Origin of the sequence: Gloeocapsopsis crepidinum LEGE 06123 (assembly GCF_015207655.1) — a bacterium.
Classification (GTDB): domain Bacteria; phylum Cyanobacteriota; class Cyanobacteriia; order Cyanobacteriales; family Chroococcidiopsidaceae; genus Gloeocapsopsis; species Gloeocapsopsis crepidinum.
In genome coordinates this window covers 1-57,671 of record NZ_JADEWN010000005.1, presented here as the reverse complement: position 1 = coordinate 57,671, position 57,671 = coordinate 1, and the positions used below count along the sequence as shown (strand labels likewise).

Genomic DNA, 57,671 nt, shown 5'->3' with positions numbered 1-57,671 from the left:
ATTGCTAACCCCAGTCAGTCTACAATTGTAGCCAATCAAGCCCTATATCTAAACGTTTATAGTTTTGATTATGTAGAATTGCAACAGTCACCACAGCAAGAAACTTATTTTGATTTAATCCAAGATAGCCGATGCTTGCGCTTGATTCCGTTGTCTACTCCTATGCAAGAACGAGCTTCACGGAATTTTAATGAAACAGCTCTTGAAGTTATGATGGATCAAGTCTTTTCGGCAAGATGGGATGCAGAAAGTGACGATGATGGTGCTTGTCCATTTTAGAAGGGGTGAGGAGCGTTAGCTTTAGCGAAGCGAGGCGAAGCCCAGCGGGACGCAGTCCAGAGCGAGGGGTTAGGGATAAAACGCTACAAATCAAAAAAAGTAGTTGATATTTTGAGTGAGAAATTTTCGTTTCAAGTTTTGGCTGAGTGCAGCCAAACAAAAGCACGGGCTGGGCTTTTTCTGACACCGCATGGTATTGTCGAAACTCCACGGTTTATGCCAGTGGGAACACTAGCTAATGTAAAAACAATCACCACAGCGCAACTTGGAGAAACAGGAGCGCAAATGGTGTTGGCGAACACTTATCACCTCCACCTCCAACCTGGCGAAGCTATTGTGGCAAAAGCTGGTGGTTTACACTCGTTTATGCAGTGGCATGGACCAATGCTCACTGATTCAGGTGGATTTCAAGTTTTTAGTTTAAGTGAATTGCGGCAAGTTACTGATGAAGGTGTCACTTTTCGTTCGCCGCGTGATGGTCAAGTCATTAATATTACACCAGAAAAATCAATTCAGATTCAAAATACGCTGGGTGCGGATGTGATTATGGCGTTTGATGAATGTCCGCCCTACCCTGCAAGCCGTACAGCAGTTGAAGCCGCAACAAATCGAACTTACCAATGGTTAGAACGCTGTATCGCTACACATCAGCGTCAAGATCAAGCATTATTTGGAATTGTGCAAGGTGGCATTCATTTGGATTTACGCGCGCAGGCTGCTCAGGCACTTGCTAAATTGAATTTACCAGGGTATGCAATTGGTGGCGTGAGTGTCGGAGAACCACCAGAACTGATTCATCAGATAGTCAAAGCAACCGCGCCGTTTCTCCCACGCGAAAAACCACGCTATTTGATGGGTGTGGGTACATATCGCGAAATGGCGCAAGCTGTAGCCGCAGGCGTTGATGTATTTGATTGCGTGATTCCTACACGATTAGCGCGACATGGTGCGGCATTGGTACAACAAGGGAATCGTTGGAACTTAAAAAATGCTCAGTTTCGCGAAGACTTTACGCCCCTTGATGAAACATGTCCGTGCTACACATGTCAAAGTTTTACACGAGCGTATTTGTGTCATTTGGTGCGATCGCACGAAATTTTAGCTTACACACTTTTGAGTATTCACAACATCACCGAACTCGTCCGCTTTACCCAAAGAATGCGCCAAGCAATATTAAGCGATCGCTTCACCACTGAATTTGCTTTTTGGCTGACAGAAGAAGTAAATTAATGCTGTTATTGCAGGCAAGATATACTACCATAGACCGATTACTGTTTAGCGTCATCAAATTTCTCATCAACTCAGGACAAACACAAATGACTTAATACCGCTTTGCTTGCGGTAGGGATATGAGGAATACACTGTAAAGCAAATCTGCTAATCACTTCATAACAACTATGGGTAGTTCAGTCAATACGATGAAACCGACACTGTTAGTATGGGATGCAGTTGCGCTCATTGTCGGTGTTGTCATCGGTGCAGGGATTTTTGAAACACCTTCTCTTGTCGCTGGTAATGCAAGTAATAGCACTATGGCGCTGCTGACATGGTTGTTGGGCGGTGGAGTATCCATAATTGGTGCTTTATGCTACGCGGAACTCGCAACAACGTATCCTCATCCAGGTGGTAACTATTACTACTTACAACGTGCTTTTGGTAGTAGTCTTGCTTTTCTATTTGCTTGGGCGCGGTTAGCAGTTATTCAGACAGGTTCGATTGTACTGTTGGCATTTGTGTTCGGTGACTATGCCTCGCAATTATGGCGTTTGGGAACCTATTCTGCTTCAATTTATGCATCTGTGGCGATCGCCTTACTAACTGGTTTAAATATTCTTGGCGTACGACTTGGGAAATGGACGCAAAATTGGTTAGCAGCAGCCCAAGTCCTCGGCTTAATTTTACTCATTTTCTTTGGACTTGCCTTTGCTACACCCGCAGCAATCTCAACAGCGCCTGCAACAACATCTCCAGGAAATTTTGGTTTAGCAATGGTGTTTGTGTTGTTAACTTACGGAGGTTGGAACGAAGCTGCGTATATTTCTGCTGAATTACGCAATGTACAACAAAATATGGTGCGATCGCTGTTGTGGAGTATTGGCATTATTACGACAATTTACTTGTTAGTTAACCTAGCTTTCTTGCGGGGGTTAGGTTTGGCAGGTATGGCAGAATCTGAAGCATTAGCTGCCCAGTTGATGCGTCAAGCGGTGGGTGAACCTGGGGCAGTGTTTATTAGCTTGCTTGTTGTTGTGACAACTTTGTGTTCTACTAATGCAACCATTTTTACGGGGGCTAGGACAAACTATGCTTTAGGACGAGATTTTTCGCTATTTCGCTTTTTAGGACAATGGAGAACGCAGGGAAGTACACCAGCCGCAGCATTACTTGTACAGGGAGCGATCGCATTATTACTTGTGCTACTTGGCACAATTACCCGTAATGGGTTTGAAACAATGGTAGACTACACCGCCCCTGTCTTTTGGTTCTTTTTCTTACTGACGGGCGTGTCGCTGTTTGTTTTACGAAGGCGCGATCGCGATGTTATCCGTCCATTTCGCGTTCCACTGTATCCATTAATTCCGCTATTGTTTTGTGTGTTCTGTGCTTATATGCTGCAATCCAGCTTGGCTTACACCGGAGTTGGGGCGTTAGTAGGTGTCGCAGTTTTGCTAGCTGGTGTACCGTTATTATTTATCGCGCGATTAATGCGTGACCATAATTCAAGGAGAGAGTAATGCAGTTACAACGAACAGCATGGGTGCTAATGGCAATTAGCGTTTTCATGGGAGTTGCTGGATGCAACTCACCAACCTTGACAAATGCACAAACACCTCAAGTAGAAACTCCTACTCAAAGTCCCGAACGCCAACCTGACGTTGTTTACGTACCAACTCCACAGGAAGTGGTAGACGAAATGCTAACGCTTGCCAAAGTTACGAAAGACGATGTCATTTATGACTTAGGTAGCGGTGATGGCAGAATACCAATAACAGCAGCACAGAAGTACGGTACTCGTGGTGTAGGGATTGATATTAATCCCGAACGGATTCGGGAAGCTAACGAAAACGCTCAAAAAGCTGGAGTTACAGATCGCGTTCAGTTTCTGCAACAAGATTTATTCCAGAGTGACTTTAGTGAAGCAACGGTGGTAACACTTTACCTATTACCAGAACTGAATGTAAAGCTACGTCCTCAGTTATTCAAACAACTCAAGCCAGGTACGCGTGTTGTGTCTCACGACTTCGATATGGGTGACTGGAAACCCGATCAAGTTGTACAAACGCAAGAGGGTTCTACAATCTACTACTGGGTAATTCCTGAACAGATTCCAGCTAATTTACGCGATACTGACTCAAGTACATAGTGGTTAGTGGTTAGTGATTAGTGCCTAGTGGCTAGAAAAGAGTTAGAAGTTAGCACAAGGGCAAGTATCAGACGAGGCAATAAATCACTTTGCATTTTGAACAAGGAGCTATTCTATGAATCGCTATATGTTCGCTGGTTTAGTATTATTACTAACAACAATTGTATCTGTACCTGCTGCCCAAGCAGAAGCTGTGAATACAACGGTAATTCGGTCTAATAAAAGAAAACTGACACCGTTTACCCTAGTTTCCTTAGCTTATCAAGGGCATTATCGCCGTCAAGGTATTCGTGGATACAGTGGTATGTTTGCAGATAGCAATGATGGGCGAATCAGTGCGAAAAAACTCGTACAGGTGGCAGTTAATGCTGGAGAACTGCCCACAGAGACTTTAAGCGATCAAGGATTTATTAATGCAGTTGAAGCAAATCTAGACGCATTAGAAATTCCTAATGCACCATAATTCTGAGCATTCTTAGCCCGAAGGCGACAACAGCAAAGCTTCAGTCAATGAGTTTTGTTTATTACTGTGGCTGAAGCGATCGCCTAACTCTTCTTTTAGAAATTAGACACTTATTAATTTTCTTCGGGATTTTACTATCTCAGGTGTATGCCTATTTTTATCATCTTGTCCCTGAAATCCGAGCCTTTCATAAACACTACCACCTATCCCAGGGATAACTTCTCCTTTGGAAGTCCGCTGATTGTCTTTAGCAAAATAAAAGAATCGAAACTTATCGTAAGTAGATTGTTCAAATGCATTACGTAGTTTTTCTTCTGCTTTATGATAAATAACTGGAGCTACTATAAAAATATTTTCAGGTTTGATATTCTGAATTAGGTTAATAAGATTAGTTTTAACTACACAGGCTCCCGAAATAATAGACTTGACGATAATTAAATAGTTAACAGCACTTGATGGTTCTTGATATTTTCTTAAAATTGGGGCAACAGTTATATCTTCAACTTCAAACGGAGAAAAACGCTGATTCCAAAAACACGCAAAAGCAACGTTTGGAAGCTGCTTTTCTAGACGTAAGAGCATACCTTTGGCTAGAAAATCAGCATCTTCAACTGTACAGGCGAGATATACATTGCATTGCTCGTGACTAATTTGAGCCAAGATTACATCACCCAGAGCCATACCAAGTTTAACCATAGTGGTTCTGTAAAGCTCTGGTGCACTACTTTCATCGGCTAAAGTGTTTAGCAAAACTTTAATACTTTCGTTGGCAAACTCTGAGTAGGTTCTTGTCATATACTTGCAGGTAGAAATTCCTCAAGTTCATCGAAGCAAGTAGGTTTACGTTTCTTAATACATTGCTGAAATTTTCTAAACTGTTCTGTGTCACAACTATAGGGAAAAGTGCCGAGGTCAAGTCCGTCTTTGTACTTCCAATGTAGAAACCCCTTAGTCAGATTATATTGGAAATCCTCGATCTTGCTCAAAATATTTTCAACTTCAGGGTCTAACTGCCATTCTTTGCTGAAAGAACGAATAAAGGAAGGTGTCGATGCTTGAGCTTTTTTTAAAATGTCCTTAACAGAATTGGACTTAGTGCTAGAAGTCCAGGCTCCTAGTAACACAGATGCTACACATTCAATCTTATCTGGATCTGGATTATCAAAAGCACACAGGTACTCGATAGCATGTCGAAAGGAATCTTCTTTTTTAAGAACTTCTTCTAAGCTGTCCTCATAGGGGAAGTAAATTACTCGGCTATACTGCTCGAGAGAAGTTGGAATGTCTGCCTTTAACTTATCTAGGAGATACTGGTAAGAAACTACTAAATGTAATTCTGATTCTTTTGATTGCGACTTGTTCAACTGATACTGCTTGTGAAAGTCATCAGCTATTGATTGATTAGTTTTTTTACCTTTATCCCAAGTGATATCCGAACTATTTTTAAGCTGATAGTGCCAAATTATGTTTTCATTTACATATTCAATGATTAAATCGTCAACAAATGCTAAAACTTGACTCGATATTTGTATCTCTTTATGCTCTTCAAGCACTTCTGGGGATAGAAGCGCTATTCGATAAACAGCAAAGTAATTTTCGTATGTGTTACCTTTCGTGTTATTGCTTCCACCACGATTTTTATTTTTTAGATATTTGAGATCCTTATCACCAAAAAGCTCTCTAATCCGTGCCTCTTGATCCATCTGCAATATTTAAATAAATTTAGGCGAGTACAAAAGTACTTATTAAATTCATCCTATTCTATCTGTCTGTTACCAGTAGCAAATTTGTGTAGTTCAACATACACTTTTATATTGAAGAGTACAGAAAACAGCAAAAGCAGCAACAAACAACTCTTGTGTTATGAGGTGATACGAAATCTGAGTCAGCCTATTTGCTGTAATACGTAGATACGCGATCGCTTTGGGCGCTACGCTTCGTGTAATCTCGCTAGTTAAGCTTAAAACTTTTTACAATGACTTTGCTCTACCAAAGCGTGTTAAGATACTTATCGATTCTGAAAGCTGTGTTGAAAAGGTTGATTTAAACATGGAAGCTGCAATGTTGTTAGCAAAACTCCCAGAGGCTTATTCGATCCTAGATCCCTTGGTAGATGTTCTTCCTATTATTCCAGTATTTTTCTTGTTGCTCGCTTTTGTTTGGCAAGCGGCTATTGGCTTTAAATAAGAATAAATTACTATACAAGATTTCATTGGACAGGTAACTTAGCCTGTCCTTAATTTTTTTTAACGTCTACCACCGATAGTCTTTTGAAAAGCAGGTCGTTCGGATAACTGTTTCATGTAATTGAGAACTTCAGGGTAGTCACTAAGATCTAACTTAAGCATAATCGGTATGTAGCACAGCATCGAGCCGACAGCAACATCTGCAACTCCAAAGCGATCGCCCAACACAAACGGTTGTCGAGAAAAAATTTCATTCAATGGTGTTAACAAGCGAGGCGTTTCGCGATCGCGACTTGTTTCAACAAAAATGCCTGGTCCTAGAGTTGCATTAGCAAATAGTACCCATTGTGCTGCGACTGCCCGTTCCTCAACCGAAGAAATTTCCTGACCATACTTTTCGGCAAGATACAACAAAATTGCGCCAGATTCCCAAAGCTGAAAATCTCCATCAACTATTGCTGGAACTTTGCCCATCGGATTGATTGCTAGAAAATCATGTTGGCGATGTTCTCCAGCTTGCATATCAAGTAGTACGAATTCGTAGGGAACTGCTAATTCTTCTAGATACCATTGGACAATTGACGCACGACTACGAGCGCCACCATATAGTTTGAGCATGATTAGCGTTATTCTTAAAGAACTTTATGCGTATAGTCGTGTTGTTTAACGTTGTCTTCTTTTGTAACAACACGTTGCATATTTAACACTCGCTTGCGTTCAGTCGAGTAATTAAAGTCACTACGGATTGTCCCTTGCGGAATATGTTCCTGCGCCACAGGACGACTTTTGTAAGTCCGTGCAGCAGCGATCGCGCGTTGAACAAACTCTTCACTAAACTGCGCAGCATCAGGACATTTTGCTGGTTTCTGGGGTAGATCGCCTGCGATGACATTACCCAAGGTAGTACCCCATGCTTGTTGGTAAGAAGTGGGAATTCCTTTGACGATCGCTTCCAACGCCGCTGAAGGAATCGGTTCGATAACTTGTAATTCATGCACTTCTCCCTCCTCTTTGACAAAGCAGGTGGCTAAGCCAAGTACAAGATAATCATTTTCCGTTAAATCAGGAGCAGTGGGATAGATAGAAGCAGTTGCCATAAGATTGCCATCAATTCTTCAAAGGACTGACACACCAAAGTGGTAATGGTTGCATTGTAACAAGTTGCAGTATTCCAACTGGTGAGCCCATACCTATCGTAAAGGTTGATGCGTCTTCAGTCACAAGTATTAAGTTACTAACCGCTGTAGTGATGTTTACACTTCGGGAATGGCACTAGGGAAGGATGAAGAATTAAACAATAGAGGTGAAATATGAAAGTATAAGTATTTTGTGTTTGAGTATCAATATTCAGACACCTGAGTAACTGACACAAAAGCTAAACTACCACTGCTAAGAAAGTTATACATTATAAGCTATTGAGCTATTGCTCAGTCAAAAATAATTATGAAAAGTCAATCGTTAAAACCGCCTCAAAATCAATTCCAACGCCATCCTCTCAACTGGAAGCAACAATCTCTGGCACATAAGTCACAAATATTGCCAGATAAATTTTTACGCACTCATGCTCGATCCAAAGCACAACAGGGAAATTATCCTGAGGCGATCGCTTTATTAAATCAGTTAATTACTCGCCATCCCAAAGATGCGATTGACTACAATAATCGCGGGCTAATTTATTTCCAAAGCGGGCAATTGTTTCCGGCAATTGCTGACTATAACACAGCAATTCAACTAAAACCAACATTGGCTAGCGCTTACAACAATCGAGCTAATTGCTATGCTGCGTATGGACAATTAACTGAAGCACTTGCCGACTACGACAAAGCGATCGACCTCAATCCTAGCTATGTACGTGCATGGATTAATCGTGGTATCACACTACGCGAATTAGGAAAATACGAACAAGCAGTCGAAAACTTTGATATTGCTGAAATTCTAGGTCAACTGCCTGCAAATACTTATGCCGAACGCGGTCGGACATATCATCTTTGGGGAGACTGGAATTTAGCGATCGCTGACTATCGTCGTGCCCTTGAGTTAATATCAGACGATAATCTACGCCTGCGTTATCAAGTTGAAACTTGGCTAGCACAGTTAATTGGTAGCTAGTTGTTTGTGTTTCATCTAGAGCGTTCATGCTTGCTTGTTTGTTAGGTAGTAGAAAAGCAATTGGCAATCAAAAAAGCTAACAGCTAATCGCCAACCCCTAATCGCTAATAATTACAAGTTCTTAAGTTACGCTTGTTTTTACTTATGGCTTTATTCCAGCCTCAGTTTACTGGAAATAGTCTTACTGCCCGTACAGTGGGACGGGATCGCCGTGCTCTAGCGATCGTACTGCTTATTACTATATTTATCTTTGGTGGAATTGGTAGCCGTCTAGCATATTTGCAGTTGATTGAAGGCGAACACCTACAACAGTTGGCAGAACGCAATCGGATTCGGGTCATTCCTAAACAACCGGAACGAGGTAATATATTTGACCGTAATGGCAAAGTTTTAGCGAGTAGTCGTCTTTCTCATGCTGTCTATATTTGGCCTCAAGCGCCTAAAAAAGACACTTGGGAAACGACTCGAACTCGTCTAGCAAGCATTCTTAAGATTCCAGAAACTGAAATTCAACAACGATTAGATAAAGCTGGTTACAATTCTCCTAACTTAGTTCGGATTGCCCGCGATCTCAATCCGGCTCAAATTACCGCTTTAGCTGAATATCGTAACGAACTACGAGACGTTGAAGTTTACATTGAAGCTGTCCGCAACTACCCAAACCAACAAATTGCTGCGCACATCCTTGGTTACACAGGAGAAATGAACGATGAAGAATTAGCCCAAAAGCGCAGTGAAGGCTACCGCTTGGGTGATATTGTTGGGCAAATGGGTGTAGAAGCAGCGTTTGAAAAGCAGCTGCGCGGTGAATGGGGTGGACAGCAAGTAGAAGTCGATGGTGCTGGGCGAATTTTACGACTTTTAGGCGAAAAAACTGCAAAATCAGGTCGCGATGTTCATTTAACTTTAGATTTAGAATTGCAGAAAGCTGCTGAAGTAGCACTAGGCGATCGCCAAGGTGCAATAGTGGCTCTCGATCCCAACAATGGTGCGGTGTTGGCAATGGTAAGTCGTCCTGCGTTTGATCCTAATATTTTTTCTAAACGAATTACTCCTGAAATATGGCAGCAACTGCAAAGTAAACAGCATCCCTTCATTAACCGTGCTTTACAAAGTTTTCCGCCAGCAAGTACGTTTAAAGTGATTACTACAACTGCAGGGATTGAGTCGGGGAAATTTTCGCATAACGCAACACTCCCAACATATGGTTGTATGAATATTGGTGGAACGACTTTCTGTGATTGGAACCGTGCGGGATTTGGTCGTTTGGGTTTTGTTGGGGCGCTGGCGTGGAGTAGTAATACCTTCTTTTATCAAATTGGCAAAGGAGTTGGCGAATCAACTTTAATTGACTGGACGCGCCGTTATGGGTTTGGTCAAAAAACGGGGATCGAATTAGCATCCGAAGAATCAGCAGGTCTAGTTGCAGACGACCGCTGGAAGCAGAAAAATCTCAATTTACCTTGGAGTGTGGGCGACACTGTAAATATGTCGATTGGGCAAGGATTTTTGCAAGTCACACCACTTCAACTTGCGGTGATGTTTGCTGTCCCTGCTAACGGTGGCTACCGCGTTCAACCGCATTTGTTAAAAGACAATGAAGACTCGAAAAATTGGCGTGAGTCTTTGAATTTAAAACCAGAAACAGTGCGCGTGTTGCGTCAAGGATTGCGACAAGTCGTATCTGGCGGCACAGGACAAGTTCTCAATTTACCCACAATTCCACCCGTTGCAGGTAAAAGTGGTACTGCACAGGCTTTTGGTAAGCAGGCTCATGCTTGGTTTGGTGCTTACGCCCCTGCAGATAAGCCAGAAATTGTTGTAGTTGCGTTTGCCGAACACTCTGGTGGTGGAGGTGGTAAGGTAGCTGCACCAATGGTATTGAAGGTGCTAGAGACATACTTTAAGAAGTAAATTCGGTAACTATAGAGAAGATGATTTGAGATCTCGACCAAAAGTTACAACACCAAGCAAGCAATTTTTGAGTTATTACCAAAAAATCAAAATTATCCATTGCAGCGCAGGCAAATCCTTCATACTTACTCTAGTAACCAAGCAAACAAATCCTTGATCGTCAAGTTTAGCTCACTCGCAAACGATGGCATAGGAAGAACTTCTTCTGGTGCATCAATCACCGCAGTTTCTTGTTTGGGACGATAGATAAACACGGTTTGCTCGTCTGGATCTATTAACCAACCCATTTGAGTACCATGCTTCAGACAATGAAGAATATTTTTTGTGACTTTTGTTTGGCTTTGATCTGGAGATAAAATTTCAATTGTCCAATCTGGAGCAATAGGAATAGTATTCGCTACTTCCCCATTTTGATCGCGGGGAATCCGGTTCCAAATAAAAACTGCAATGTCAGGAACAATTGAGCGATCGCCAAAGGTACAACGTAACTCAGGAAATGCACGCGCGATGCGCTTAGATTTGACTACACTGTTGATGACCGATACCAATTCTCCCTGAATTGCACTATGTTTTCCTTGTGGCATCGGTTTTTGGATAATTTGACCATCAATATATTCACTTGCGGGTTCTGTTTCCGGTAATTCAAGAAACTCCGCTAAGGTCAGTGTTTTAGATGGTACTTGTATCATTTTTAGCTTACCTTTAGCTTTGGCAGAGCCAAGTATTTAATCTCTATATTTACGATTTTATTTCGCTCTAGGGCATTGGGCTTATGATTGGCGATCGCTTAACATTAAATCTGCTGTTTACTAACCCAACTAACTCGTTTATAACAAGCGGCACTAGAGTTTGAATTGCACAAATCTACTCTAATTTGCTACCACCTACATAGTGTGAGCATTAAAAGTTAAGGAGTAGGTTTGATATTATGAGCTTTGTAGAACGTTTCTAAGCTGTGGCGATCGCCTACATATCTCCAGTGCCAAGGTTCGTAACTCACGCCTTGGGGATTATCTTCAGGAAACGACAATTCAAAGCTATAACGTGCGGCATTTTGATCGAGCCATTTAAAAGCTTTAGTATTTGCAAACGACGTACTCAAATTTGTTGCAGGGACATTGGCATCACCAATATCAACCGCATATCCTGTATGATGTTCGCTGTAACCTGGAGGAGCACTGACACTGGCGCGTTTGGTTGTTGCTTGTCCGCGCTGTGCTTTCACATCAAAAAATAGGTGTTCTTGCTCATTTGCTGAGCGAAACCCAGAAATTGGGACTAACCTAACACCATCAGCCCTAGCTGCTGCTACCATCGCTTTAAATTGCTTGGCTGCGGAGGAACGCATCTTAATTCGTCCATCAGCAGTAATCGGTTCTAATTCCGATTGTGGTGCTTGTTCATAAGCAAAATGTCCTAGCAGTAATTCAGAATTACTGTCTGGGGGGTTGACAGGTGCAATAGATTGTGCGGGAGATGGGCTAGTCACGATCGCAGGTGCAGAGTCTACATTTTTTTGTGTTGTATTGAAATAAAAAACACCACCCACAAGCGCGATCGCACTTAAACCTAGTAAGCTCAAAATCAATGCTGGTATTCTTTTACGAGATTTAACAACAACAGTGCGATCGTCCCGCAAAGCCTCAGGAATATCATCTTGCACCCTTGTTCTAGTAAATTCAGTCCCCACGCACTCACTCCTGCATCTGACTTCAGCCCTAGCCAATTTTAGACTAGTGACGAATGACAAAAAACCAAATTTTAAAAGTTCTCAGCGTTTTGTAAATATTTTGTAAATATAGGGGAGTAACTCGATGTCTTTAATGTTATAGCCACTAGCTCCTCTCCTTCATGAACCTTATCGCAATCTACGCGCCACTAATCGGATTAGTTCTATTGGGATTGATACTTGGACGGTATTTGTCGAAAGTTGTTGCTACGCGTTTAGGTCAATTTTTGTTTTGGGTAGGCGTACCTATTAGTATTGTGGCATTTTTACGACAAGCAGACTTATCAGGACAAATTTGGATTGCACCAGCGATCGCCTGGATCGCCATTATACTCGGAGTTGCCTTTGCTGGAGCAGGAATTTATTTTCGACAACTCTTGAAAAAAGATGCTGCGCCTTGGCGACAACCAACTCAAGGTAGCTTTATCTTAGCCGCTATGGTAGGAAACACAGGCTATCTTGGATATCCAATTACGCTAGCGATCGCAGGTACGCAGTATTTTGGTTTTGCTTTATTTTACGATCTTCTAGGAACAACACTCGGAGCTTACGGCGTAGGTGTGGCATTAGCAGCGCGGTTTGGAGGTAGTGTTCACAATTATCGCGAACTCGCACAAGCAATTTTGATTAATCCTTCGTTGTGGAGTTTCGGCTTTGGCTTTGCTTTTCGCCGAGTACCTTTGCAAGCATCTGCTGCAGCGCTTCTTCAAGGTTTAGCCTGGACAATGGTAGCGCTATCTTTAGTTTTGATTGGGATGCGGCTGAGCCAGTTACATTCTTGGCACAGTTTGCCTCGTGCCTCAGTGAGCTTGGCGATTAAAATGCTTTTAGTCCCGCTCATCTTGGGTAGCAGCTTATCGCTGTTGGGAATCAATGGTGCTACTCGGCTTGTTTTAGTGTTGCAAAGTGCAATGCCACCAGCTTTTGCTACGCTTGTGATTGCTGAAGCTTACGATCTCGATCGCGATTTAGCCGTTACAGCACTTGCCGTTGGTACGATTGGCATTTTATTTTTGCTACCAATATGGATTTATCTATTTGGTAACTGAAGCCGATTCATGACTCGCCGCAAGTTCTGCAGGTGCCATTTTTTCGTAATGTTCAAAAGGTTGGTGAATCCACGGATTATCAGGTAAATAATCTACATAGTAATTTGGAACCATGACTGAACAAGCTTTGTACCATAATACTGCGGTACGAATTTCTTGAATGCGATCGCCAAAGTTTTGGTTTAACCAGGGAATTGTCTGTTGTAGCGTGACACCAGAATCAACTAAATCGTCAACTAATAGAATATGTGAACCGATTTCAGGAGTTGTCATAGTTAAGCTACGGGCAAAAACCAATTCTCCCCGCGTCTGCTTACCAGCGCCAGTATAGGAGGAAGTTGATAAAACGGCTAGCGGTTGTTTATAGATGCGAGAAAGAACATCGCCAACACGCAGTCCACCGCGTGCGAGACAGACAATTTGATTAAATTGCCAATTTGATTGATAAATTTTAATGGCTAGCTGTTCAATAGTATGGTTGTAATCTGACCAAGAAACGTAAAGGTCTGCCATAGGAAGTGCAATCAGGGGCGGATACTAAGGTGGGAAGCTTTTTATTTTAATATGAGTGCAATAGTATTATGAGTAATTCTTCTCCTGAAGCCTATCCTGCCAAATCCCAGTTAAGTGAAAAGCTGAACTTAAAAACAAAACTAGCTTATGGTGCGGGAGATTTAGGTCCAGCAGTTACAGCAAATATCACAGCATTTTTTTTATTAGTTTTCTTTACCAACGTTGCGGGAATTAGCCCTGGATTAGCGGGTATGATTCTGTTGATTGGTAAGATTTGGGATGCGATTAACGATCCGATTGTTGGAGTATTAAGCGATCGCACTGTATCACGTTGGGGTCGTCGTTTACCTTGGCTATTTTGGGGCGCGATTCCTTTTGGCATTTTCTACGTTTTGCAGTGGGTGATTCCGCAATTTAGTACGAATCCTACCGCGCAACAGTGGGGCTTATTTTGGTACTACGTCATCATTTCAATTTTTTTGAATGCGATGTATACCGTTGTTAATCTTCCCTATACTGCACTCACTGCCGAGATTACACAAGATTATAACGAACGCACGAGTTTGACGAGTTTTCGGTTTGCCTTTTCCATTGGTGGTAGTATTCTTTCGGTTGTTATTGCACAAATTGTCTTCGCATCAGTTCCCGATCCGCGACAACAGTATTTTGTGTTAGCGATCGCAATTGGTATTTTGGCTGTATTACCTTTGTATTGGTGTGTCTGGGGAGTACGCGATCGCGTTATGGCACTAGAAGCCCACCGTCGCGATCGTTATTCTGAAGAATCGCTTCCTTATTTACAGCAGCTAAAAATTGTCTTCAGCAATCGCCCGTTTTTATTTGTCATTGGTATTTATCTCTTTTCCTGGATGGGTGTTCAGGTGACAGCCGCAATTATTCCGTACTTTGTCGTTAATGTGATGGGTTTGAGTGACGCATCGGTTCCTACAGTAATTATTGCGGTTCAAGGTACAGCTTTACTCATGCTATTTGTCTGGAGCTACATTAGCGAACGTGTTGGTAAGAAAGCAGTTTATTTCATGGGGATGAGTGTGTGGATTATTGCCCAGACTGGATTGTTTTTCTTACAACCAGGACAGTTAACTTTTATGTATGTCCTTGCCGTTATGGCAGGTTTTGGCGTTGCCACTGCATATCTGATACCGTGGTCAATGATGCCGGATGTGATCGAACTTGATGAGTTAAGAACTGGACAACGGCGCGAAGGAATTTTTTATGGTTTCATGGTGCTACTGCAAAAATTTGGCTTAGCATTTGGCTTATTTTTGTTAGGAGTTATCCTCGAATGGTCGGGTTTTCAAGAAAGCGTCCCAGGACAACCAATTCCCATACAACCCGAAAGTGCTTTACAAGCAATTCGCTTTGCGATCGCTCCTATACCAACACTTTGCTTGATCTTAGGATTAGTTTTAGCGTATTTCTACCCGATCACCCGCGAAGTTCACGCACAGATTTTATTGCAGTTGAAAGAACGCGATCGAGGTAATAGCTAAATTCAGATTTTGAGGATGCGATCGCACTTCGTGAAGCATTAGGCTTCACAAGTGCAAACATTGCCGTGCTGTCACCCAAATCATTGAATTATATTGGCAGTAGTGAACGAAGAAAATTTAGTACCACACAATCAATAATTTGTTTGTCTGGAATATAATCCAGAATAATTCTAGCTATTGTGCCAAATAGGGTAGATGTACAGAACATTTCTGCATAATAATGTAGTTAGACCGCTCCGTTTTAGTTTTCAGGACAGCAACCTAACAACTACTCATCTCAAATTGGTGTTGCCGAAAGGTTATTAACACATAACCATGAACACAATTACCTACAGACTACCGCAGATTGGAGACGAGCATCAAATTAGTGGTTGCATGTGGGCTTCTGCGGTTCTATGGGAATTGACTGATGGTACACCAGAAAGCGTTGCCGAATGGAAGAAGCTGTGTAACCCAGAAGAATTAAAAGACAGAATCTTAAGTGGTGAGAAAACGCTAGTTGCAACGTGGAATGAAATCGTTGTTGGATTTATTGCCTTTAAGAGGGGCAATCATTTGTCATTGCTGTTTGTCCGAAGAGAATTTTCTGGGCAAGGAATCGGTCGAGAACTCTTCACCCAATGCAACTATGATTTGGATGAAGTCACTGTTAACGCCGCAGAAGAAGCAGTTGGCTTTTACCAGAAAGTAGGGTTTATACAAAGCGGCGATCGCTTTTTCAAACATGGAATATGGGGAACACCCATGAAGTGGATCAACCTTTCACACGAAGTCATGGAATAATCTGATGGAGAACTTGCCACTATTGATGTGCAACCTTAGATATTAAGGTCAAGCCTATGACAATTCGACAACCCCGCTACAGCAAAGAAGAATTTGCTCGACGTGGCGATGAGATTTATGAAACTCAGGTGCGCCAGCAAGTCGAGGAAGGCAATCACTGCAAGATTGTGGCGATCGACATCGAAACCGGAGATTTTGAAGTCGATCAGAGCGAAATTGCTGCCTGCGATCGCCTTGAAGCCCGTCACCCCGATGCCCAAATCTGGATTGTTCGCATTGGTTCTCGTCATGTTCGTCGTTTTGGCGGACGCACCCAAAGAACTGCATGATTACTGGGTTCGTTAACGTTGAGTTTGAGCCGATTCTTCCCCTGTCAATTCGCCGTGCTGATGGCAAAGATTTTACGCAAGATGCAATCGTCGATACAGGCTTTAATGGTTGGCTTTCTCTGCCTCGAGACTTAATCACTCAGTTGAATTTGACATGGAAAAGGCGAGGACGAGCAATTCTTGGAGATGGCAGCGAGTGCGTTTTCGACGTTTACGAAGCAGTTGTCATCTGGGATGGAACACCGATAACAATTCCAGTAGACGAAGCCGATTCAAAACCACTTGTTGGAATGTCGTTAATGGAAGGCTATCAACTAACAATACAAGTTTTTGAGGGCGGTCAGGTCGAACTCCGCAAAGTTGGCACGGTTTAACAATCCCGCTGCACGCTGACCGTACAGAGTCTTTTCGTTAAATCCGAGATATTGTTCGCGGCGGGTGAACGGGGTCATTATACTACGAGTCTTCCTATAGCGTAGTTTAGATATTTTGTCTATAAGCCCTAAGCATTATAGAAAATTATGGGTGAGGGGATGATTTGAATTTTATTGACAGGGCGATCCTGTAAGTTGAACTTGTGTATACCAGGAGGGAGCAGTTGCCCAGCATAGTTTTCGTTCTGTATTAAGTAGAATTAGGGTGTGTAGGTTTCTTCGCGATCGCCTAACCTATGCCAAATTTTAGTGTGCCAATTCTTCAAATCTCTAGTTGCTCGATATTATGTATACTAAGCAAACACCGTTTCCATGCTATGAACTACCAAGAACTCATCACGATTGAACCTGGCAAACGTAGCGGTAAGCCATGTATTCGAGGAATACGGATTACAGTGTATGACATATTGGAGTATTTTACAGGCGGTATGACGGAAGAGGAAATCTTGGAAGATTTTTCTGAACTGACACCCGAAGATATTAAAGCTTGTCTTGCCTTTGCTGCTGACCGTGAGAAGAAATTATTTGTGGCTTCCTTGTGAAACTACTTTTAGACGAAAATCTCTCGGATCGGATCGTTCCTCAGATTGCAGATTTATATCCTGAATCAGTACACGTTAAGACACTAGCCTTTATCCACAGCGATGACGTCTTGATTTGGGAGTATACCAAAGCTAATCATTTCGTCATCTCTAAAGACTCTGATTTCCATCAACGCAGTCTTCTCTACGGTTATCCTCCAAAATTTATCTATCTTTGTGTTGGTAACTGCTCAACTTCTAAAATCGTACAAGTATTGCGGGACAATTAAGCCATAATTAGCCAGTTTGGGGATGCAGAGCAAGAAAGTATTTTAGTGTTGAGTTGATGAACGATCGCTTCGTAGGTAGATTGAGTCATCTGTGTTGACGACACTTGGAACTTGTCTATTTGTATTCATTAAACTTGAGAAACTGAATCAGTCCATGCTCAAATAGTGAAGTCACAACCGCTAAATCATGGTATTGACTTGCGCGAAATCACTCGTGTAGAGTTGGTTAGTCCTTCTGCAAAGCACCCATCATCAGAACTCCAAGCAGTGATTGATACACGTCAATTAAAGCTACGGGTATGAGCAGAATATTTTGTAGAGCTTGGGTTTGACAGAGAAGTACGAGGACAAAAGGCAGATTTTCGACCTGGGTTGCCATTGATTATGAGTTGGTAGCATAAAGTCTTTATCTCATATATCTACATTACGACCTGTTCGATAATACCCAGCGTTAAGAACTCGCAACGACTCGGTTAATTGTTTGAAATGGTTATTAGAGTAGAAATACTAACTACTATAGTAATAGCTTGTCATAAGGGAGATGTGCGATCGCTATGGGTATGACCCTCACTGAAAAAATCTTGGCTAAAGCTGCGGGGCGTTCGGTTGTTGAGCCTGGAGAAAATATCTGGGTTAATGTTGATGTTTTGATGACACACGATGTTTGCGGTCCTGGTACGATTGGCGTATTCAAGCGCGAATTTGGTGCAGATGCGAAAGTTTGGGATTCTGAGAAGATTGTTTTGATTCCCGATCACTACATTTTCACTGCTGACGAACGCGCAAATCGTAACGTTGATATTTTACGTGATTTTGCTCAAGAGCAAAGTATTAAATATTTCTACGATATTACCGACCGTGCTAACTTCAAAGCGAACCCAGATTACAAAGGTGTTTGTCACATTGCTTTAGCTCAAGAAGGTCATACTCGTCCTGGTGAAGTATTATTTGGTACTGATTCGCATACTTGCAATGCGGGAGCATTTGGTCAATTTGCCACAGGGATCGGCAACACTGACGCTGGTTTCATCATGGGAACGGGCAAGCTATTAATCAAAGTTCCAGCAACAATGCGGTTTGTTCTCAATGGTGAAATGCCAGATTATTTGTTGGCAAAAGACCTAATTTTGCAAATTATTGGTGATATCAGTGTTGCGGGTGCAACTTACCGCACAATGGAATTTGCAGGCGAAGCCGTGCAACGGATGACAATGGAAGAACGGATGACTTTGTGCAACATGGCGATTGAAGCTGGTGGGAAGAATGGCACGATCGCACCCGATGAAACAACTTATGAATATGTCCGCGCGCGAACTGATAAACCTTTTGAGTCTTTCTACACTGACAGCGATGCGAACTTTTATAGCGATCGCACCTACGATGTCTCGCAACTCGAACCTGTTGTTGCTAAACCCCACTCTCCAGATAACCGCGCTCTAGCACGAGAATGTCGCGATGTCAAGATAGATCGTGTTTATATTGGTTCTTGTACTGGCGGTAAAACCACAGATTTTATCAACGCCGCTAGAATTCTTAAAGGTCATCAAGTCAAAGTTCCGACATACATCGTTCCAGCAACTCAAAAAGTCTACGAAGACTTATTTACCTACAAACACGAGGGACAAACACTCTCTGAAATCTTCCTCAACTCTGGTTGTATCGAACCTGCTGCACCTTCCTGTGCCGCTTGTCTTGGAGGACCTAAAGATACATTTGGACGCATGAATAAACCTGAAGTCTGCGTTTCCACGACTAACCGCAACTTTCCTGGGCGTATGGGTGAAAAAACAGCACAAATCTACTTGGCTTCGCCCTATACCGCTGCTGCTTCTGCATTAACGGGTTATGTTACCGATCCGCGTGAATTTCTGGGCTAACTATTGGGAAAGGGGTGAGGAGTGAGTGGCTAGTGGCTAGTGATTAGTGTTAGTTATTAGTAGCTAGTTATAAGTTTTGAATAGACAAAAAAGAGTATTCTCCTCTGCTTCCTCTGCACCTGAAGTTCCCCTACTCCAGAAACTCCTGACCTCTGACCCCTGCCATAGTACACAATCTGTAACCAATGACTATCTTTACACTGCGATCGCTCAAAAAAGACTTTGGCATCAAAGAAATTTTTAAAGATGCCAGCTTTAGTCTGAATGAAAGTGATAAAGTTGGGTTGATTGGAACAAATGGCTCTGGTAAATCAACGTTACTAAAAATGATTGCCGGATTAGAGCCAATCGACAGTGGCGAAATTTGGGTCAATTCTGGAGCTAAAATTGTCTATCTACCCCAACAGCCAGAGTTAGACGAAAGTCACACAGTTCTCGAACAAGTCTTTGCTGATAGTGGCGAACAGATGGCGTTGGTGCGAGAGTATGAAGAACTTTCAGATCAACTTGAACATGGGGGCGATACTGAAAAGCTGATTGCACGTCTTTCTAGCGTATCGCAACAAATGGAAGCAGCAGGGGCGTGGGATCTCGAAACGAATGCCAAAATTATTTTGACTAAGTTAGGTATTCAAGACTTTGATGCCAAAATTGGCAATTTATCCGGTGGATATCGTAAACGAATTGCACTTGCGGCTGCGCTATTATCAGAACCTGATGTCTTGCTGATGGATGAACCGACAAATCACTTAGATGCTTTATCAGTTGAGTGGTTGCAAAGTTATTTAAGTCGCTATCGAGGTGCATTACTACTGATTACCCACGATCGCTACTTTTTGGATCGCGTCACAAATCGTATCCTTGAAATTGATCGCGGCGATCTCTACGCCTACTCTGGTAACTATGTTTATTACTTAGAAAAAAAGGCAGAAGCTGAAGAAACAGCAGCAAGTAGCCAGCGCAAACATACAGGAGTGCTGCGGCGAGAACTCGAATGGCTAAAAAGAGGACCAAAAGCGCGCAGTACCAAGCAAAAAGCGCGAATTGATCGCATTCGAGAAATGCAAGGGCAAGAATTTAAACAAGCACAAGGGAAAGTCGAGATTTCTACTGCAAGTCGTCGAATTGGCAAGAAGGTGATTGAGCTAACAAATATTGCCAAATCCTATAACGGGCGAACTATAATTAATGACTTTACCTATACTTTTAATCCTGAAGATCGCATTGGTATTATTGGGAGTAACGGAGCCGGTAAATCTACACTAATGGATATTATTACCGGACGAGTGCAGCCTGACACTGGTAAGGTAGACATCGGATCTACAATTCATATTGGTTATTTCGATCAGCACTCTGAAGATGTTTCTTTAAACGAAAATCAACGAGTCATTGAATATCTCAAAAGCGTTGCTGAACTAGTCAACACAGCAGATGGTAGTGTCATTACTGCATCTCAAATGCTGGAGCGATTTTTGTTTCCACCAAATCAACAATATTCACCAATTCATAAACTTTCTGGTGGCGAAAAGCGACGGTTGTTTCTCCTGCGAGTGTTGATGAGTGCGCCAAATGTCTTAATTTTGGATGAACCAACAAACGATCTTGACGTGCAAACTTTGGCTGTTTTAGAAGAATATATAGAAGATTTTAATGGTTGTGTGATTGTTGTTTCTCACGATCGCTATTTTCTCGATCGCACTGTTGATACTATTTTTGCCTTTGAGTCTGGCGGTAATTTACGGCAGTATCCTGGTAACTACTCAGTTTATCTAGACTACAAGAAAGCGCAAGAAGAGGAAAAAGAAGACAAAACACAGAAAAAACCTGAAGCGCAAGTCAATCATTCAAACTCCAACAGCCAAAATTTCCAATCAAGTAAACCACGCAAGCTTTCATTTAAAGAAAAGCGCGAATATGAAATGCTAGAAACTCAAATTCCGCAAATGGAAGCTGAAAAGGAAGAACTTGAAAAGACTCTTTACAACAATCCTCCTAGTAGCTTTACTCAAATGCAAGAACTTTCTGAGCGCTTAGCAAACTTAATTCAATCAATTGATACGGCTACTGAACGTTGGTTAGAACTTGCAGAACGAGAAAGTTAGATTGAATAAATATAGCAGGTAGTAGGGGAGTTGGATAGGCGGGTAGACTAAGAGAGTTACGCGTGAAGAGTGTTGAGTTAAGAAAACTCAAAGTTCAAAATTCTTTAATTCAAAACGTGCTAACGCACCGCTACGCTAACAAAGTTCAAAACTCAAATCTATTCACTAGCCAAAGCGCCACTAATCACTATGAACCTGTATTCTCTTGAAATCCTTGCACAATCCGTGAAAGTTCAGCCTTCTCATCAGTACCAACACGAGTTGGAGAACCACTAATAATGCGTTCGTAATTGCGGAAAGAGTCACTGATTTCTGGTCCATCAGCACTAATAATATATTCTCTAATTCCTTTATCGTGCCAAGAACCGCGCATTTTAAACACATTAATTGCTCGTGACATTTCACCACGAATTTCTACATATTGCAGCATGATTATGCTGTCTGTAATTGTGGAAATATGCGAATCGGTAATCGAATGAGAACCCATAAATTGGTCTGTAGTATTAGTGAAAAAACCCGTAATTTCTTCTTGTTTGGCATATCCAGTGACACCAATCACAAACTGACGAAAAGCATTGTTACTCACTCCCCGCGCTAGTGCTGAAAGTGAATCAATCGCAATGCGCGATGGTTTAAATTGAGCTATTTCAGATTTGATACCCTGTAAATGATCTTCTAAGCCTGCAGATTCAGGGTAAGAACAAATAATTTTGAGGAGTCCTTGGTGTTCTAACTCTTCAAAATCAATTCCCCACGAGTAAGCATTTCGCGATAGCTGTGCGCGGGATTCTTCGTAGGCAAACAGTATGGCGCGATCGCCATTGATGCAAGCATTTTGTAAAAACTTACTGACTAATAAAGTTTTTCCTGTTCCTGTTGCACCTGTTGCTAGAATAATCGAATCTTTGAAGAAACCACCACCACACATTTCATCAAGCTTTTTCACACCAGAAGAAACACGTACATTAGATGAGCGTTGAGTTAAGCGCATTGCTCCTAATGGGAAGATACTAATTCCTCCTCTTGTCATCGTAAAAGGATACTCTCCTTTCATGTGTGATGAACCGCGCATCTTTAAGATTTCTATTGTCCGTCGCCGACGTTCTCCTTCTAAAACATTGCGGACAATAACGACATTATCTGAGACAAATTCTTCAACACCAAAACGCGCGATCGCACCATATTCTTCTGTGCGTTCTGCTGTAATAATATTTGTAACTCCAATTTGCTTCATCCGTGCAATCAATCTAAAAATTTCTCGCCGAACTACTGAAGCTGCTTCGTATTGCTGAAAGAGGGCTGTAATCGAATCAATTGAAACTCTTTTGGCTTGATATTTATTAATTGCATATTGTAATCTTTCGATCAAAGCAGAAAGATCAAAATTACCAACAACTTCTTGCCCTTCAGGATCGGGTGTAGCATCTAAAATAAACAGTTTTCCTTCATTAATTAACTGCTGTAAATCCCATCCAAAGCTGCTAGCATTTTTAATAATATCTCTCGGATCTTCTTCAAATGTGACAAAAACTCCTGGCTCATCAAAATAAACAATACCGTTATAGAGAAAATGCATCGATAATAAAGTTTTCCCTGTCCCAGACGTTCCGCTTACTAAGGTTGTTCTTGCCACAGGAAGTCCGCCATGACTAATATCATCAAAACCTTCAATCATGGTGCGGATTTTTTGCACATTCTCTGGTGAATTGGGACTTCTTGAAGTAAATTGACTACTGATTTCATCCATTGTTTACTGTTGTAATGCTGCTCAAATCAGGTTTTAGATTATTAATGCCTATAAATAAAAAGATATAGATACTTACTCGCTCTCATTGTTTTCTTCTTCCTTTAGCTCTTCGTATAGTAAGTCTAAACCAATGAGTACTTTTTCCCGATCAGATAAATCGCCAATAATTTTACGGACAGGTAATGGTAATATTTTAGCTAGGGTAGGCGTTGCTAGTATTTTATCTTCTTCTGCTAACTGCGGATTTTTAAGCACGTCAATGACTTTTAGCGCATAAACGCCTTGAAACTCTTCTTCTAAAATCTTCTTGAGAGTTTTAATTGCTTGCACTGATCTATAAGTATTTCCAGTTACGTACAGCTTCAACACATAAGTTTTTTTAAGTGCGTTCATAACAACGTTTAAGTTATGTAAAAATCTGAATAAACACGATAGAAATTATTTTTTGTCTTTAACGAGTCAGCGAGCAACGATACATTTCGCATAAGTGAGCCAAAATATCAATTAGTGTTAAACGGTAATCGAGTAGTATGTCATCACTTCGTCCTTCAACTTTGAGTTGTTTAGATAATTCATCAATTAAATCCATATGAATTTCTATAATTAGTGGCACGGGAAGGTTATAATCAAACACTTTATGAATAAAATTATCAATCTTCTCCTTAGAAGTTTTATCACCTGCAAAGTAATTTATGATGATTTGGCGGTAGTCTGCTTTGAGCTGTTGTAACAAATTTTGTCGTTCTAAATCCATTTGCTGAAAAACTGGTGCTTTTTTGTTGTCGTGGTCATCCATAACTCCAAAACAGACATTGTTTGATTGCTGTGCAGTAAAGTGAGTTTATTCAAACTATTAGTTGATTAAACGTGTCAAAGTAGTATGACCTACTTTAAATAAATAGTTACCGCACTGCTGGGATAAAAAATTGCTTAAAAATAAGCCAGAGCAAGATAGCAAGCGTTACTATCTCAGGGTAAGCGATCGCGTTCTTAAAATAAAGGGTAGTTATGCGATCGCTGCTTTGCCAGCATCTACTTTGCAAAAGTTACTTTAAGTAAAGCAATACTTGTATAAATTGAGGTGGGTCGGATCAATAAATTAAGAAAGTTAAACTAAATCAAATTATTACTGCATTGTAATTCATTATAATTCCCAAAACCTCGCTCAGATTCTTGTTTCTAGCAGTCATAACGCATTGACAAGTGGATTGCGGTACAAAGCTGCCAAAAGTAAAGGAAAGCTGAAGAACGAAGATTTTGTAAATTATCTGTTACAAAAATAATCTCAAGTCAAGGATTTATGTAGATGGCTCGATACACTTTGTTACCAAAATTAGCAAGAATACTCCACTGCTACTAATTTTGATTTTGAGATGGGATTCTACTGCTCAACATTGGAGCATCTGTCACTTGTAGCGCAAATTTAGAGAATTGATAGCATAGAGTCAATGCCAAATCCTGAGCTTTACGATTTTATTACTACGATACCTAGCTGCAGACAAACGACGCAGCTTAAAGTAGTGCTAGAGATTTTGCAACAGACGCAGTGCGATCGTCTAATTGTAGTGAATGAAGAACAAGTTCCGATCGGAATCTTATCAGCAGCACAGTTACTGTTGTACCTGTATAGTAAATCTCAAACGGGTACAAAGACAATTCATCAAGCGATCAGCACAGTAGATAAAAAACTAATAGAACAGATTGTTGTTCTACCAGCCACTTTAAAAATAGAGGAATTGGGCTTACATCTACAGTCTTTGCCACCACAAAACACGCGTTGCGACTTGGTGCTAGTTGATCCAGCAGGAAAATTACTGGGATTACTCGATCGCGTACAGTTATCAGAATTTTTATGTTTAAACTTTGCTAAAGCTAGTAGCGAAGCAGTGAAACAGGTAAGCGATCGCCAAAATCAATTGGTATTAGACTTGCTTGTGCAACTCTTAGAAAAATTACCATGTCCACTGATATTGCAAACAACAACAGGAGAAGTTGTGATGCAAAATTCAGCTTGGAGCAGACATTTTGGCGGATTTAGCGATCCTGAGGAGGTACGGCGTAAAGTAGAATCAATTCTAGACTCGGCGACAGTCACAACTCAAGTGTATTCATCAGAACTACAAAATTTTGAAGTTGTGGCAACAGTTGCTAATCAATATCACAACAATGCTGCAAGCAGCTTACATACTCAACAACTCTTATCAATTTCGCAAAAAACTGACGAATACGATGCTGTAAATGTCAGCAATTGTATGTCTAGCTTAGAACCAGCCGAATTTATTGGAACTGCAAATCGGTGTCAGCTAGGTACACAAGCTAACACATGTATTTGTATCTGGACGCTACCCAATGGTCAAGAGCGCGTATGGGAGTTTGTCAAAATTCCTTTGCAGGAACAATACTCAGAATTAGATGCTCGCATCAACGACACTGAGCAAAACTCAGCAGAAGGCTTCTCGCGTCTGTTACCTATGAGTCCCAATTTATGGTTGTTACTCGCTACAGATGTGACAGAACAACAGCAGCTAGCACTCGAATTAGCAGCAAAAAATGCAGATCTAATTCAACTGAATCGGCTCAAAGATGAATTTTTGTCATGTATTAGCCACGAACTAAAAACACCATTAACCGCAGTACTTGGGTTATCCACATTATTAAAAGATCAAGCCTTAGGAGAACTCAACGAGCGACAAAGTCGTTACGCTAAGCTGATTCATCAAAGCGGTCGTCATCTTATGAGTGTTGTCAATGACATTCTAGATTTGACTCGTATGGAAACAGGACAACTCAAGCTAAGTATTGAGCAAGTCAATATTAGCAATATTTGCGATCGCGCTCTTGAGCAAGTACGAGTAATGCAAGCGCGAGATAGCCAAGCTTCTGTAGAGGCGATCGCCCAAACCGAACTAGAACATCGTTTTACCTTAGAAATTGAACCAGGCTTAGATACCTTAGTCGCTGATGAATTGCGATTGCGACAAATGCTCGTTCATTTGCTTGCTAATGCTTTTAAATTTACTGAAACTGGCGGAGAAATTGGACTCAGGGTAAATCGTTGGGCTGGTTGGATTGCTTTTACAATTTGGGATACAGGAATTGGTATTCCTGAACAGCAACAACACCTGATTTTTCAAAAATTTCAACAACTCGAAAATCCTTTAACACGTCGCTTCAAGGGGACAGGACTCGGTTTAGTTTTAACTAGAGCATTAGCGCGCTTACATGGTGGAGACGTGAGCTTTTTATCTAAAGAAGGTAAAGGCAGTTCTTTTACATTATTATTACCACCACATCCGCCAACAGACTTTAGACTGTCAATTTCTGAAGAGGAATTGCAAAACACAAATGAAAAATCACAAATACTACAACGCAATTCAAAAGCTAAAATCCAAAATTTAAAACTAAGCAACCGTTTGGTGTTACTTGTTGAAGCTGCGCCTCGTTACATTGCACATCTAACAGAACAACTCAGTAGTTTAGGTTATCGAGTTGTCAACGCGCGTTCTGGAACCGAAGCTTTAGAGAAAGCACGCCGACTTCAACCTGGAATTATATTTTTAAATCCTTTGCTACCATTGCTTTCGGGTTGGGATGTGTTGACTTTATTAAAATCTGACCCCGCAACACGACAAATTCCAGTAGTTGTGACTACGACAAGAGCTGAAAAAGAGCAAGCCCTAGCAAATCGAGCTGATGAATGTATTAATTTACCGGTACCTGCAGAGATTTTACCGCAACTTTTGGCACGTTTTTGTCACGAACCTGTTGCTAATTCTGAAACACAGACGATCGGTACGACAAATAAGAACTGTATCACAATTCTACGGTTAGTCGGAGGAGAATCTTTACCACTCATTCCAAAATCACAAATTCGCTACCGAATTTTAGAAGCTGATGATTTAGAACAAGCAGAAATTTTGGTCAGTATTTGGCAACCAGATGTCGTCTTATTAGATGGAGCGATCGCCGAACCTATTGCTTATCTAAAAAGTTTGAGTCAGTTTTCTAAGCTAGCAGCTTTACCAATTGTGACATTAGATACGGCAACGACACAAGCTGCTAATCAAATTGAAGGACTTGCGGTTTTTCCTTGCTTGCTTCCACAAGACAAACGCGATCCAGAAACATTATTATCTGTATTGCAATTTGCCGCAGGGATGCAATGGAAACCAAATATTTTAGTTGCTGATGTTGCGACTCTACCTGATTTACAGCCGAAGCTAAGTACAGCCAATTCTTTAGCACCTGGTACAGAGTGGTTTCAGGCTCTAATTCCCTATCTTGAGACAGCCGGTTTTAAAGGTACTATTAGCCACTCTTGGGTGGAAACATTAACTCAGATCAGACAAGGAAGCGTTGATTTAATATTAATTTGTTTAGCAGATGTACAGCTAAACTCGGATATTCTTCAAGCATTACAAAATCTAGAAAACGAAGATTTACCACCCATCTTAGTGTTGAATGGGCAACTACATTCAATCCTTGAAACCCATCAGGAAAATTTAAATCATAGCTTAGACTTGCAAGTGACACTTGATGGAGTTTTGCAAGGAATTGCCACAGAAATTTTACCGCCTTCCTTGTCGATTCAAGAATTACTAGACAAAATCATTAAAACATTGGCACTCAATGCCTCGCACTAATTAGTCATTTTAGCTTTCGGTTTTGACAACTCGTACAAGTTGATAAGCACCAGCTTCACCAAGGTTTTGATATTGTGGTAACTGTGGCTGCAATTGTTGCAGCCTTCCTGGATAAGACAACAGCATGATAGAAAACGGTTGTGATGTCTTAGATTGAAGTTCTTGAATGTAGGCAGCAGCCTTTTCGATTTCTCTTACATAAGTCACTGGGCGCTGAGTGTAAAAGACAACACTTGGTTTTTTGAAGCCGATCATAATTAATTCTTCGTTGGGTTCAGACTGACGGGCGATCGCAGATAATTCCCGTAGCGGTAGCTGTCGTGCTTGATCCATCCAAAAATAAGCTGGGGTGACAACGAAGGCAAGAAAAACTATAAATCCCAGTAAGTTTACTGCTAATAAACCTTGCCAACGTCGCTTGATGATAAAGAATATGCCAGCGATCGCCGCAACTAGCCAAATTAGCCCTGCGAGTACTGGTAAATTAGATTGTTGAATCGACTCGCGTAAGTTAGGAATTGCCGGATCAGAGCCAATGAGGTGAGGAAACACAAATAGTCCAGCAGACAGGCTTAGTAAGAACGCGATATTTAGCCAGTGACTCCACAACAAAAAGCGCGAAGTTCGCGGATGATTATCTTCTCGACGATTGAGGCGATCGCTCCAAAGAAGTGCAACTAGTATAGCTGCTGCTGGCATCAAAGGTAGTACATAGCTAGGAAGTTTCGTGACTGCGATTGTAAAAAAGCCAAAAATTGCCACAAACCAAATGAGCGCAAATAAACCCAGGTGTGTTGAACGGTGGGTGGAACGCCAGTAGGATCTTTGCCAAAATCTCGTTTGGGCGATCGCAACGGGTAAATAAATCGACCAAGGAGCAAAACCGAGGAGGACAACCAAAAAGTAAAAATACCACGGCGCTGAGTGATTATTCACAACACCCGTAAAGCGTTCGATATTGTGGTATCCAAAAAACGAGTTGATGTAATTCCAGCCATTGGCACCGATCACAAGAATATACCAAGGAATTGCGATCGCCAGAATCAATAAACTGCCCCAAAGAATCCGCATCTCGCGCAGTACTTCGCCTAACTTACCAACATAAAGTAAAAATAAGCCGATAATGATTCCTGGTAAAACAATACCTACAGGTCCTTTGGCGAGGATTGCTAACGCTGCAAGTACATAAAAAGCAAGATACCACCGTACTTGTTGGGGTTTTAATGGTTGAGCGTATCCTAAGAAGAAACACAACAACGCACTACACATACACCCTGTTAACAACATATCCGAAACGCCAATTCTTGCCCAGGCAATTGTTTCCGGATTCAATGCAATTAACGCTGCACCCAAGCCAGCACAGAAGAAGGAGCGAGGAGTTAGGGGCGTAGGGCTTTGCCCTTCTCGGAGAGTGGAGCGAGTGTCAGAGTCAGAGGAGCCAACACCGAAAAATAGTAATGTATAAAAACCCAAGCAAACTAACGCAAAAGCGCTAAATGCCGAAGGTAGACGCGCCGCCCATTCATTTACACCGATTGTTGAATAAGCGATCGCCATTAGCCAGTAAACCAAAGGCGGCTTATCAAATCGTGTTTCCTCATTAAAATATGGTGTGATGTAGTCTCCTGTTACTGTCATTTGCCTTGCAGCTTCCGCAAACAATGGCTCTGTCTCATCCACCAAGCCAGTACTGCCCAAATTCCAGAAGAATGCTAGCCAACCGATGACTAACAACCAAGCAATCGACACAATCCAAGCTCGAATTGAACGATCTCCAGTATTTCCCCAAGAATCTAAAGCACGGTCGAACCTAAGTTTCATGCAGCTAACTATGTGTACTTGTAGGCAATTGCAAATTGTAACCCAATGATAAATTAGATGACTCGCCTACAATTCGTCAGTTCCATGAAGAGAGCAGAGGAGCAGGGAAAGAATAGTGTTTTCCATACAACTCAAAACTCAAAACTCATCACTCACAACTCACCACTCACTCCTCACCCCTAATTCAAAGTAAGTTGCCATTCTTGAACTTGACTGTTCCAAACTGGAGTAGGAGTTTCACCGACAACGTAAGGTCCCCAATAGCGCCCAGAACCATCTTGCGCAAAGGCAACGACAATATCGCCCTTATTTAATGTGAGATTGCCCTCTGGTAGGGATAAAATCAATCCTTCAGTACTGCCTTCTAGTGGGGCAAAATCCCAATGGGCAGGTGCTTCGCTGTATGTGTTGGACGATCGCTTGGCAAGTAGTGCTATTCGCACGGGCTGATCTGTTTGGTTACTCATGCGCAATGCACCTGAACTTATTGCAGCCGGATTCGGTGTGGGTACAGCATCTTGTACTGGTGTTGTTGGAGTAGGAGCAGGCGATCGCGTTGCTGGAATTGTATTGACTGGTGAAGGTTCAGGTTCTTCAATTTCAATCGTGACGCTAAACTGTAGCGCTATCCACACTAACCCTAAAACTCCTAATATAGAACCAATAATAACCGCAGGATGCACCAACGATTTCATATTCATAATTTTTAAAGACTAAAAGAGTAACAGGCTGTAATCTGTATTTATATACTGTGTAAAATCCTCCTATTATCCTTGAAACAGGCTTAAAGCTAGTTAGCAGCTTATTTTGAGCATTTAACAAAGATGCAAAATACCCGTCTTAACGATCTTTTTAATTCCATTGCCGGACAACTCGGAAGATGGTTTTTCAATCCTTGGCGTAAGCTATCGCTACTAATTATTAGTGTATTGTTTGGTTTTTTTCTTGGCTCGGCAATTTCAACGATCGCGGGACAGGCGGCTGACTGGGACATCATCGGTGCAGGCGTTTTAGTGGCATGGAGTGAAATTGTTGACCGAATTTATTACAGTAATGCGTGGCGCAAACAGCGTGGACTTTGGCTGGAAGCATTAAATGCTGGCAAAATTGGTCTAATTTATAGTTTGTTCTTAGAAGCGTTTAAACTTGGTTCTTAAATTAAGTGAAACGTTACATCAGGGCTGGGGAAGCGGTAACTGGTAATTGCTAATGAAAACGAATATTCACCTATTACCCATTACCCAACATAAAAAATCGTTAAGTTATGCGAACGGCAAATTTATGGTTAAGTCAGATTTTAGCGAATGCAGTGTTACCCGATGAACGTATAGCACAAGCAATGCTTGCCGATCCTTTACGTGCTCAAGCCTTTGACATTACCTCAAAAAATGTGGCGCAAGTTGTACAAAAGCGATCGCATTTACTACGTGCGGTTTATCCAGCTTTTAGTGACTTTTGTCAAGCACGTTTGTATTCACCAAATCAGCTAATCGATACACTGTGGGATTTTTGGCTACCTTTGGCGATGCAGCTAGCAGCCTCTCGCCAACAACTACAAAGAACTTTAATTCAAGGAATCTTAGGCGGACAAGGTACAGGAAAAACTACCCTGAGTGCAATTCTCACTCTCATTCTCGATCGCTTGGGCTATCGTACAGTTAGCTTGTCCTTAGATGACTTGTACAAAACTTATCACGAGCGCCTGGCGTTAAGACAGCACGATCCGCGCTTGATTTGGCGCGGTCCCCCAGGAACACATGATGTTGATTTGGGCTTAACAATACTGCAAAAATTACGTCAACCTAATTCCCAACCGATTGCCATACCTCGCTTTGATAAGTCGGCTTATAGTGGTGCTGGCGATCGCACTCAACCCGAAATTATCGAGGCTGTTGATATTGTTTTGTTTGAAGGATGGTTTGTGGGCGTCCGACCAATCGATCCGCAACAATTTAATCTAGCTCCACCACCGATTGATACACATGCCGATCGCGAATTTGCCCGCGACATGAATGCTCGGTTACACGAATATCTACCTTTATGGGAGCAACTCGACTCTTTAATTTTGCTCTACCCTGAGGACTATCGTCGCAGCTTAACATGGCGTAAAGACGCAGAACACGATCAAATTGCCGCCGGTCAAGCTGGAATGATTGATGCAGAAGTTGAAAATTTTGTCAAGTACTTTTGGCGATCGCTTCATCCAGAGTTATTTATTAAGCCTTTATTAACTCCTCCCACTTGGGTTGATTTAGTAGTAGAAATTGATCCAGACCATTCTCCTAGGAGAGTTTATCGTCCAGGCGATCTCGCTAGCTATAGGAGAGGTCAGGGGGACGGAGAGTTATGAGTTTAAGAGAGTGTTGAGTAGTCAAGTGTTCAGTATAAGAAAATTCTTTTAATTCAAAATTCAAAACTCAAAACTCAAAATAATTGCCTCCGGCACCTTTGGAAAGCGAACAACTGAAAATTCAAAACTCAAATCTTTAATAATGTCTTAACTAAATTGACCATTGCTATAGAATTCAGTATAAATCGGTTCGCTACTTTGACGCGATGCTAACCGTGATCGAGAAAACGCAAACACTAGGAATGAACTATCGTGGCGCAAGTTGTTTTGGAGAACGTTTATAAAAGCTTTCCCACTCGGCATAATGAACGAGTGACTCCGGTAGTTGCACACTCATCTCCACTTGCGCCACTTGACTCGCCATCAATGGTTGAACGCAATAGTCGAGAACATAAGCAAAGTATCAGTGTTTTGCACGACATTAGTTTGAGCGTCGCTGATGGTGAGTTTATGGTCTTGGTAGGACCTTCAGGTTGCGGTAAAAGTACTTTACTGCGCTTGATCGCTGGGCTAGAGAAAATATCGGGAGGCAATATCTGGGTAGGCGATCGCTTGGTAAACGAATTACCACCGAAAGCAAGAGATATTGCAATGGTGTTTCAAAACTACGCGCTTTATCCCCACATGACGGTTTACGACAACTTGGCATTTGGACTGCGGCGGACAATGAGGGGTGAGGGGCGAGGAGTGAGGGGTGAGGGTAAGAATCGTTCGTTAGATAACTTGTTAGTGGGAGTAACGCGGGGGTTGCCAAAGCAGTTACGTTATACGACGGCACGCGAACGTGCAGTTGACGAACGTGTACGAAATGTCGCGCAATTACTGCAAATAGAAGCACTACTCAATCGATTGCCGAAACAACTTTCTGGCGGACAAAAACAGCGCGTTGCTTTAGGGCGGGCGATCGCCCGCAATCCACAAGTTTTTTTGATGGATGAACCTTTATCTAACCTTGATGCCAAACTTCGGGCAGAAACTCGTGCCCAAATTGTCAAGCTACAACGTCAACTCGGTACAACAACTGTTTACGTTACCCACGACCAAACCGAAGCAATGACAATGGGCGATCGCATTGCGGTTATGAATCAAGGACAAATTCAGCAAGTCGCCCCACCACTAGAACTTTATAATCGTCCAGCAACGCGCTTTGTTGCTGAATTTATTGGTTCGCCACCAATGAATTTTCTGCCTGTTCAATTTCACACGCCGTTGTCGATCGCTCATCCGCAGTTCCACTTCTCACTGCCAGAACAATGGGCAAATGTGCTACAGAACTACAATCGTCAAACACTGATTTTAGGTATTCGACCAGAGCATTTTTACTTGAGTACGCCTGCACCGCAAAATCTTTTAGTTCAAGTAGACTTAGTAGAAGCATTGGGTAATGATACATATCTTGCTGTCAGCTTTGTCAAGCAAGGAGTACAACCATCTGTGATTGCTACTACTGCAACAAATACTCTACAAGTGCGCATTCCACCTGATCGTAAGGTAGCTGTTGGCGAGCAACTATGGCTATCACTATCACTTGATAAGCTTCATTTTTTTGAGTACGACAGTGGTCAGGCAATTTGGTTCGAGTAGTCGTTCTTGGCAAACTTGTATGTCTTTCATACCTTAGAGAGAGATATTCTAACTAGCTCAGCGTTACATTTGTTTACAGATTGAGCTACATTACTTAACAAACAATCTCTTTGGAGCTAAAACCATGCAAGACACAACTAAAATGACACCTCCCGTTGTGGACGATCGCAATGCTTGGCGTTATGGTTTCACTCCCCAAGCGGAACTGTGGAATGGTCGTTTAGCAATGATTGGTTTCTTAGCTGCGGTTTTAATTGAATTGTTCTCTGGTCAAGGCTTTCTCCACTTCTGGGGCATTATGTAATCGCTTGCCTCTACATCTCGATATAAGCGCTCTAAAGGTCTTGTTTACACTTTCAGAGCGTTTACTTTTAGGAGCAGCAATCTGGATAACGCTAAAAACTTTAGAAACTTACTTGTTGCTTTTCTGTAAATATTTGTTATATTAATTTACAGAGCTAAATAAATTGTTACAAACTAATTCCGGAGTGCCAACTATGCAGAACACAACCAAGGTCACAACCCCAGTTATGGAAGATCGTAATGCTTGGCGTTGGGGCTTTACCCCTCAAGCAGAAATTTGGAACGGTCGTCTGGCAATGATTGGTTTCTTAGCCGCAATTTTAATTGAATTGTTTGCTGGTCAAGGTGTTTTACACTTCTGGGGCATTCTTTAAGCGACAAAACGCCGTGATGAGTGAAATATTTTGAGTGGTGTGATTACAGAGATATTCTCTAGGTTTTTAAACAGTACCAAGATAAGTCAATCGAAATAGCCTAAGCACAGCAGATTTATAGAGTAAATACCAAAAAACGCCACAATCAAATGTGGCGTTTTTCTTTTTATTGCTATAGTTTGACCTTTAATCAGGCGTTAGTTTAACGAATATACTCCTTTAACACACTGTTGCGATTGGGATGACGTAGCTTCCGCAGTGCCTTAGCTTCAATCTGACGGATGCGTTCACGGGTGACATTAAAAATCTGCCCAATTTCTTCTAATGTTTTCATCCGACCATCATCTAGTCCATAGCGCAGTCTTAAAACATCTCTTTCTCTAGGACTGAGACTATCTAAAACTTTTTCTAAGTCTTCACGCAAGAGACTCTTAGACACTTGATCTTCTGGTGTTTCCCCATCAGACTCAATAAAATCGCCCAGTCGGGAATCTTCTTCTTTGCCGATGGGCGTTTCTAATGAAATTGGTAATTGAGCCGATTTAGCGATAAAGCGTAGCTTTTCAATAGTCATTTCCATGCGGGTAGCAATTTCTTCTTCAGTAGGCTTGCGACCCATTTCTTGAGAAAGTAGTTTTGTTGTTTTTTTGATGCGAGAGATCGTTTCGTATAAGTGAACTGGGAGGCGAATTGTACGAGACTGATCGGCGATCGCCCGCGTGATTGCTTGGCGAATCCACCAGGTGGCATAAGTTGAAAACTTGTAACCTTTCTCGTGGTCAAACTTTTCTGCTGCGCGAATTAGACCAAGGCTTCCTTCCTGAATTAAGTCTTGGAAAGAAAGACCTCGATTCATGTACTTTTTGGCGATAGAAACAACAAGACGCAAGTTTGACTGCACCATTTTGTCTTTTGCCCGTCGTCCGACATGAAGGCGATATCGAAAGGTTGGCAAAGATAACTGTACAGCTTCTGCCCATTCGCTATCCTGTGGCTCGCGATCCAACTGCTCTAACAGTCTTTCGCGAACTCGTTCCATTTCCAATAACTCAGCAATTTTCCGTGCGAGTTCAATTTCTTCATCTGCTCGCAGTAGCCGAATCCGTCCAATCTCTTGTAAATAGAGGCGAATTGAATCCTCTGTATAGTGCTTCTTCTTGGTTTGCGTCCGCCGACGGGATTTAGCGGCTTTACCAGACTTAGCGTCGTCCTCATCAGGCTGAGCTTCTAGAAAATCATCAGCGTCATCTCCGTCAAGAATGACTAAATCATCGTCATCTTCAATTGTGATGAGATCTAAAACACCTTCAGGTTGATTGGTTGTGTCTTCGAGTTCAGGCTGATGAATGGTTTCGAGTACGTTGTTAGCCGGGTTCATGCCGCGTTCCTCATGCTCCTTAATGTCAACAATCAATTACTCATGATTTTGGTTAGTGTCTTTACGAATAAGCTGTCACTTACTGTAAAGAGCATTTACTTAGAAAAGGTTTTTGGCGATCGCAAAGAATCAAGCAGTTAATAATATTCCTCACAACAATTTGTTGACGGATTGGTTTCCTACGGGAAACGACTTGCTTGTACAGCTTAACGCCCAGTATATTGAGCTATGCCAGATACAACTCTTTTAAAAAAGTTGTAAAGATCGTTTTGATTGTAGCCTGTTTCACAAAAATTGCATTGATTTTGTGTGTTGAATCATATAAATTTCTACAGGCATAGTCTCCTAAATTAATAAAGCCATGTGAAATTTTAAAATTGTCTCCTCAATTCGTAGTTCTTTTCTCACGGATGATTTGAGAGAATAAGCAATCTGCGTGTTATTCACAACACATTTAAAGGCAAGTCCTGCGGCTAACCGAGTTCTTTACCTTTCTTCATATAAACATTCTCTCAGGATCTAATTTGTCGAAGTTAAAGGTACAAGTCTAAGTTGTTTGCTCGTGTCTACGTTCCTCTGTCAGAGATTTGACAGCAGGCTCAACCGAGCTACAAGTCAACTATATAATTAGCTTAATTTCGACTATTGTCTTTACCTCAGCTTAACTAAGGTTGGAACTAAATTTCAACCTAAATAACCTTGACAAATTACTAAACAGTTTCCTGCTATTGTAGTGAATTCTGCGTCAGAGTGACAGATAATCATTAAGAGTTTAATCTAAAAAGCAAAGAGAATAGAGAAACAATGATACTAAAAGCGTCTACTAGTGAAGGCTTGGGCTTGTTGCCATAAAGTATCTACCGTTACAAATTGATAGCCTTGATGCAGCAATTGAGGCACTAGCTGCGCGGCGATCGCTGCGACATCTTGTCCACCACAGACACCATCGTGTAAGACAATCATTGAGCCATTAGTGACTTGCTGAAGTACACGCTGTACAACAGTTCCAATTCCTGGACGTACCCAATCTTCGGGGACAACACTCCACATCACTGAGCGATATTGCCACTGATGTAACGAATTTAAAACTTGTGGAGTAAATAAACCATTAGGCGGTCTGACATCACGCACAGAGTTAGGATCGATGCGGCAAGCTGTCGAGATTGCCTCTTGGGTAGCAGATAAACTCTGCTTGAGTTCTGCTGTAGTTAACATCGGAAACGAGCGATGATCGTAGCCGTGCAGACCAATCCAATGTCCCCGCTCATAAACAGACTTGGCTGTAAAAGGAGCGCGATTAACACAAGCACCTAGCCAAAAAAAACTTGCAGAAATAGCATAGCGATCCAACACTTCCAGCAATTGAGGGGTATAAGTTGGATGCGGACCATCATCAAAAGTCAAAGCAACTGTTTTTAAATTTGGATTACCAGCCCAAAGACAGTGTGGAAAAGAGGGTTGTAAAATTCGGTAGAGGATAGGAAAAAAGGGAGCCAACTGCATTTTTGTTATTGTCAGAAAATCGTGTATTTAGTGTGAGTAAGAGTTTGAAGAAGTTTTTTACAGTCGCGATCGGCATCACGAGTGCGATCGCACTCACAAGTTGTACCACTTTAACGATTAACCAGTATCAAGCAACCGCACAAACTACCTACACTTGGCAAGTCAAATATTCTACGAGTCCGAGCGATAAACTACCACGCTTTGAAACATTTGCCGCAACTTCTTTGCTCAATCGCAACGGTCAACAGCCTCCAGATGCAGTCACGGGTCCCGATGACCAAGGTTTGTGGTGGCCTGCATTACCGCCTCGACCAACGGTCGATCAAATTGAACAAAGACAAAAACCCCAAGAACAACCTAGTACTCCTGAATTATTAAAATCTGTAAATTATCAAATAACGTATATCGAAGCTAGCAAACCAAGAACGCTGCCAACAAACTATCAAGTTTACAGACAAGTCGTAAAAGCCTACCCCGCACAGCGCCCCTTACAGCTAACCTTGGGAGTCAATAACTCTTCAGTCGAAAAAGCTGAGCCTTTGTAGAAGACGAGGCAAGGTGTACGGTTATCTACCAATATGACATGGCAGCCAATATTAGCATGACGAACAACACCAGAACCGCGCATTATAGAAGAAGTAGTAGTCAATTGCTGGAGAAAAAGTTATGTTTCTGCCACTCGGTTTTGAGCAGCAATCGGTGCTGACTTCACTTGGCAGAATAGTTTACTACACTGCAAGTGGTGCGCCTTGGCGTCAGACAACTGAAGATGACAATCGAGAAAAATTAGTATTTTTACACGGTTTTGGTGGCGGTTCTTCTGCTTACGAGTGGTCAAAGGTTTATCCGGCATTCGCAGCAGAATATCAAGTCATGGCACCTGATTTAATTGGTTGGGGTCGTTCGGAGCATCCTGCCCGTAATTACACAATTGATGACTATCTGACGACAATTGCAGAATTTCTGGAACAAATTTGCGATCGCCCAGTTACAGTGATTGCCTCTTCGTTAACGGCAGCGTTTACCCTGCGATTAGCGATCGCTCGTCCAGAGTTATTCAAATCCCTAATTTTGACAACTCCTGCAGGATTGTCGGATTTTGGAGAAAACTATTCGCGGAGCTTTTTTGCGCAGTTAGTCAGTACTCCTATTCTGGATCGCTTGCTTTATAGTACCGGAATTGCCACTAGTAACGGCATTCGTAGTTTTCTAGAGCAACGTCAATTTGCCAGCGCCAACCGCATTTATCAAGAAATTGTCGAAGCCTATTTAGAATCTGCGCAGCAGCCAAATGCCGAATATGCCGCCCTTTCATTTGTTCGTGGCGATCTCTGTTTTGATTTGTCCTTGTACGTTCCTCAGTTGAGTGTGCCGACAGCGATCATCTGGGGTCAAAAGTCACAATTTACAGGTCCAGAAATTGGACGCCGATTTGCAGCAATGAATCCGCAAGCAATCCGCGTGTTTCAGCCTTTGGATAATGTAGGGCTGACACCACAATTAGAACTACCCGCAGTCACTATTGGTCTAATTCGGCGTTTTTTAACTGTCCTCACTCAGGAAGAACCAAGGGAGATAGAAGCCAGAAGTTAGCTTACCAAGCTTCCCTGACCCCTGACCTCTCTTAAGATCATGTCCGTACGTCAATTACCGTGGCGTTGAAGTTGTAGTTAAAGCCTTCAAGTTCAACAGGCATCCCAATTTTTAGCTTGCTATTACCTAAAACTGGTCCTGTACTGGTAATTTGCGCTTTGCCATTGAGGGTCAATAGCATGTCTGTGTTGAATTGATTGGCTCTGGGATCAGACATTTCTCTGATCGAACCATCAGGCTGCGGTACGAGCAGAGTTCTGGGCAATTGTTTCACCGACTTCACTTCAATCTGACCGTAAGGCTGATTGCGGATAATAATGTTGGTTTTACCACCTTCCTTCAAGCCCTCGCTGTAGATTTGTTGAGGATCGCGGACATTTAAACCTCGAACAATTAAGTCGACTTCGATCGGTTTTGTTGTTACCCCAACTTGAGCCACAGAACCGGAAGTACCAGGAAAGAAAAAGATGCCAACAATAACTAGGAGGATTACTAAAGCTGCCCCTAAGTCGAGAATACTAAGCTTGCCAAACAAGCGTCCTTTAGAATCCAAAATCGCCATGATTCTTAAAAGTTAACCACCGTCGCCCAGCTTATCACGTCTAATGTTGGATGTAAGGGTTAGTTTCAAATTGTGTTACTTGGTAATCTTGAAAAGGTATACAACGTTTATCGAGGCTCGCACTATTTTCGTTTTATACCAGTGGTCAATTAGGACGCAACACAAGCTTAGAATCATTCTTTTATTTAACTCTAACCTTTGATCAGTGAACCCTTTATTTAAAATGCAACATATAGGTAGCTAGAGACGTCTGATGTTGTAGTGAATCCCATTGTAAGCAGTGTCGTCTACTCGAACTGAGTAGAAACGTCATGGCAGGCGTTCGCGGAGCGTGCCGGATGGCATATTGCTGTTTATCTAGTTTTTTTTCAGCAACGGAGTATGTTCAATTTCTCTTTTATTTTGTATCGTTTCCGACGTCGCTTAGTTTATCCTCTATTATCAATATTCGTAGTGCTGGCGCTGTGGTTAGGTACGCCTGCAGTATCACAAGCCTTTTCGATCTTTGATTTACTGATTCGTGGAGTTCAGATTATTCAGCTATCGAATATTTCTGACACTCAGGAAGTTCAATTAGGAAAACAAATTAATCAACAACTTGTGAGTCGAGAAGTTCGTCTCTACCGCAATTCAGATGTTAATCGCTACATTAATCAAATCGGTCAGCGTTTAGTTCCGGCAAGCGATCGCAGTGGAATTCCTTATACCTTCCAAGTTGTTGATGACAATGGCATTAATGCTTTTGCCACAATGGGTGGCTTTGTCTATCTCAATACGGGTTTAATTCGACTTGCTGAGAATGAAGCTCAACTTGCCAGCGTGATGGCGCACGAAATTGGTCATATTGCCAGTCGTCATGCAATTCAACAAATGCGTCAAACAGCTATTGCTAGTGGAGTTGCTTCAGTTGCTGGCTTAGATCGTAACCGTGCTATCCAAATTGGTGTCGATTTGGCATTACGGCGTCCTAATAGTCGCGAAGATGAGTTTGAAGCCGATCAACGGGGATTAGCGAACTCAATACGTGCTGGTTATCCACCATCTGCGACGGTTGCTTTTATGGAAAAACTACTCAGGCAAAATGGCAGATCGGTGCCTACTTTCTTGAGTACCCACCCAGCAACAGGCGATCGCATTACGCGGTTACGAAGTGCAATTAACACTCAGACTGCAAATGTTGGAGATGGTTTAGATTCCGCTGCTTACCGAGCCAGAATTCGACCATTATTGTAGTTGTGCTTAAGAACGTGCTACCTCGGCTGGATTAACTGTCGCTACAATTTCTGCTAATGGTAAAGTCCGCAATGCGTTACGAAACACATTCACTTGATAGACTAAGCTGTTTGTGATGTCTAACCCAGTTAACCAGCCACTTTTACGATGATATGCGCCGGTGTCAATGTCCAACCAACCTCTTCCTTGGGCAATTTCACCGGAGTTGACGCCAGGTAAGGTAAAAGTAATCGTGTGTCCAGTGATAATCAATTTATCGGGGAAGTAGGGTTCAGATATACTGTGAAATTCATCGCGTACCCAGCATAACTGTTCTGCTGTTTGTTTTTCTAATGGAATTTTAGGATTAACTCCAGCGTGAACTAACCAAATATCTCCTAAGTCTAAGTACGTTGGTAAGCTTTGCATCCATTCCCAATGACTTTGAGGGATTGTACTGTCCTTATAGCTATTTAATGTTGCATTACCTCCACTCTGAAGCCACGCGTGCTTCATATGATACGAAGCACGATCGCTCAAGACATTCAGCAACATCTGTTCGTGATTTCCTAGCAAGCAAGGGTAAGATTGCTTAACCAAATCAACAACGAGGGCACTTTGTGGTCCTCGATCAATTAAGTCCCCCAAAAAATATACTTCGTCGCTGGTTCCTGGGGCGATCGCTTCTAGTAGTTTGATTAAACCGTCATAGTGACCGTGGATATCTCCTATGACAATGCGACGGTGGCTTGCTTCGCTCATGCGATAACCCCGTAAAAAAATTAACTTAGTTTAAATACAACTTCTGCCGCGACTCATGAAATAAATACGTGGCAGTCTTGAGTAGATATACTTTTATTCTAGTGATTTCTAGGAATCTAAATTTAAAGTTTTATCAGTACTTTATTGAAGTTTGCGTATAATTTTTGACTCATCTATTTTCAGCACAGTCTTATTATCTATTAATCTCACTACAGCTTAAATGAGGGGAAACACTGGAATTATCAGGTAATATTTACTTACCTACCTAAATTTACGGTTGTCGCTTGATGAAATAGTTAAGACATACTGTTAAACAACTTTTTGCGATCGCCTATGCCAGGATAATCACTATTTTTTTGAGTCATAAGTTTGATTGGCTGCAGCCAAATGTTAACGCCACCTAGAATATAAAGAATGATTAAATAAAATTAAGTTTCTTGAAAAACTTTGACACAATCTTAGTGAATAACTTCAAAATTTGTTAAAAATTTTGAGATTCTAGCAAAACTGTAAAAATTTGCAGTAAATTCATTCTCAATCATGACTTGCACTTTAATAGGATTTGTTATGTTTTCAGCATCTTTTCTGCCCTCACTTTTAGTTCCACTTACTGGTTTGGTATTTCCTGCTGTAGGTATGGCGCTATTGTTGCTTTACATTGAACGTGAAGATCCTTCAGGAATCTAATCACTAATTAGGAAACTTTAACTTAACATCAAAAAACCGCCTATCTTTTTGAGATAAGCGGTTTTCTTTTAAATGTGCCACATAAATCACATTTTTATAACGTGGCTGTTGGTCGTGAGTGTTGCTCTACAAAGAAGAGCCTAAATGAGTATAGGAACCATAAAAGAAAGTTCCCACAATCGTAATTACACCCAAGCCAGCAACTGTTGCAATAATCCACAAAGGAATTCTTCCACTTCCAGACACAGCTTAATTCTCCTTGAGCGATGACAACTTACATTGGCGATTAACCGTAACTGTCCCAACTAGTTAAAGAAATAACTAGAAAACAGTATACCGAGAACGAAAACTAATAGTAAACCGAGATAGAGAGAAGTGCGATTTAATTCAACCGGTTGATTATTAGGATTTGGTGTTCTTTGCGGGGGCATAGGTTCCTCCTAACGTTGAATAAACTGCATAGCGGCGATCGCACCCAAAAAGAAGATTGTTGGTACAGCTAGGGTGTGAACTGCCAGCCATCTTACGGTAAAAATTGGATACTGAATTGGTTGATTAGTATTACTAGTCATGATTTTGAATTAATCGTTGCTATTGGTAAATTGTCTAATCTCTTGTTTTGCTTGATAGCGGTCGTCTATGATAGGCAATTCTTGCCGTTCTTGGGGATAATACTCATTAGGTCGAGGTGTACCAAAAACATCATAAGCCAGACCTGTACTAACAAACAGCCAACCAGCAATAAATAAAGCTGGAATGGTGATGCTGTGAATTACCCAGTACCGTACACTGGTAATGATATCCGAAAATGGACGCTCTCCTGTTGAGCCTGACATTTCGTGTCCTCCTGCGATAACTCTTATGACTAAATTATCCTATGAAACTTCATGAAAAAGTACTTAACTCATGATAATTTTCTCTTGTTAGGTAGCATTGCTTAGAAAATTCCTCCCATGACAGAGAAAGATAAAAAAAGATACCTTTCTAATACATAATTCAGTTTTGTTAGTATTTTGAGAAATTTTTCATCAAGTTAATCAGTCAATCATTTTATGCAGTTGCACTAGATTCTTGATACTTGAGCAAAATACCTCTTTGACCAACAATAAACCCTTTTTTTGGTGACAGAAAAACTATTTTGTAAAGGTTAGAAGGAACACTTTCCACATCACGATCTTTTTGCCAAGTTTTACCACCATCAAAACTACATAGTAAATTGCCACTACCTCCAGCTACCCAAATTTCCTCTGGAGTACGGTAGGCTAAATCAAGCAAACCCCAACTAGTAGAAAATTCAGGGTATTTAGCTTCTTCCCATTCGTCAAGATTATCCTGTTTACTGAACTGTACTTGACCGCCCCGCGCTAACATCCACAGGCGTCCATCTGGTGCAAAACCCATGTTTTGTACGCGCCGAGAACTATTGCGGTTATGTCCCTCCCAAGCTTCTTGTCCTGGCTTCCAAATTGAATAAAAATTTCCTTTGGCAGAAACTGCTAAATAGCTACCATCTGCTGCGCGAGCAATGTTGCGGACTACTCCTACAGCCTCTTGTACCATAGCTTTCCAAGTTCTACCGCTGTCTGTCGTGCGATAGATCGCGCCGACATCAGTCGTCATCTCTGCTGAGTTAGCGCCCAAAGCAACTACTGTGTTGGGATTACCAGGAAGCTTTTCACTCAGCGGAATTTGCTCCCAAGATTTACCTCCATCGGTCGTGTGTAGCAAAAGTGCAGGTTCTCCTACAATCCAACCTTCCTGTCCTGTAAAACTCACTGAAGAGAAAAGATAGTTTTGCTCTCCTAAATCTAGAGCGATCGGCTGCCAAGTTTCTCCGCCGTCAGTTGTCTCTAAAAGTGTTGCTTTACTACCGACAAGCCAGCCGTGATTATTATCTGTAAAGGCAATGTCTTGAAGGTTAGACTCTGTAGGTAAAGTAATAACTTTCCAAGGATTATTACTAACAGAGGGAGTATTGCTACACCCAATACACAACAAAAAAACTGCTAATAAAATAACGACTCGTTGCCAATTTTCAAATAGTGAACGCATTAGTATCTGTATGACTTGTGATAAAAAGAAGGAATTGAGGGAAAAAGTCAAGGAAACAGAGAAATTCTTTACTGATGGGTTACAAGCCCACTAAGACAATCAAAATTTATGTTTGACATACAGCGCAAAACGCCTAACGTCCTAATCTCTAATTCCTGACGACTCTGAATCAATAAGCGGGAATTATTTTAACCCGTAAAGACTCATAAACAGCAAAAAACCAATAGCTAAACCACCAAAAATCAAAAGGTTTTTTTGTGCTGGTGTGAGCTTGTTTACACCAAGACCATAGTTAAGATTTGAGTCAAAGCCGGAGGCTTTTCCAACCGGACCAATGTTCTCAAACTGGGAAGTCCTTGCACCACAAACCGGACACCGCCAAGAAGATGCTAGTTCTGTAAAAGGTGTGCCAGCAGGAACTTCTTCCTTGCTATCTCCCTTTGTCGGTTCATAAACGTAGCCACAGACGCGACACTCATAGCGATCTAGTCCTTGGCTTTCTACAACTGATTCGCTCATAGCAAAAGACAAAGTGGATAATGTCAGGGCAATTCTTAAATCTACGTTAAAAATTATGACACAATTTCAGCTTATTATTGTTTTCGGCTATCAAGCTAAATTTAGTTAAATCAGTCTGTGTTAACTTTTGCCAGACTCTGTAACCACAAGACATAATATAATGTAAAAGTAAGTAACAAAATTATTTACATCAACTATTGTGTTTGTCCTCAGTGGTTACGAGTACCTTTTAGGCTTTTTGTTAGTCTGTAGTCTGGTGCCTGCACTTGCACTCTCTGCATCTAAACTACTACGACCAAGTGGTGGTGGTCCAGAACGACGCACTACTTATGAATCAGGTGTAGAACCTATTGGTGGAGCCTGGATACAATTCAACATTCGCTACTATATGTTTGCCCTGGTTTTCGTGATCTTTGATGTGGAAACAGTCTTTTTGTATCCCTGGGCAGTTGCCTTTCATCGACTAGGGCTTTTAGCGTTTGTTGAAGCTCTCATTTTTATTGCAATTCTTGTTGTTGCCCTTGTCTATGCCTGGCGCAAAGGAGCCTTAGAATGGTCATGAATCCAACTAACATCACACAAGCGAATGATGGGTGGGATCAACAAAAAGAGAAGATCCTCAATCCTATTGAGCGCCCTACAGTTACGCAAGATCTTTCAGAAAACGTCATTCTCACAACAGTTGATGACCTCTACAATTGGGCAAAGCTATCGAGTTTGTATCCTTTGTTATTTGGGACAGCTTGTTGCTTTATTGAGTTTGCCGCACTGATTGGCTCAAGATTTGATTTCGACCGCTTTGGATTAGTTCCGCGTTCTAGTCCGCGACAAGCTGACTTAATTATTACTGCAGGAACGATCACAATGAAAATGGCACCGCAGCTTGTGCGTCTTTACGAGCAGATGCCCGATCCAAAATATGTGATCGCGATGGGTGCTTGTACAATCACAGGCGGTATGTTTAGCGTAGATTCACCAACAGCAGTACGTGGTGTAGATAAATTGATTCCTGTCGATGTCTATTTGCCTGGCTGTCCGCCTCGTCCAGAAGCAATTATGGACGCGATTATTAAGCTACGTAAAAAAATTGCCAACGAATCAATTCAAGAGCGGAGTCAGGTTAAGCAAACGCATCGCTACTACAGCACAACTCATAGTATGAAAAGTGTTGCGCCAGTACTTACAGGTAAATACCTACTATCAGAAACCCGCAATGCAGCACCAAAAGAGTTAACTGAAGCGATCGGAATGCCTGTACCACCAGCACTTCAGGCAGTAGAAAAGGAGGAAGTAAGCCGTGGCTGAAGATATAGAAAAATCAGAGGCAGTTGATCAAGAAGCAACGCAGATAGTAGAAGCTGGTAAGATTTCTCAATGGTTAGCTGAAAATGGTTTCGAGCATGAATCGCTGGAAGCAGACCATTTGGGTGTAGAGATGATTAAGGTAGAAAGTGATTATCTATTACCAATCGCTACAGCTTTATACGCTTACGGATTTAATTATTTGCAGTGTCAGTTTGCCTACGATTCTGGACCTGGGCAAGATTTGGTAAGTGCTTATCACTTGATTAAAGTCAGTGATAATGCCGATCGCCCAGAAGAAGTGAGGTTGAAAGTCTTTTTACCAAGGGAAAATCCTAGAGTCCCTTCGGTTTATTGGATTTGGAAGACTGCTGACTGGCAAGAGCGAGAGTCTTACGATATGTTCGGGATTATTTACGAAGGACATCCTAATCTGAAACGTATCCTCATGCCAGAAGACTGGGTGGGTTGGCCATTGAGAAAAGACTATATTTCACCTGAATTTTACGAATTGCAGGATGCCTACTAGTAGCTATAATCCAGAGCATAATTTGTCAATTGCTTGACATAAACGCGATCGCACCGTGCTGTTTCTACTCCGCTTGCTGGTTGATATCCATTATGCTCATACAGCTTGACAGCCGTAGTTAAAACGCTTGCAGTTTCAACCCAGATCTGCATAAAGCCACGTGCAGCGATCGCTTGTTCTAATTGTTGTAACAAGTATTTCCCTAATCCTAAGCCTCGGACATGAGGTAACAAATACATTTTTCGGATCTCTACCGCTTTTTCGCCACGCATCACAGGATAGTACCCACCTGTACCAACTAATTGATCGTCTTGTTGAATTACCCAGAACTCGCCTCCTGTTGTCAGATAGTACTTTTCAACCTCTACAACATCACAATCTGCTGCCGCAGGCTCAAAATCAAGATGATACTCGGCAAGAACTGAGCGAATCAGGTTAGTAACAGGAGTGCGATCGCTTGGTTGCCAGTTGCGAATCTGAAATTGATCTACAGCTTTCATTCACACATCCGTTCCTCGATTATGAATTTTCACACTAACGATCGTCAATTCTCATAGCTGAAAAAGCTCAGTAAGCTGAGAGAACATTAATTCAAAGTAGTTATATCGATTCGCTTGCATATAATACATACAAGTATTAATTAGTAAAACCTTCCTCAATTTTTCTTTATCTTTAGGCTGATGTCAGCCATCATCTTCAAGGTTATTGAGTGCTCCTAAGTCTACTGGAATTTCAGCAGCAACACCAATAGCATTAGCAACATCTGCAGGTAGTGGTTCCCCGCGCCCCAGTGCCGGACTGCCCGATGTGAGACGAAAGTCGTTCGCGCTAGCGTCGACAAAGAAAGGATCGTTCGAGTTGACAATATCAAGACTGTTCGATTCTAGACCAGTCGCTGACTGGAAACTTGCTAGAGAATTAAAAGATTGCGAGCATTGATTGCCGCTGAGCGCCCAAATAAGATTGACAGGGCGGCTAGCAGAACTGCGATAGTAAGCGTTGTTGTTCGTTGTGGGAACCATCAAATTTGATGGTTCTTTTGTAGCACAGCCAGGAGCATAAAACATCGGACCACTTGAGTGCCAGAGGATGTTATTTTTGACAACTGTGTTGCGTGTAATCCAAGTGATCCCTTCGGCAATTTCAGTAGATTTCGTATTATTACGCGATGTTTCTTGAACCAAAAGATTGGCATGGTTGCGGGCAAGGGTGTTGTTGTAAATCCGTGCAGCAGAAGCATTGAGGATCATGATGCCCGCTATGCGGTTGTTGTAGACGACATTCGAGGCAATGATTGCTTTGTGCGAGATTTCAAAGTAGATGCCAATGCGGTTGTTGCGAGTAACGTTATTGACAAAAGTGATATTGCTACATGACTCATCCGCCCACAGTCCCATCGATTTGTTACTGTCAACCATGTTGCCACGAACTACCGCACCATCACTCCAGAGAATTTTGACGCCACTGGCACTCCAATTTGTCGCGAAGTTCTCCACATTGTTATGACTAATCACATTGTTTTCCAACAGCAGGCGATGAGATCTTATTCCCCCAACTCCCTTGCGACCGTTGTAGCTGATGTTGTTGCCATGCACTTTGACATCGGAAGATTGAATCGTTATACCATCCACGCCATTCCATGCCAGGGTGTTGTTTTCCACAGTAATTCCCGCAGCACCAATCTGGATTCCCCTGTCAGCATAATGCACTAATCCTAGTCCGCGGACGACTGAACCCGAGGCATTACTGTTCCACAGAACAACTCCCTCAGTCTGCACTGTAGCTTCTACTGTATTGCCTGCGGGATTACTTCCAATGTATAGTTTTTTATTGCCAGCATCAACATAGAAAGTGCCTGGTGCAACGTTAGCTTTACTTGCAACTTGCTTGAGCGCAACACCATTGATGTAGACCATATCGCGATAGCCTGCCATTGGATAGTTGGGATCAATTGCTTGTGGTTGTTGATTTGGTGGAAACGAATAGTTCCAGTCATCTTTGCGCCAGATGCTTCCTTCTGGCACCCAACCATCAATAACAATGCTGCCTTTGAGCCAGGGTTGCTCGTTGGGATAAGCTTGTAAGATCAAGCGCTTGTTCACAGCAAGGCGTACGTTGCGGTATGTCCCACCACGAAAAACAATTGTTGCCCCACTCGGTGCGGAGGCGATCGCTTTGCTCACCGGCCATGGCGAGTCGGCTGACCTTCCCGAATTACTTTCATTGCCGTTGGGTGACACAAAATAGGCTCCACTAGGAATGGCATAATTAGTATTTTTGATACTGAGTGTTGCGGCTGTTGCTGTACGTGGTATTGAGACTAATGCTGCTAGTAGCAGCTGTGTTAGCAACAATAAAGAAATGTGTTTGTTGCATTGACTATTCATCGTTGCTCTCCATAGTGTCATGCGATGGAAGTGTTACGTGAGTATTCTTCGCGTTAAGTCAGTCCACTTGCTCTCAGGCTTCTCATGCTGGTTGTCGATGAAGAGGTAGCACAAAGCAACACCCAGCACAAATTTCGTAGCAATAGCTGCACAAATGTGTGATTTTATTAGTATTTGGAGCTATTGAAAGCTTTTCCAACAACACAATCAATACAATTCATCCAATAAAACTGCGATGAATTCTGAGTTATGAGACTGCCTAAGAGTTAACTTATTCATAATCACCTGTTATCAAAGATTACACCTTTATCAAACACGAGTAAGTCTTCAGTTTTAAAGCAAAAAAATGGAATTAAAAATAAAAATTTAACTAAAAATTTCTACATAAGGAATAGCTATTTTTTAACCTAATTTATGCAAATTATATTTTTCAATAAAAACATCGAATTACAATGCAGCAAGCATTTTGTGAAATAAAAACAACCATAATGCTCATGTAAAAGGAACAATGTATAAAAGTTATGCTTGAGTTAAGCTCAACGAATTCAGTAATAAAAAATAACATTGCTCTGTAGAAAGACAAATTAACAATATTACTTAAAATTGTTAATTAAAATAACAGGAAAGTAGGTATAAGTTATGTAAGTAAAAGTATTACTTTATTTTTATGAATTTTGCTGTAGTCAATGCCCCCTTGAGTAGTAGGATTTCTCAACTAAATAACTACAATCAAGAAATCTTCTCAAGGACTTTTATTAAGTAGTAGAAGCAAAGCCTCCACTGCTCGTCAATAGCACACTAAAGCAATAAAAAGCGCAGGATTTTCTCCTGCGGTATGCGATCAAAGTAGAATACACTACTTTGTCTATCTATGAATAAAGCATTAGTAAAGACTGAAGAAGACTCAACTTTTCATCAAAACGCTAGACTATAGTGCACCAAGATTAACGTTTCCGCCAGCAGAGACACCAATAGCATTAGCAATATCAGCAGGAAGCGGCTCTCCGCGTCCCATCGCTGGACTACCCCCTTTGAGGCGAAAGTCGTTTGCACCAGCATTAATAAAGAACGGATCGTTGGAGTTAACAACATCAAGACTGTTGCCTTCTAGACCTGTGGCTGACCGGAAACTTGCCAAGGAAGTGAAATTTTGAGAGCATTGATTGCCACTCAGCCCCCAAATTAAACTAACAGGTTGGGTAGGAGAAGTACGGTAGTAAGCGTTATTATTGGTTGTTGGAACCATCAAACTTGATGGTTCTTTCACTGCACAGCCAGGAGCATAAAACATTGGACCATTCGAGTTCCAGAAAACGTTGTTCTTGACAACTGTGTTGCGTGTAACCCAGGTGATCCCTTTCGATATTTCCTTAGATTTCGTATTATTACGCGATGTTTCTTGAACCAAAAGATTGGCATGGTTGCGGGCAAGGGTGTTATTGTAAATCCGTGCAGCAGAAGCATTGAGGATCATGATGCCGGCTGTGCTGTTATTGTGAACGACATTCGAGGCAATGATTGCCTTGTGCGAGATTTCAAAGTAGATGCCAATGATGTTATTGCGCGCCACGTTATTGACAAAGGTAATATTGCTACTAGACTCGTCAGCCCACAGTCCCATTGATTTGTTATTGGCAACAGTGTTGCCCCGCGCTACCACACCATCACTCCAGAGAATTTTGACGCCGCTGGCACTCCAAGAAGTCGAGAAGTTCTCCAAGTTGTTGTAGCTAATCACATTGTTTTCCAACAGTAGACGATGGGCATAGGAAGCACCAACTCCTTTGCGACCGTTGTAGCTGATGTTGTTCCCGTATAGTTTGACGTTGGGTGATTTAACAGTGACACCTTCCATCGCATTCCACGCCATCGTCGTGTTCTCCACTGTGACGCCAGATGTACCAATCTTGATTGCTTGATCTGCATAATGTACCAAGCCCAGTCCCCGTACTACTGAACCTGCGGTACTACTGTTCCACATAACAATACCTTCTACTTGCGTGGTGGCTTCGACAGTTTTGCTATTCGGGTTACTACCGACATACAGCTTCTTATTGCGAGGATCAACGTAGAATGTACCAGGTCCTACTTGGGCTTTGTTCCCAACTTGCTTGAGGGGGACGCCATTGATATAAACCATATCGCGATAACCTGCCATTGGGAACTTGGGGTCAACTGCACGCGCTTGTTGATTCGGTGGAAACGAGTAATTCCAACCATCTTTGCGCCAGATGTTACCTTCTTTTACCCAACCAGTAATGATAGTGCTACCTTTGAGCCAGGGTTGCTCATTGGGATAGGCTTGTAATGTGAAGCGCTTGTTCAAGGGCAGTCGCACGTTACGGTATGTCCCGCCACGAAAGACAATTGTTGCGCCACTTGGTGCTGAGGCGATCGCTTTACTGATAGGCCATGGAGAGTTTGCTGACCTGCCTGAATTACCAGGTTGACCTGTTGGTGACACAAAAAACGCTCCATTAGGAATGGCATAACTAGTGTTTTTGATGTTGAGTGTAGCAGCTGTTGCTATCTGTGGTATCGAGGTAAATGCTGCTAGCATCACCTGTGATAGCAAGAGTAAAGAAAAGTGTTTATTACATTGACTGTTCATCATTGCTCTCCATATGGGTTATGCGTTCAAAGTGGTTTACAACTTTGCTTTGCAAGCTTTAGTCACTTTTGCTGTTATGTTTCTTTGTTGCTGTTGCAGCAGAACTTCCACTGCGCTTGCTGCACAGATGTGTCAACTCGATATTTGGAGCCGTCAAAATTTCTCTCAACAATATGCTTCATGCAGTAAAAGCTGCAATCAGTTCTGAACCGTGAAATTTGAAAGGCAAGATCTCTAAAACTACTTGCTGAAGGGTTTGCAACTTGTGCTTGTTTTGGTAGTAAAATATTTACTTTCTGTAGTTGATAGCTAGAGAAAGCAAGCTAGGATACAGAAAGAAATTTACTGATTAATTGTTACCTAAACATAGGAACTTTTCAGAAATCAAGGCGACTTAATAGTCTATACATTGCCATCTGTTTTCCAGTTTTTGGCTACTATTAAATAACTTTAGACTAAAAGTAAACACTTAAACACAGGCTCTTATATCAAAAAAACGCTCTCCTCACTTCTCAGTTACAAAATTTTATTTTTTACAAATCTGCATAGCACAAAAAAAGAGCATACACTGTTTAAAGTTGAAATTCAAGTGTAATCTTACCGAAAAAATAAAAGTTATAAAATTTATAAGTTAGCTAATCAGTAAAACTACTAGTAAAAGCTGATAATCTGCTGTAGAAACTGAGTTGACTATATTCTTTTAAATATGTCAGTAGGAGCATAAAAAACCGCTTTTTTTCATCTTTAACAGAAGTTGTTCCATTTAAATCGTTGTGAATGAATAAACGAGTATGAGAACATTAATAATACGCATAGTAAAAAGACAGGCGATCGCTTTATGCCAAGCGGAAGTGGATGCGCTAGAAGATTGAAGTCATAGTACCTTCAGAGCGATCGCCTACGAACTACAGCCGTATTAAGTTCTTAAAAATGCCAAGCTCTTCAACCAATGACACATAAATAGCATTAGCTGTAAAGCAATACTTTCTTATCGCAACGCACCAAGATTGACTTTTCTACCAGCAGAGACACCAATAGCATTAGCAATATCAGCAGGAAGCGGCTCTCCGCGTCCCATCGCTGGACTACCCCCTTTGAGGCGAAAGTCGTTTGCACCAGCATTAATAAAGAACGGATCGTTGGAGTTAACAACATCAAGACTGTTGCCTTCTAGACCTGTGGCTGACCGGAAACTTGCCAAGGAAGTGAAATTTTGAGAGCATTGATTGCCACTCAGCCCCCAAATGAGATTAACGGGACGACTAGCAGCGCGCCGATAGTAAGCATTGTTATTTGTTGCCGGAATCATTAACCGTGACGCCTGTTTCACTGCACAGCCAGGAGCATAAAACATTGGACCATTCGAGTTCCAGAAAACGTTGTTCTTGACAACTGTGTTACGCGTTGTCCACGTGATTCCTTTCGATATTTCCTTAGCTTTGGTGTTTCTACGTGAGGTATCCTGAACCAAAAGATTGGCATGGTTGCGGGCAAGGGTGTTGTTGTAAATCCGTGCAGCAGAAGCATTAAGGATCATGATGCCGGCTGTGCTGTTGTTGTGAACGACATTCGAGGCAATGATTGCCTTGTGCGAGATTTCAAAGTAGATGCCAATGATGTTATTGCGCGCCACGTTATTGACAAAGGTAATATTGCTACTAGACTCGTCAGCCCACAGTCCCATTGATTTGTTATTGGCAACAGTGTTGCCCCGCGCTACCACACCATCACTCCAGAGAATTTTGACGCCGCTGGCACTCCAAGAAGTTGAGAAGTTCTCCAAGTTGTTGTAGCTAATCACATTGTTTTCCAACAGTAGACGATGGGCATAGGAAGCACCAACTCCTTTGCGACCGTTGTAGCTGATGTTGTTCCCGCGCAGTTTGACGTTGGGTGATTTAACAGTGACACCTTCCATCGCATTCCGCGCCATCGTCGTGTTCTCCACTGTGACGCCAGATGTACCAATCTTGATTGCTTGATCTGCATAATGTGCCAAGCCCAGTCCCCGTACTACTGAACCTGCAGCTGAGTTATTCCAGACGATAATGCCTTCCGCTTGTGTGGTGGCTTCGACAGTTTTGCTATTCGGGTTACTACCGACATACAGCTTCTTATTGCGAGGATCAACGTAGAATGTACCAGGTCCTACTCGGGCTTTGTTCCCAACTTGCTTGAGGGGGACGCCATTGATATAAACCATATCGCGATAACCTGCCATTGGGAACTTGGGGTCAACTGCACGCGCTTGTTGATTCGGTGGAAACGAGTAATTCCAACCATCTTTGCGCCAGATGTTACCTTCTTTTACCCAACCAGTAATGATAGTGCTACCTTTGAGCCAGGGTTGCTCATTGGGATAGGCTTGTAATGTGAAGCGCTTGTTCAAGGGCAGTCGCACGTTACGGTATGTCCCGCCACGAAAGACAATTGTTGCGCCACTTGGTGCTGAGGCGATCGCTTTACTGATAGGCCACGGAGAGTTTGCTGACCTGCCTGAATTACCAGGTTGACCTGTTGGTGACACAAAAAACGCTCCATTAGGGATACCGTAATTTGTTCTTTTAATGTTGATCGCAGCGGCTATTGCTGTTTGCGGTACTGCAAATGGAGTTGTCATTAAAACTGCCAATGCAAGTTTGGCTAGCATATGTAAAGAAAAGTGTTTATTACATTGACTGTTCATCATTGCTCTCCATAGTGACTTTTGATGGAAGTGTTATGTAAAGTCAGTAAAGTGGCTATTTTTCGCAAGCCTAAATTCGTTCACTTGCTGTTAAGTCTCCTCATTGCTGATTTAATTGCTGGTTGTTGATGAAGAGGTAGCACAAAGCAACATCCAGCAGGAAATTTACAGCTATTGCTGCATGAACAAGGCTTTTTAAGTTTCGTAGTATGTTAGCGAAGAGCAGAAGGTAAGGTTGCTTTTTGAAATGATTTTAAGCTGCTCTTATCTAAAGTTGAGAAAAGTTGTGCAATCAGTAACTGAATAGGTGCAAAAAGTAGATCTACAGTACAAACTTGTGAAAGTTCTTGCCCAAGATACTTGGCATATCAGGTAGCCAGTATCTACATTAAAGACAATTTACAGATCTGAATTTTCCCTACAAATGCAAGGTTGCGCAGTGGAGAATTACATTCTTGCAGTAGGTATTTGTTCATTAAATTCAAAACAAAAATTAATTTGCCTCCTTTGCTGACATTTCAAAGTTTTGAGATATAACAGAATTACACAATCAAACTTATCGAAAAAAGATTACGCTGCTTAAGGAACACATTCAAGCGTAATTTTACTGAAAATTTTTTAGTTATATTTTGTTTGAAATCTTTTGAATTTCAGTGTATATACTGAAGCAAAATGATATTATATTATGAACCCAATAATGGCTATGTTAAAGCTTTAGGGACAATTGCAAAGAAATAGGCAACCAGAACAATTCAGATATAAACTATAAAAAATAATATTAATAAGAGTATAGATTTCTGTTTTGAAATGTAGATTAAGGCGTAGCAGCACTTAGTAGAATAAGATAGCGATCGTTATACTTTTTAAACTTTTTTAAGCTATAGAGAAAAAACTTAATTATATGAGCTAGTATATTCTCCCACAGCAAAAATCGCAGGTGAAAGATCGCCTGCGACTCTAACAGTATGTTGGAGTATTACACATTGCTACTCTTTTGCAGAGGTAGTAAGTAGGTGGACGTAATTATTTACCACAACTGAGGTGTGAAGTAGCCAGACTACTAGTTTGGTTAATGTGCAATCGATACCTGAGACTGCAGTGCACCTAAATCAACTACTTTACCAGCAGGAACTCCCATGGCATGAGCGATATCAGCGGGTAATGCTTCCCCACGTTTGATTGCAGGGCTACCTGATTTCAAGCGAAAATCATTAGCTTCTGCATTGACAAAGAATGGATCGTTACTATTGGTGACTTCTAATCCATTAGACTCTAGCCCTGTAGCTGAGACAAAGCTAGCAAGGGTGCGGAACGTATTAAAGCATTGACCACCACTTAACCCCCAAACCACAAAGTTTTGTGGTTCATTTACTGCTGGACGGTAGTAAGCATTGTAATCAGTGACAGGGATCATTTGTCTTGATTGCTCTCTTAATTCACAGCTAGGAGCAAAGAAGGTAGGACCATTAGAGTTCCATAAGATGTTATTTTTGACAACCGTGTTGCGCGTAATCCAAGTAATACCGTCTGCAACCTCTTTTGTTTTTGTATTATTTCGCGGTGTTTCTTTGATTAAGAGGTTAGCATGGTTGCGTACAAGAGTATTGTTGTAGATACGGGCACTCGACGCATTAAGTACCATAATTCCGGCAGGAGCATTCTCATAGACTACATTTGAAGCAATAATTGCTTTATGTGCAATTTCATACATAATGCCGATGCTGGCATTTTTCCGGACGACATTATTGACAACGGTGGAGTTTGTTGTAGACTCGTCAATCCACAAGCCTATCGCATTATTGTGTTGAACAAGATTGCCACGCCACACCAAGCCATCAGTCCAAATAGTTTTGATGCCTGCTGCACCCCATTGTTTTGAGAAGTTTTCGACATTGTTGTGACTCAGGACATTATTTTCTAACAACATACGGTGAGCATAAACACCCGCTACTCCTTGACGTCCGTTGTAGCTAAGGATATTGCCTCGCAATACTGCATCTGTATTAGTCAGTAAAACTCCATTCAGTCCATTCCATATAAGTGTGTTGTTTTCTAATGTCACGTTTGGTCTTCTGATATTAATAGCGTTATCAGCGTAGTGTGTAATCCCCAAACCACGAATTACTGTATTTTCTGCAGAGTTGGAAGTCGTAAAAGCAAACTCTTTAGCTGTCGATTCAACAGTTTTACCTGCTGGATTACTGCCGATGTAAAGTTTCTTATTAGCTGTATCAACATAAAAAGTTCCTGGGACAACTTGAGATTTGCTACCTACTTGCTTCTGCGTGACATTATTAATGAACACCATATCTCGATGACCGGCTAAAGGGTAATTCTGATCAAGAGATTCAGGTTGTCCTTTAAAAGGAAACGAATATTCCCAGCCATCTTTCCGCCAAACATTACCTTCTTTTACCCAATCGTTAACAACAACACTACCCTTAATCCAAGGTTTCTCATGTGGGTAAGCTTGTAAAGTCAGATTTTTACGAATGTTAACTTGGACATCCCGATACACACCACCCCGAAAAATAATTGTTGCACCACTAGGAGCTGCTGCTATTGCTTTTGCAACTGACCACGGAGAGTTGACAGTTCTACCAGTGTTTGTGTCTTCTCCATCTGGAGATACAAAATAAGCATCACTAGGAATTGCATAATTAGTATTTTTAATTTCAGGAACAGAGTTGTTGCTAGTTGCTGAAGCTGCTCCTGGAGACAATAATAATACTGTTAATAAACCTTTGGTAAATAAAAGAGTCTTAATTTGTTGCCAATTAAATTTAGTCATTTTTCAAATATAGGTAATTATTTTTACTACGAAAAAATTAGGTTTGTTGATAAGATCCTTTTCAAATTCATATCTGCACAACTTTCCGTTGAATTTTGTTTGCATTAAAACTAAAATTCAAAGAATGAAATAAGTATTTTGGAAAACTTTGTAAAAACTTTCTAAAAACTAATTAATAGTTGATTGAGCAGAGTGAAGACTAATTGAAGAACCTCATCTGTAGCTATATCCTATTCACTTCACCCTAAGATCATCATTAGTGTAAATACGACTTTTATGATTTAAAAAACTAACTTTTTTTTCGGTATATCTGCGGCTGTTAGCAGATTTTGCCCTTATTTTACTTGTCAGTATTCTACTGAATGATATTTTCACGAACGGTATTAGCTCGTATATTTATTGCTATACTTGGCTGATAAAGATACGTAAGTCATCAAGTATAAGGAGGTAAAAACCTCCCCACACCTAACGTTTAATTTAGTTAACCTGCTTAAAACACCGTCAAACTGCACAATGTATCTGAGATGCGCTTGAGACACAGTATGTCTTTACCTTTTTAACAAGCGCAGTTAAAACATTTGCAGGGAATAAGTTTATTTGTAATTTATTCTCGTTGACCTACTAATAATGTTCGTGATTTAGTAGTAATTATTCGTTTATTCCTATACTTCTTGTAGGAGAAATAGTGAAGATACAGCCTATTGCAAGTTTATGAGGTACAGTAAGAGGAGTACACAAATGAAGTCTAATGAAACCGTACTCGCTCGACTTGCGAGAAAAAATAGTTAAGGCATACACACAAGGTGACACCTCAATCAG

General features: G+C 41.6%; 57 protein-coding genes and 2 pseudogenes (1 of these 59 running past the window's edge). 32 read left to right on the top strand and 27 right to left on the bottom strand.

The features are described from left to right. From IQ230_RS03190 to IQ230_RS03170, 5 genes are all read left to right on the top strand, one after another. Positions 1-279, top strand: the 3' portion of a protein-coding gene (locus IQ230_RS03190; protein WP_193930638.1) for a hypothetical protein. It extends 174 nt beyond the left edge of the window; 279 of the gene's 453 nt are visible here — the last part of the coding sequence; its start codon lies beyond the left edge, outside the window; its stop codon occupies positions 277-279. A gap of 111 nt (positions 280-390) precedes the next feature. Continuing rightward, positions 391-1,509: a tRNA guanosine(34) transglycosylase Tgt gene (tgt, locus tag IQ230_RS03185; RefSeq protein WP_193930637.1), complete on the top strand. Its 1,119-nt coding sequence runs from the start codon at positions 391-393 to the stop codon at positions 1,507-1,509. Positions 1,510-1,676: 167 nt separating this feature from the next. Beyond that, positions 1,677-3,014, top strand: a complete 1,338-nt coding sequence (locus tag IQ230_RS03180) for an APC family permease (RefSeq protein WP_193930636.1) — start codon at positions 1,677-1,679, stop codon at positions 3,012-3,014. Further along, positions 3,014-3,643, top strand: coding sequence for an SAM-dependent methyltransferase (locus IQ230_RS03175; RefSeq protein WP_193930635.1), 630 nt, complete (start codon positions 3,014-3,016; stop codon positions 3,641-3,643). The genes IQ230_RS03180 and IQ230_RS03175 overlap by 1 nt, the downstream gene beginning before the upstream one ends. 115 nt (positions 3,644-3,758) lie before the next feature. Further along, positions 3,759-4,106, top strand: coding sequence for a hypothetical protein (locus IQ230_RS03170; protein ID WP_193930634.1), 348 nt, complete (start codon positions 3,759-3,761; stop codon positions 4,104-4,106). A gap of 102 nt (positions 4,107-4,208) precedes the next feature. On the opposite strand, the gene IQ230_RS03165 is transcribed toward IQ230_RS03170, so the two are convergent. Together IQ230_RS03165 and IQ230_RS03160 are read right to left on the bottom strand one after the other, a co-directional pair. Next, positions 4,209-4,901, bottom strand: a complete 693-nt coding sequence (locus tag IQ230_RS03165) for a hypothetical protein (protein ID WP_099699873.1) — start codon at positions 4,899-4,901, stop codon at positions 4,209-4,211. Continuing rightward, positions 4,898-5,809: a hypothetical protein gene (locus IQ230_RS03160; RefSeq protein WP_099699874.1), complete on the bottom strand. Its 912-nt coding sequence runs from the start codon at positions 5,807-5,809 to the stop codon at positions 4,898-4,900. The genes IQ230_RS03165 and IQ230_RS03160 overlap by 4 nt, the downstream gene beginning before the upstream one ends. Before the next feature lie 346 nt (positions 5,810-6,155). On the opposite strand from IQ230_RS03160, the gene IQ230_RS03155 reads away from it, so the two are divergent. Further along, positions 6,156-6,293: a photosystem II reaction center protein K gene (locus IQ230_RS03155; protein WP_041919137.1), complete on the top strand. Its 138-nt coding sequence runs from the start codon at positions 6,156-6,158 to the stop codon at positions 6,291-6,293. Positions 6,294-6,352: 59 nt separating this feature from the next. Here IQ230_RS03155 and IQ230_RS03150 read toward each other — a convergent pair whose 3' ends face one another. Both IQ230_RS03150 and IQ230_RS03145 read right to left on the bottom strand, forming a co-directional pair. After that, entirely contained in the window at positions 6,353-6,910 is a 558-nt protein-coding gene (locus IQ230_RS03150) for a glutathione S-transferase family protein (RefSeq protein ID WP_193930633.1), read from the bottom strand. 14 nt (positions 6,911-6,924) lie between these two features. After that, the gene (locus tag IQ230_RS03145; RefSeq protein WP_193930632.1) at positions 6,925-7,389 is read right to left on the bottom strand and encodes a hypothetical protein; all 465 of its coding nucleotides are present in this window, start codon (positions 7,387-7,389) and stop codon (positions 6,925-6,927) included. 346 nt (positions 7,390-7,735) lie between these two features. On the opposite strand from IQ230_RS03145, the gene IQ230_RS03140 reads away from it, so the two are divergent. Further along, positions 7,736-8,401 (top strand): tetratricopeptide repeat protein, encoded by a 666-nt coding sequence (locus IQ230_RS03140; RefSeq protein ID WP_193930631.1) that lies wholly within the window; start codon positions 7,736-7,738, stop codon positions 8,399-8,401. A 144-nt stretch (positions 8,402-8,545) separates the two neighbouring features. Continuing rightward, the gene (gene mrdA / locus IQ230_RS03135) at positions 8,546-10,315 is read left to right on the top strand and encodes a penicillin-binding protein 2 (protein ID WP_193930630.1); all 1,770 of its coding nucleotides are present in this window, start codon (positions 8,546-8,548) and stop codon (positions 10,313-10,315) included. Between the two features lie 125 nt (positions 10,316-10,440). Here the strand turns inward: mrdA and IQ230_RS03130 are convergent, their stop codons facing one another. Beyond that, positions 10,441-11,004 (bottom strand): Uma2 family endonuclease, encoded by a 564-nt coding sequence (locus IQ230_RS03130; RefSeq protein WP_193930629.1) that lies wholly within the window; start codon positions 11,002-11,004, stop codon positions 10,441-10,443. Between the two features lie 218 nt (positions 11,005-11,222). Then, entirely contained in the window at positions 11,223-12,005 is a 783-nt protein-coding gene (locus tag IQ230_RS03125; protein ID WP_193930628.1) for a M15 family metallopeptidase, read from the bottom strand. A 161-nt stretch (positions 12,006-12,166) separates the two neighbouring features. Between IQ230_RS03125 and IQ230_RS03120 the strand changes: the two genes are divergently transcribed. Further along, positions 12,167-13,093 carry an AEC family transporter gene (locus IQ230_RS03120; protein WP_193930627.1) on the top strand — a complete coding sequence of 309 codons (927 nt, stop codon included), beginning with the start codon at positions 12,167-12,169 and terminating at the stop codon, positions 13,091-13,093. On the opposite strand, the gene IQ230_RS03115 is transcribed toward IQ230_RS03120, so the two are convergent. Further along, positions 13,079-13,606: a phosphoribosyltransferase gene (locus tag IQ230_RS03115; RefSeq protein WP_193930626.1), complete on the bottom strand. Its 528-nt coding sequence runs from the start codon at positions 13,604-13,606 to the stop codon at positions 13,079-13,081. The genes IQ230_RS03120 and IQ230_RS03115 overlap by 15 nt on opposite strands. 68 nt (positions 13,607-13,674) lie before the next feature. Between IQ230_RS03115 and IQ230_RS03110 the strand changes: the two genes are divergently transcribed. The 9 genes from IQ230_RS03110 (at position 13,675) to IQ230_RS03070 (ending at position 21,456) form a co-directional block, all read left to right on the top strand. Continuing rightward, on the top strand, positions 13,675-15,120 hold the full coding sequence (locus IQ230_RS03110; protein ID WP_193930625.1) for an MFS transporter: 1,446 nt from the start codon (positions 13,675-13,677) through the stop codon (positions 15,118-15,120). A gap of 315 nt (positions 15,121-15,435) precedes the next feature. Continuing rightward, positions 15,436-15,903 carry a GNAT family N-acetyltransferase gene (locus IQ230_RS03105; protein ID WP_193930624.1) on the top strand — a complete coding sequence of 156 codons (468 nt, stop codon included), beginning with the start codon at positions 15,436-15,438 and terminating at the stop codon, positions 15,901-15,903. A 56-nt stretch (positions 15,904-15,959) separates the two neighbouring features. Then, positions 15,960-16,232, top strand: coding sequence for a hypothetical protein (locus IQ230_RS03100; RefSeq protein WP_105218162.1), 273 nt, complete (start codon positions 15,960-15,962; stop codon positions 16,230-16,232). After that, entirely contained in the window at positions 16,229-16,606 is a 378-nt protein-coding gene (locus IQ230_RS03095; protein WP_193930623.1) for a clan AA aspartic protease, read from the top strand. The genes IQ230_RS03100 and IQ230_RS03095 overlap by 4 nt, the downstream gene beginning before the upstream one ends. 377 nt (positions 16,607-16,983) lie before the next feature. Then, positions 16,984-17,208: a DUF433 domain-containing protein gene (locus tag IQ230_RS03090; RefSeq protein WP_193930622.1), complete on the top strand. Its 225-nt coding sequence runs from the start codon at positions 16,984-16,986 to the stop codon at positions 17,206-17,208. Continuing rightward, positions 17,205-17,477 (top strand): DUF5615 family PIN-like protein, encoded by a 273-nt coding sequence (locus IQ230_RS03085; protein WP_193930621.1) that lies wholly within the window; start codon positions 17,205-17,207, stop codon positions 17,475-17,477. Before IQ230_RS03090 ends, IQ230_RS03085 begins: the two co-directional genes overlap by 4 nt. A 165-nt stretch (positions 17,478-17,642) precedes the next feature. Then, the gene (locus tag IQ230_RS26365; protein ID WP_228054540.1) at positions 17,643-17,780 is read left to right on the top strand and encodes a hypothetical protein; all 138 of its coding nucleotides are present in this window, start codon (positions 17,643-17,645) and stop codon (positions 17,778-17,780) included. Positions 17,781-18,031: 251 nt separating this feature from the next. After that, positions 18,032-19,354, top strand: a complete 1,323-nt coding sequence (locus IQ230_RS03075; RefSeq protein WP_193930620.1) for a 3-isopropylmalate dehydratase large subunit — start codon at positions 18,032-18,034, stop codon at positions 19,352-19,354. A 185-nt stretch (positions 19,355-19,539) separates the two neighbouring features. Beyond that, on the top strand, positions 19,540-21,456 hold the full coding sequence (locus IQ230_RS03070; protein WP_193930619.1) for an ABC-F family ATP-binding cassette domain-containing protein: 1,917 nt from the start codon (positions 19,540-19,542) through the stop codon (positions 21,454-21,456). A gap of 187 nt (positions 21,457-21,643) precedes the next feature. Here the strand turns inward: IQ230_RS03070 and kaiC are convergent, their stop codons facing one another. The 3 genes from kaiC to IQ230_RS03055 form a co-directional block, all read right to left on the bottom strand. Further along, on the bottom strand, positions 21,644-23,203 hold the full coding sequence (gene kaiC / locus IQ230_RS03065) for a circadian clock protein KaiC (RefSeq protein ID WP_193930618.1): 1,560 nt from the start codon (positions 23,201-23,203) through the stop codon (positions 21,644-21,646). A 72-nt stretch (positions 23,204-23,275) separates the two neighbouring features. After that, complete coding sequence (gene kaiB, locus IQ230_RS03060) at positions 23,276-23,596, bottom strand: circadian clock protein KaiB (RefSeq protein WP_193930617.1); 321 nt, start codon at positions 23,594-23,596, stop codon at positions 23,276-23,278. Positions 23,597-23,654: 58 nt separating this feature from the next. Continuing rightward, the gene (locus tag IQ230_RS03055; RefSeq protein ID WP_193930616.1) at positions 23,655-23,999 is read right to left on the bottom strand and encodes a circadian clock protein KaiA; all 345 of its coding nucleotides are present in this window, start codon (positions 23,997-23,999) and stop codon (positions 23,655-23,657) included. Between the two features lie 130 nt (positions 24,000-24,129). On the opposite strand from IQ230_RS03055, the gene IQ230_RS27255 reads away from it, so the two are divergent. After that, on the top strand, positions 24,130-24,258 hold the full coding sequence (locus IQ230_RS27255) for a hypothetical protein (protein ID WP_265576184.1): 129 nt from the start codon (positions 24,130-24,132) through the stop codon (positions 24,256-24,258). Between the two features lie 393 nt (positions 24,259-24,651). Beyond that, positions 24,652-26,865: pseudogene (locus IQ230_RS03050) on the top strand (ATP-binding protein); the annotation flags it as partial. A 990-nt stretch (positions 26,866-27,855) separates the two neighbouring features. On the opposite strand, the gene IQ230_RS03045 reads toward IQ230_RS03050, so the two are convergent. Further along, positions 27,856-29,667 carry an ArnT family glycosyltransferase gene (locus tag IQ230_RS03045; protein WP_193930614.1) on the bottom strand — a complete coding sequence of 604 codons (1,812 nt, stop codon included), beginning with the start codon at positions 29,665-29,667 and terminating at the stop codon, positions 27,856-27,858. A 179-nt stretch (positions 29,668-29,846) separates the two neighbouring features. After that, on the bottom strand, positions 29,847-30,368 hold the full coding sequence (locus IQ230_RS03040; RefSeq protein ID WP_228054539.1) for a hypothetical protein: 522 nt from the start codon (positions 30,366-30,368) through the stop codon (positions 29,847-29,849). A gap of 123 nt (positions 30,369-30,491) precedes the next feature. On the opposite strand from IQ230_RS03040, the gene IQ230_RS03035 reads away from it, so the two are divergent. From IQ230_RS03035 to IQ230_RS03015, 5 genes and pseudogenes are all read left to right on the top strand, one after another. Then, positions 30,492-30,824 (top strand): DUF565 domain-containing protein, encoded by a 333-nt coding sequence (locus IQ230_RS03035; RefSeq protein ID WP_193930613.1) that lies wholly within the window; start codon positions 30,492-30,494, stop codon positions 30,822-30,824. A gap of 107 nt (positions 30,825-30,931) precedes the next feature. Next, positions 30,932-32,017: a glycerate kinase gene (locus IQ230_RS03030; protein WP_193930612.1), complete on the top strand. Its 1,086-nt coding sequence runs from the start codon at positions 30,932-30,934 to the stop codon at positions 32,015-32,017. 252 nt (positions 32,018-32,269) lie between these two features. Continuing rightward, positions 32,270-33,601 (top strand): ABC transporter ATP-binding protein, encoded by a 1,332-nt coding sequence (locus IQ230_RS03025; protein ID WP_193930611.1) that lies wholly within the window; start codon positions 32,270-32,272, stop codon positions 33,599-33,601. A gap of 124 nt (positions 33,602-33,725) precedes the next feature. Further along, positions 33,726-33,905 carry a chlorophyll a/b-binding protein gene (locus tag IQ230_RS03020; protein ID WP_193930610.1) on the top strand — a complete coding sequence of 60 codons (180 nt, stop codon included), beginning with the start codon at positions 33,726-33,728 and terminating at the stop codon, positions 33,903-33,905. A 244-nt stretch (positions 33,906-34,149) separates the two neighbouring features. Continuing rightward, positions 34,150-34,278, top strand: a pseudogene (locus tag IQ230_RS03015) (chlorophyll a/b-binding protein); the annotation flags it as partial. Positions 34,279-34,480: 202 nt separating this feature from the next. Here IQ230_RS03015 and rpoD read toward each other — a convergent pair. Then, the gene (gene rpoD, locus IQ230_RS03010; protein WP_193930609.1) at positions 34,481-35,656 is read right to left on the bottom strand and encodes an RNA polymerase sigma factor RpoD; all 1,176 of its coding nucleotides are present in this window, start codon (positions 35,654-35,656) and stop codon (positions 34,481-34,483) included. Positions 35,657-36,466: 810 nt separating this feature from the next. After that, positions 36,467-37,159 (bottom strand): polysaccharide deacetylase family protein, encoded by a 693-nt coding sequence (locus IQ230_RS03005; protein ID WP_193930608.1) that lies wholly within the window; start codon positions 37,157-37,159, stop codon positions 36,467-36,469. Between the two features lie 44 nt (positions 37,160-37,203). On the opposite strand from IQ230_RS03005, the gene IQ230_RS03000 reads away from it, so the two are divergent. After that, the gene (locus IQ230_RS03000) at positions 37,204-37,704 is read left to right on the top strand and encodes a hypothetical protein (protein ID WP_193930607.1); all 501 of its coding nucleotides are present in this window, start codon (positions 37,204-37,206) and stop codon (positions 37,702-37,704) included. A gap of 121 nt (positions 37,705-37,825) precedes the next feature. Continuing rightward, a complete protein-coding gene (locus IQ230_RS02995; protein WP_193930606.1) occupies positions 37,826-38,752 on the top strand; it encodes an alpha/beta fold hydrolase in 927 nt (308 codons plus the stop codon). Between the two features lie 37 nt (positions 38,753-38,789). On the opposite strand, the gene IQ230_RS02990 is transcribed toward IQ230_RS02995, so the two are convergent. Continuing rightward, positions 38,790-39,314, bottom strand: a complete 525-nt coding sequence (locus IQ230_RS02990) for a DUF4330 domain-containing protein (protein ID WP_099699903.1) — start codon at positions 39,312-39,314, stop codon at positions 38,790-38,792. A 381-nt stretch (positions 39,315-39,695) separates the two neighbouring features. On the opposite strand from IQ230_RS02990, the gene IQ230_RS02985 reads away from it, so the two are divergent. Continuing rightward, a complete protein-coding gene (locus IQ230_RS02985; RefSeq protein ID WP_193930605.1) occupies positions 39,696-40,547 on the top strand; it encodes a M48 family metallopeptidase in 852 nt (283 codons plus the stop codon). 6 nt (positions 40,548-40,553) lie between these two features. Here IQ230_RS02985 and IQ230_RS02980 read toward each other — a convergent pair whose 3' ends face one another. Further along, the gene (locus tag IQ230_RS02980) at positions 40,554-41,288 is read right to left on the bottom strand and encodes a metallophosphoesterase family protein (protein WP_193930604.1); all 735 of its coding nucleotides are present in this window, start codon (positions 41,286-41,288) and stop codon (positions 40,554-40,556) included. A gap of 567 nt (positions 41,289-41,855) precedes the next feature. Here IQ230_RS02980 and psaI point away from each other — a divergent pair. Beyond that, positions 41,856-41,975: a photosystem I reaction center subunit VIII gene (gene psaI, locus IQ230_RS02975; RefSeq protein WP_099700283.1), complete on the top strand. Its 120-nt coding sequence runs from the start codon at positions 41,856-41,858 to the stop codon at positions 41,973-41,975. 126 nt (positions 41,976-42,101) lie between these two features. Here the strand turns inward: psaI and IQ230_RS02970 are convergent, their stop codons facing one another. From IQ230_RS02970 to IQ230_RS02945, 6 genes are all read right to left on the bottom strand, one after another. Further along, a complete protein-coding gene (locus tag IQ230_RS02970) occupies positions 42,102-42,221 on the bottom strand; it encodes a photosystem II reaction center protein J (protein WP_099699906.1) in 120 nt (39 codons plus the stop codon). 59 nt (positions 42,222-42,280) lie between these two features. Continuing rightward, the gene (locus tag IQ230_RS02965; RefSeq protein ID WP_015188885.1) at positions 42,281-42,406 is read right to left on the bottom strand and encodes a photosystem II reaction center protein L; all 126 of its coding nucleotides are present in this window, start codon (positions 42,404-42,406) and stop codon (positions 42,281-42,283) included. Between the two features lie 9 nt (positions 42,407-42,415). Beyond that, the gene (gene psbF, locus IQ230_RS02960) at positions 42,416-42,547 is read right to left on the bottom strand and encodes a cytochrome b559 subunit beta (protein WP_099699908.1); all 132 of its coding nucleotides are present in this window, start codon (positions 42,545-42,547) and stop codon (positions 42,416-42,418) included. Between the two features lie 9 nt (positions 42,548-42,556). Next, a complete protein-coding gene (psbE, locus tag IQ230_RS02955) occupies positions 42,557-42,811 on the bottom strand; it encodes a cytochrome b559 subunit alpha (RefSeq protein ID WP_193930603.1) in 255 nt (84 codons plus the stop codon). Between the two features lie 214 nt (positions 42,812-43,025). Then, complete coding sequence (locus tag IQ230_RS02950) at positions 43,026-44,027, bottom strand: photosynthesis system II assembly factor Ycf48 (protein ID WP_193930602.1); 1,002 nt, start codon at positions 44,025-44,027, stop codon at positions 43,026-43,028. 183 nt (positions 44,028-44,210) lie between these two features. Continuing rightward, positions 44,211-44,546, bottom strand: coding sequence for a rubredoxin (locus tag IQ230_RS02945; protein WP_193930601.1), 336 nt, complete (start codon positions 44,544-44,546; stop codon positions 44,211-44,213). 199 nt (positions 44,547-44,745) lie between these two features. On the opposite strand from IQ230_RS02945, the gene ndhC reads away from it, so the two are divergent. The 3 genes from ndhC to IQ230_RS02930 are packed head-to-tail and all read left to right on the top strand — an operon-like array spanning position 44,746 to position 46,377. Beyond that, positions 44,746-45,108 carry a photosynthetic/respiratory NAD(P)H-quinone oxidoreductase subunit C gene (gene ndhC / locus IQ230_RS02940; protein ID WP_099699912.1) on the top strand — a complete coding sequence of 121 codons (363 nt, stop codon included), beginning with the start codon at positions 44,746-44,748 and terminating at the stop codon, positions 45,106-45,108. Next, positions 45,099-45,851, top strand: a complete 753-nt coding sequence (locus IQ230_RS02935) for an NADH dehydrogenase subunit K (protein WP_407646597.1) — start codon at positions 45,099-45,101, stop codon at positions 45,849-45,851. Before ndhC ends, IQ230_RS02935 begins: the two co-directional genes overlap by 10 nt. After that, entirely contained in the window at positions 45,844-46,377 is a 534-nt protein-coding gene (locus IQ230_RS02930) for an NAD(P)H-quinone oxidoreductase subunit J (RefSeq protein WP_193930600.1), read from the top strand. Before IQ230_RS02935 ends, IQ230_RS02930 begins: the two co-directional genes overlap by 8 nt. On the opposite strand, the gene IQ230_RS02925 is transcribed toward IQ230_RS02930, so the two are convergent. From IQ230_RS02925 to IQ230_RS02905, 5 genes are all read right to left on the bottom strand, one after another. Beyond that, on the bottom strand, positions 46,374-46,877 hold the full coding sequence (locus IQ230_RS02925; RefSeq protein ID WP_193930599.1) for a GNAT family N-acetyltransferase: 504 nt from the start codon (positions 46,875-46,877) through the stop codon (positions 46,374-46,376). The two genes, IQ230_RS02930 and IQ230_RS02925, sit on opposite strands and share 4 nt — an antisense overlap. A 183-nt stretch (positions 46,878-47,060) precedes the next feature. Next, on the bottom strand, positions 47,061-48,764 hold the full coding sequence (locus IQ230_RS02920) for a right-handed parallel beta-helix repeat-containing protein (protein WP_193930598.1): 1,704 nt from the start codon (positions 48,762-48,764) through the stop codon (positions 47,061-47,063). Between the two features lie 928 nt (positions 48,765-49,692). Then, positions 49,693-51,378 (bottom strand): right-handed parallel beta-helix repeat-containing protein, encoded by a 1,686-nt coding sequence (locus IQ230_RS02915; protein WP_228054538.1) that lies wholly within the window; start codon positions 51,376-51,378, stop codon positions 49,693-49,695. 985 nt (positions 51,379-52,363) lie between these two features. Beyond that, positions 52,364-54,025 carry a right-handed parallel beta-helix repeat-containing protein gene (locus IQ230_RS02910; RefSeq protein ID WP_228054537.1) on the bottom strand — a complete coding sequence of 554 codons (1,662 nt, stop codon included), beginning with the start codon at positions 54,023-54,025 and terminating at the stop codon, positions 52,364-52,366. Positions 54,026-55,130: 1,105 nt separating this feature from the next. Further along, positions 55,131-56,852, bottom strand: coding sequence for a right-handed parallel beta-helix repeat-containing protein (locus IQ230_RS02905; protein ID WP_193930597.1), 1,722 nt, complete (start codon positions 56,850-56,852; stop codon positions 55,131-55,133). Positions 56,853-57,671: the final 819 nt, after the last annotated feature.

Bases quoted from the DNA above. Each gene is read 5' to 3' on its own strand.
- IQ230_RS03180 (WP_193930636.1), top strand. From the start codon at position 1,677: ATGGGTAGTTCAGTCAATACGATGAAACCGACACTGTTAGTATGGGAT.
- IQ230_RS03175 (WP_193930635.1), top strand. From the start codon at position 3,014: ATGCAGTTACAACGAACAGCATGGGTGCTAATGGCAATTAGCGTTTTC.
- IQ230_RS03170 (WP_193930634.1), top strand. From the start codon at position 3,759: ATGAATCGCTATATGTTCGCTGGTTTAGTATTATTACTAACAACAATT.
- IQ230_RS03165 (WP_099699873.1), bottom strand. From the start codon at position 4,901: ATGACAAGAACCTACTCAGAGTTTGCCAACGAAAGTATTAAAGTTTTG.
- IQ230_RS03160 (WP_099699874.1), bottom strand. From the start codon at position 5,809: ATGGATCAAGAGGCACGGATTAGAGAGCTTTTTGGTGATAAGGATCTC.
- IQ230_RS03155 (WP_041919137.1), top strand. From the start codon at position 6,156: ATGGAAGCTGCAATGTTGTTAGCAAAACTCCCAGAGGCTTATTCGATC.
- IQ230_RS03150 (WP_193930633.1), bottom strand. From the start codon at position 6,910: ATGCTCAAACTATATGGTGGCGCTCGTAGTCGTGCGTCAATTGTCCAA.
- IQ230_RS03145 (WP_193930632.1), bottom strand. From the start codon at position 7,389: ATGGCAACTGCTTCTATCTATCCCACTGCTCCTGATTTAACGGAAAAT.
- IQ230_RS03140 (WP_193930631.1), top strand. From the start codon at position 7,736: ATGAAAAGTCAATCGTTAAAACCGCCTCAAAATCAATTCCAACGCCAT.
- mrdA (WP_193930630.1), top strand. From the start codon at position 8,546: ATGGCTTTATTCCAGCCTCAGTTTACTGGAAATAGTCTTACTGCCCGT.
- IQ230_RS03130 (WP_193930629.1), bottom strand. From the start codon at position 11,004: ATGATACAAGTACCATCTAAAACACTGACCTTAGCGGAGTTTCTTGAA.
- IQ230_RS03120 (WP_193930627.1), top strand. From the start codon at position 12,167: ATGAACCTTATCGCAATCTACGCGCCACTAATCGGATTAGTTCTATTG.
- IQ230_RS03115 (WP_193930626.1), bottom strand. From the start codon at position 13,606: ATGGCAGACCTTTACGTTTCTTGGTCAGATTACAACCATACTATTGAA.
- IQ230_RS03110 (WP_193930625.1), top strand. From the start codon at position 13,675: ATGAGTAATTCTTCTCCTGAAGCCTATCCTGCCAAATCCCAGTTAAGT.
- IQ230_RS03105 (WP_193930624.1), top strand. From the start codon at position 15,436: ATGAACACAATTACCTACAGACTACCGCAGATTGGAGACGAGCATCAA.
- IQ230_RS03100 (WP_105218162.1), top strand. From the start codon at position 15,960: ATGACAATTCGACAACCCCGCTACAGCAAAGAAGAATTTGCTCGACGT.
- IQ230_RS03095 (WP_193930623.1), top strand. From the start codon at position 16,229: ATGATTACTGGGTTCGTTAACGTTGAGTTTGAGCCGATTCTTCCCCTG.
- IQ230_RS03090 (WP_193930622.1), top strand. From the start codon at position 16,984: ATGAACTACCAAGAACTCATCACGATTGAACCTGGCAAACGTAGCGGT.
- IQ230_RS03075 (WP_193930620.1), top strand. From the start codon at position 18,032: ATGGGTATGACCCTCACTGAAAAAATCTTGGCTAAAGCTGCGGGGCGT.
- IQ230_RS03070 (WP_193930619.1), top strand. From the start codon at position 19,540: ATGACTATCTTTACACTGCGATCGCTCAAAAAAGACTTTGGCATCAAA.
- kaiC (WP_193930618.1), bottom strand. From the start codon at position 23,203: ATGGATGAAATCAGTAGTCAATTTACTTCAAGAAGTCCCAATTCACCA.
- kaiB (WP_193930617.1), bottom strand. From the start codon at position 23,596: ATGAACGCACTTAAAAAAACTTATGTGTTGAAGCTGTACGTAACTGGA.
- IQ230_RS03055 (WP_193930616.1), bottom strand. From the start codon at position 23,999: ATGGATGACCACGACAACAAAAAAGCACCAGTTTTTCAGCAAATGGAT.
- IQ230_RS03045 (WP_193930614.1), bottom strand. From the start codon at position 29,667: ATGAAACTTAGGTTCGACCGTGCTTTAGATTCTTGGGGAAATACTGGA.
- IQ230_RS03040 (WP_228054539.1), bottom strand. From the start codon at position 30,368: ATGAATATGAAATCGTTGGTGCATCCTGCGGTTATTATTGGTTCTATA.
- IQ230_RS03035 (WP_193930613.1), top strand. From the start codon at position 30,492: ATGCAAAATACCCGTCTTAACGATCTTTTTAATTCCATTGCCGGACAA.
- IQ230_RS03030 (WP_193930612.1), top strand. From the start codon at position 30,932: ATGCGAACGGCAAATTTATGGTTAAGTCAGATTTTAGCGAATGCAGTG.
- IQ230_RS03020 (WP_193930610.1), top strand. From the start codon at position 33,726: ATGCAAGACACAACTAAAATGACACCTCCCGTTGTGGACGATCGCAAT.
- rpoD (WP_193930609.1), bottom strand. From the start codon at position 35,656: ATGAACCCGGCTAACAACGTACTCGAAACCATTCATCAGCCTGAACTC.
- IQ230_RS03005 (WP_193930608.1), bottom strand. From the start codon at position 37,159: ATGCAGTTGGCTCCCTTTTTTCCTATCCTCTACCGAATTTTACAACCC.
- IQ230_RS02995 (WP_193930606.1), top strand. From the start codon at position 37,826: ATGTTTCTGCCACTCGGTTTTGAGCAGCAATCGGTGCTGACTTCACTT.
- IQ230_RS02990 (WP_099699903.1), bottom strand. From the start codon at position 39,314: ATGGCGATTTTGGATTCTAAAGGACGCTTGTTTGGCAAGCTTAGTATT.
- IQ230_RS02985 (WP_193930605.1), top strand. From the start codon at position 39,696: ATGTTCAATTTCTCTTTTATTTTGTATCGTTTCCGACGTCGCTTAGTT.
- IQ230_RS02980 (WP_193930604.1), bottom strand. From the start codon at position 41,288: ATGAGCGAAGCAAGCCACCGTCGCATTGTCATAGGAGATATCCACGGT.
- psaI (WP_099700283.1), top strand. From the start codon at position 41,856: ATGTTTTCAGCATCTTTTCTGCCCTCACTTTTAGTTCCACTTACTGGT.
- IQ230_RS02965 (WP_015188885.1), bottom strand. From the start codon at position 42,406: ATGCCCCCGCAAAGAACACCAAATCCTAATAATCAACCGGTTGAATTA.
- psbF (WP_099699908.1), bottom strand. From the start codon at position 42,547: ATGACTAGTAATACTAATCAACCAATTCAGTATCCAATTTTTACCGTA.
- psbE (WP_193930603.1), bottom strand. From the start codon at position 42,811: ATGTCAGGCTCAACAGGAGAGCGTCCATTTTCGGATATCATTACCAGT.
- IQ230_RS02950 (WP_193930602.1), bottom strand. From the start codon at position 44,027: ATGCGTTCACTATTTGAAAATTGGCAACGAGTCGTTATTTTATTAGCA.
- IQ230_RS02945 (WP_193930601.1), bottom strand. From the start codon at position 44,546: ATGAGCGAATCAGTTGTAGAAAGCCAAGGACTAGATCGCTATGAGTGT.
- IQ230_RS02935 (WP_407646597.1), top strand. From the start codon at position 45,099: ATGGTCATGAATCCAACTAACATCACACAAGCGAATGATGGGTGGGAT.
- IQ230_RS02925 (WP_193930599.1), bottom strand. From the start codon at position 46,877: ATGAAAGCTGTAGATCAATTTCAGATTCGCAACTGGCAACCAAGCGAT.
- IQ230_RS02920 (WP_193930598.1), bottom strand. From the start codon at position 48,764: ATGAATAGTCAATGCAACAAACACATTTCTTTATTGTTGCTAACACAG.
- IQ230_RS02915 (WP_228054538.1), bottom strand. From the start codon at position 51,378: ATGATGAACAGTCAATGTAATAAACACTTTTCTTTACTCTTGCTATCA.
- IQ230_RS02910 (WP_228054537.1), bottom strand. From the start codon at position 54,025: ATGCTAGCCAAACTTGCATTGGCAGTTTTAATGACAACTCCATTTGCA.
- IQ230_RS02905 (WP_193930597.1), bottom strand. From the start codon at position 56,852: ATGACTAAATTTAATTGGCAACAAATTAAGACTCTTTTATTTACCAAA.